Genomic DNA, 45532 nt, shown 5'->3' with positions numbered 1-45532 from the left:
CGGGCACCGCCGGGGCGGCGGCCAGCGCCAGCAGGGCCGCCGCGGGATCGGTCAGGGCCTCGGCATGTGGCGGCAGGTGCAGGCGCAGTTGCACATGGTGGGCCTGCGCCGCGGCGACGATGCCGGCGGCCAGGCGGATGGTCTGCTCACCATCGCTGTCCGGCTGGCCGCACGCCTGTGCATCGGGCACAGCCACCAGCACATGCAGGCGCAGGCTGCCGGTTTGCTGAAAGTGCTGGATCACCAGTTGCCCCGCACGCGCCGAAGCGCGCCAGCTCACGCGCCCCAGAGGCTCCCCATCCTGGTAGGCGCGCAGCAGGCCCAGCTCCATGGACGGCCCCAGGTGGCGTGTCGAGCGCTCGCCCTGCGGGTCGGCCGTCACGGTCCAGGGCAGGGGCCAGACAAACGGGCTGGGCTGCGGCAGCACCTGCACCGCCAGCTCGGGTGTGGGCATCTGCAGTTGCGCGCGCAGCAAGCCCAGCGGGAAACCGCTGGCCAGGCGCACCGACTGCAGCCGGTACACCCCCCGGCACGGAAAGGTGCACAGTTGCTCCAACGCCACCGACCGCCCCCTGCGCACCAGCGCCACGGTATGGCGCATGACCAGGCGTTGCGAGGCCCAGACCCACTCGGCCTCGATCTCGACCAGGAAGGCTGGCCAGCGCGCACGGCGCTCCAGCACCAGGTGCAGCGGATAGGCCTGGCCCTCGGTCACTTGTGGCGTCTCCTGCCCCAGCCAGCGCAGCTGCATGCCGCGCAGGGACAGCCAGGGCAGCAGATAGCCCAGCGTGCAGGTCACCGCCAGGAACAGGAACACGCCGTAGGCCATGGGGTCCCGGCGGTTAAAGGCCGCAATCAGCATCAGGGCGCACAGCCCCAGCAACACGCGCGACTTGGACAGCCAGCGTTCCATGGCGGCGTGCCGTCAGCGCGGTGTGCGTTGCAGGGCCAGGATCTCGCGCACCACGTTTTCCGTGGCCTGCACGGGGTGTGCCTGCACATGCGGCTGGGCCAGCACGATGCGGTGGGCCAGCACGGCCGGTGCCACCTCGCGCACCACCGCGGGCTCCACGTAGCGCTGTCCGCGCACATGGCTCAGGGCGCGGGCCATGCGTGCCAAGCCCAGCGTGCCGCGCGGGCTGGCGCCGAAACGCAGCATCGGGTGCGTGCGCGTGGCCGCCACGATCTGGGCCATGAACTGGGCCATCTCCGGCGTCACGATGACGGCGCGGGCGCCCTCGGCCAGGTCCGCAAACTGTGCCGGCGTGCACACCGGTTGCAGGCGCTGAATGGGGTGGGCGAACTGCTGGCTCTGGATCAGCCCGGCTTCGGTCGCAAAGTCCGGGTAGCCCAGCGACAGGCGGATCAGAAAGCGGTCCATCTGCGCCTCGGGCAAGGGGAAGGTGCCGGCCATGTCCATGGGGTTTTGCGTGGCCAGCACCACAAACGGCTGGGGCAGCGGCAGGCTGTGGCCATCGAGCGTCACCTGCCCCTCCTCCATGCATTCCAGCAGGGCCGACTGGGCGCGCGGGTTGGCGCGGTTCACCTCGTCGGCCAGCACGATGTGGGCAAACACGGGGCCGGGGCGCAGCGCAAAGCTGCCGTCCTTGGGGTTGTAGACCGGACCGCCCACGATGTCCGAGGGCATCAGGTCGGCCGTGAACTGGATGCGCTTGAACGACAGCCCCACCGAGGTGGCCAGGGCCCGTGCCAGCATGGTCTTGCCCAGACCCGGCACATCCTCCAACAGCACGTGGCCGCTGGCCACCATGGCCGCCAGCGCCCATTCCACCTGCTGGTGCTTGCCTTGCAGCACCTGCTCGACATTGCGCACGATGGCTTGCGCCAGTGGTGCCCCCGACTGTGCAGGGGCGGCCTCGGTCACCGCAGCGTCCATGTCATTCCCTCTCTGTGTCTGGTTCTGGAATGCCGCCATCTTCCAAAGAAGCCGCCGTGCCAGCAAGCCCCCGCACCCAAAATGCCACAGCCATGAAAAAGGCTGCCCCGGGGGCAGCCTCGGCCGCGTGCTTACGAACCAAAATGGCCTTCAGCGCTTATCCAGCAAGCGCCAACAGCTATGCTTTTAGGCATATTGCTGCAGACCGTGCTTGCTGTCCACCAGCTTGCCGGCCGACAGGGACATCATCAGCAGTGCAATCTGCTCGTGCATGATGACCGTGTGGGCATTGCGCGAATCCACCATGTACTGGCGCAGCTGCTCGCGCACCTTGGTGGCACCGGTCACGTCGATGATGATGTCCACCTGGGAGCCCAGGCTCACCAGTTCCATGAAGTTGTCGGTCACGGGCACCTGGTGCTGGCGGGCCAGCGTGATGCCGGGCAGCTCCAGGTTCAGATCGGCCACGCCCAGCACCTGCACGAACGGTGCATTGAACAATTGCTGCAGCAGCGGGGTGCCAGTGTCACCAGCGCCGATGACTACGATGCGAAAAGCTTGCATGAGATAACTACCTTCCATCAACCAGCCGTTCGCCCCAGAGGCGCGGACCTGGTCAGAACCCGCAAGTGTCCCCGCGCTGCCGGCTGCGTTTTCTGCGCCACGTCAAGGACTCGGCAGGCCGCCCCCATCACCCCGCTGTCGCGGCCGTGCACGGCTTTGCCCCGCGCCCCAGCGCAGGCACGCGACAATGCAGCGATGCGAACCGCAGTTTCGGAATCTCTCATGCAACGACGCGACTACCTGGCCGCACTGGGCCAACTGGGCCTGTGCGCCGCCCTGCCCGCCTGGGCCGCAACCCCGGCCGACACCCCCTGGTTCCCCCTGGACAGCCGCGTCCCGGGCGGCGTGGCCCGCCTGTCGCTGGGCCCTTCGTCCTTTCGACCGCAGGTCACCACGTCGGAAGGCATGCCGGTGCTGGTGGTGGGCGACATGATCGAGTGGACGGCCCTGGTCGGCATTCCGCTGTCGGCCAAGCTGGGCGTGCACACGGTCACCGTGCACAGCGACGACGGCACCCAGTCCGTGGACTATGCCGTGCGCGACAAGCGCTACACCGAGCAGCAGTTGAAGGTCTCGCCCAAGACCGTCGACCTCTCACCCCAGGACCTGGCACGCCACGAGCGCGAACGTGCGCACCAGCAGACCATCATGGCCCTGTTCAGCAGCCCGGCACCGCAGACGGGGGACCTGCAGATGCGTCAGCCCTGCCCCGGGCGCCGCTCCAGCAGCTTCGGCCTGCGCCGCGTCTTCAACGGCCAGCCGCGCAATCCGCACAGCGGCATGGACATTGCCGCCGCCACCGGCACGCCCATCGTGGCGCCGCTGCCGGGCAAGGTGGTGGATGTGGGGGACTACTTCTTCAACGGTGGCACCGTCTGGCTGGACCATGGCGGCGGGCTGCTGACCATGTACTGCCACCTGTCCAGGGTGCAGTGCCAGGTGGGCGATGCGCTGCGCACCGGCCAGGCGTTTTGCCAGGTGGGCGCCACCGGCCGCGTGACCGGCCCCCACCTGCACTGGGGGGTCATGCTCAACCGCAGCATGGTGGACCCCGCGTTGTTCCTGGCCGAATAGCCCATCAGCGCTTGCCTATCAAGCACTGACTGCTATCAATTGAAAAGCCCTGCCTACGACGCGGCTCAGCGCTTGCTATGGGCCACGGGCTCCGCTGGCACATCGACCAGCAGGTAGCGACGCATCAGGTCGAAGAAGCTGTCGTAGAACTGGTCGCTGGTCACGGTCTCGCTGCCGATCTTGATCATGGAGTCGTGTCCGGCTGCCACGGGCACCGACACCGAACCCAGCATGCTGACGCCCAAGCTGGCCGAGTTGCTGGCCATCTTCAGCGCAAAGCTGTCCTGCAGCGCACTCACAAAACCCATGCTGAGCTGGCCGTCGCTGCTCTCGGGCACGCAGGTGACACGGATGTTCATCTGCACATGGCGATCCGGCTGGGGCTGGAAGCTCTTTTGCCCCTCGACCTTTTCCTGGTCGGCCTTGTTCACGATGTAGCCCTGGCTGAGCAGGGCACGCCGCGCCGCCTCGCAGGTCTGCGCCGGCGTCGCATCAAACAGGCGCGAATAGGTCGCGGCCGAGCCGAACTTTTCCTGCACCTTGGGCATGGCCTCGGGCACGGGCGAGCGCCCCAAGCCACCACACGCTGTCACCAACAGGGCTACCGCCACTGCGGTGCCGCCACGCACGGCGGCCTTGGCCCAACGGTCTCGCAACAATCTGGACATGAACGTTTCCACAATACCCAAGATCCAACTTTCTGAACAATCGACGGGCGGGCACTGCAGCTCAGCCTCATCGCTCACTATTTTATAGCTCCTGCCATTCTCACGCCGGGCATGCACAGCTGTCATGAACGGCTTGATACACCGGCATACGATTTCAGAGCTTGTCTCACACAAGCGCCCCCACACCGCCAAGATACTTGGGGTTTGCATACGCCCCCAAAGGGGCGTTGTCCATTTTGATGCGAAGAACACCCATGCTGAACCGTACAAGCTTCACTGCCGCCAGCGTGCTGGCCGCCATGACCCTGGCCGCCTGCACCTCGGCCCCGCAGGCCACGACACCGGCCACCCCATCTTCGGTCAGTCTGCAATCCCATGAATGGCAACTGCATAAAGCCTTGAACGCGCAAGGGACGGTGGACCCGCAATGGCAAATGCCCGGCACGCCCCAGGGACCGGCCCCCACCGTCGGCCTGCGCTTTGTCGATGCGCAGACGGTCAGCGTGGAGAACCTGTGCAACCGCATGGATGGGCGCTATACCCTCAAAGGCACCAACATCCAGTTCGAGCGCCTGGCCAGCACCCTGATGGCCTGCCCCAACGCCAACCTGATGGCCCTGGAGCGCAAGGTGGGGCAATGGCTGCCCCAGGCCCGGACCTGGAAAATCGTCGGCAATGCCAACGCCCCGGTGCTGGAGCTGCAGTTTGACAATGGCGCGCGCTGGCAACTCACGGGCAGCCCCACCTACGAAAGGCTGTACGACGCCAGCGAGCGCATTTTCCTCGAGGTAGCCCCCCAGCAAATGGCCTGCAGCCACCCCCTGATGCCGAACGCCAAATGCCTGCAGGTGCGCGAAGTGACCTACGACGCCCAGGGCATCAAGCAAGGCCACGGCGCCTGGGAGGCGTTCTACGGCGCGATCGAAGGCTATACCCACCAGGACGGCGTGCGCAATGTGCTGCGCCTCAAGCGCTACACCCGCTCGCCAGTGCCTGCCGATGCCTCCAAGTACCTGTTCGTGCTGGACATGACGGTGGAAAGCGAACGCGTGCGCTGACACAGCCGCGCTCCGGCGCAGGCACCATGCAAAAAGCCCTTGGATCACCTCCAAGGGCTTTTTTGATGGCCTACCGGCCACCGCCATTTGTACCCAGCATCTGTGGGCCCAGCTGTGGACAACCCACGGGAAAAGCCGCCAAGCTTTTGAATCAAAACAGATTTTACAACCTGCTCAAAAATTAAGTAGATTCCACAAATCGGTCAACCGCCCCATCGTCCTCAGACGAAATGGAAGGTGCCATCCACAAACATGGAGGCACGGTGCCCACGTTCACTGAATTCGTCGGCGTACGACCAGAAGGCTTTCACGGTGCCGTTTTCGGTATCGATCACCTGGCTCACCGTGAAGCCCGTCTTTTCGATCCAGTTCAGGAAATGCAGCGTGTCTGACAGCTGGAGATAGCTCAGTCGCTCATTGCCCTGGGTCACATTGCCGTTCTTGTCCGTGACACACCAGTGCAAGTCTCCACGCACAGAATATCGAACCTGTGCCGTGCTTTCCGGGAATTGAATCACTGCCTCGCGTCCCAACAAGGCCCCGGTGTAGTGCATTGTCATACAAGCCCCCTTTGCAACCATGCTTTGGATATGGCGCTGGTCGCCATCGCCTGGAATTGATTGTTCTGCGGGCGTCACAGGGCATGCTGTGAGAATTTGGCGCATCCTCGAGCCATCACCTTGGCGGATGGCGACATAGGCGTTTGGCTGATATGGGACACCCTTATGTGACCTGCAGCGGCGCAGTGCCTTATTCGAGATTCCAGTTGTGGCGCACCCAGCTGAGCTTTTCCATGTGCACGCGCAAGCGTTTGGACTGCATTTGCAACAGCTCCCGGACCTCGACGGGCAGCGTTTTGCGCAGCGCCCGCTGGTAGCTGGACAGCAGGGTGCGTTCGCGCAGCTCACAGACCTCGAACACTTGCGCCGGCGCCCAGTCCGACAGGTCGTCGCGCCACGCCATCCAGCGCCGGCGCAACCTGCTGGGCCACGTGGTCAAGCCCATGTCCTCTTTGTGAAACGCACGCTTCACATGGCTGTGCAAAGTGTAGGCAAAGTCACGCAGCATCAGGATGTGCCGTTGAATGACCTGGTGGGCGAAGTCACTCATGGGGATGGTGCACATGCGTTGCAAATCCTCGGCCAGCAGGGCGCAGCCGCGCTGCAGCGGCAACAGGCTGGCCGCGGTCTCGCGGCTGCACTCCACGCGTGCTGCCGGCTGCTGCACCTTGCGCATTTGCTGGCTGGCATGCAGCCAGGCCGCATGCACGGCCTGGTGCACCTCGCGCCAGGGCAGCAGACTGGAGCCACTGCGCACGGCCCACTGCCGGTGCAGGCGATCGGCCAGGTCTTCAAACTCAGCATCCGGGTATTGCAGCGCCGTCTGCCAGCCCAGTTCATAGGCCGGGCGGTACTGGTCGTAGCTGCGACCGGCGACGTAATAAGGCGCCTGTGAGAAGTGCTCGCGCCAGTAGGTGTCCTCCTGCTCGGAAACCAGGCGCATGTGGATATCTAGGGTCAGCACGGCAATGTCGCTGTCAGGAGGGGGGTCATAGCGTGCCACGCCGGTCTGCACCGCGGACAGTGCCGTGCTACGTGCCGGATAGCGGGGAAAAGTAAGCAGCATGGGCTATGACAGATTTCAAAAGCAAGTGAACGCCAACTTGACGATGCTTTTGATTCTCAGAAACCATGCGCAATCCGACGGTCGGCTGATACGAACGGTCGATGTAGGACGGGCCCGTCTGCCCGGCCCGATCTCGCCACCACCATGAAAAAAGAGCATATCGCGGATATGCCCTTGTGCTGTGGTGCCCGTCAGCGGATGCGGCTAGACCTCGTCACCCGCTCCACGCTCGGGGCCGTCCAGCCCCAACTCCTGGATCTTGCGCGTGATGGTGTTGCGCCCGATCCCCAGGCGCTGCGCGGCTTCCATGCGCTTGCCGTGCGTCAGGCCCAAGGCGGTCGTGATCAGACTGGACTCGAAGCGCTTGCTCAGCACGTCCCAGACCTCCTTGCAGTCACCCTGCAACAGCTTGCGGGCATCGGCCTCCAGCAGGCTTTCCCAGCCAGGCCCGGCATACCCCGCGGCGGCAGTGGCCACCCCACTGGCCTGCGGCTGTGCGGCGCTGGCGACCGGAACCTCGGCCACCGCGCCGGTCTGCAAAGGCACCAGGCCCGTGGGCTCGACCGCTGCAGTGCTGGCAGGCGCACCCAGCACCTCCGGGGGCAGGTCCTGGACCGAAATTTGCTGGGCCGGGGCCATGACCGTCAGCCAGTGGCAGATGTTCTCCAGCTGGCGCACATTGCCGGGAAAACCGAACTGCGCCAGACGCTGCAAGGCGGCCTCCGAAATGCGCTTGGGCTCCACCCCCAGCTGCTTGGCGCTGCGCTGCAAAAAATGCTTGGCCAGCATGGGTACGTCCTCGGAACGCTCGCGCAGCGAGGGCAGACGCAGCCGGATCACATTCAGGCGGTGGAACAAGTCTTCACGGAACACCCCATCCTTGACCCGCTGCTCCAGGTTCTGGTGGGTGGCGGCAATCACGCGGACATTGCTTTTGACCGCCGTATGGCCACCAACCCGGTAGAACTGGCCGTCAGACAGCACGCGCAACAGCCGGGTCTGCAGATCGAAGGGCATGTCCCCGATTTCGTCCAGGAACAAAGTCCCGCCCTCCGCCTGCTCGAAACGCCCTCGGCGCTGCGTCTGCGCCCCGGTGAAGGCGCCACGCTCATGGCCGAACAGCTCCGACTCCAGCAAATCCTTGGGAATGGCGGCGGTGTTGATGGCCACGAAAGGGCCATTCGCCACGGGCGAATGCTTGTGCAAGGCACGCGCCACCAGTTCCTTGCCCGAACCGGATTCACCGGTGATCAGCACGGTGACGGCACTCTGGCTGAGGCGGCCGATCGCCCGGAATACATCCTGCATCGCCGGCGCCTGGCCCAGCATTTCGGGCATGGCCGTCTGGCGCTCCTCGGCGACCTGCTCGCGCTCGCTTTCTTCCACCGCGCGGCGGATCAACTCCACCGCCTTGGGCAGATCAAAAGGCTTGGGCAGGTACTCGAACGCGCCGCGCTGGAAGGCCGACACCGCACTGTCCAGGTCCGAGTAGGCGGTCATGATGATGACCGGCAGTTCCGGCTGCTGTGCATGCACCTGCTCCAGCAGCTGCAGGCCCGAGCCGCCAGGCATGCGGATATCGCTGACCAGGACCCGCGGGCCCTGGTGCGCGGGGTCGCCTTCCGGCAGATCGGCCAAGGCGGCCAGCACTTCGCGGGGGTTGCTGAAGCTGCGGGTGTCCAGGTTTTCGCGAGCCAACGCCTTTTCTAAGACGAAGCGGATCGAGGGGTCGTCATCTACTATCCAGATCGGCTTCATATGCTGTGTTTACCTTCCGTTGTTTGTTCTTGAAAGACCCGGTCTCACGGCAGCGGGATCAGGATCCGAAAATCCGTGCGCCCCTGCATGCTTTCGCACTCGATCAGGCCATGGTGGCGCTGCACGAATGTCTGCGCCAACGGCAGCCCCAAGCCCGAACCGCCATCCCGCCCCGTCACCAGCGGATAGAAAATCCGCTCCTTGATGTGGTCCGGTACGCCGGGTCCGTTGTCAATCACATGCAATTCCAGTGCCAACCTGTGGCGCTGGCGACCAATCGTCACCTGGCGGGCCACCCGGGTGCGCAACACGATTTCGGCCTCGCCACTGGCAATCTTGTCTGAGAGCACCTGTGCGGCGTTTTGCACGATGTTCAGCAGCGCCTGGATCAGCTGCGCACGATCCCCCTTGAACTCCGGGATGGAAATGTCGTAATCCCGGCGCACTTTCAGGCCCTGGGGGTACTCCAGCAGGACCAGGGAACGCACCCGCTCGCACACCTCATGGATGTTCAGGTCGGCCAGCTGGTGCGGGTGACGGTGCGGGGCCAGCAAACGATCGACCAGGCTTTGCAGGCGGTCGGCCTCATGGATGATGACCTGGGTGTATTCCTTGAGCTCACGGCTGTCCAGCTCCATCTCCAGCAACTGGGCCGCGCCGCGAATGCCGCCCAGCGGGTTCTTGATCTCGTGCGCCAGATTGCGCACCAGCTCCTTGTTCGCCTGGGCCTGCTCGACCAGGCGCTCCTCGCGGTCCTGGCGGGCCTGCTGCTCCAGCACCCACAGCTCCACCAGGCTCAAGTCCGTGTGCTCGATCGGTGTCAGCGTGACGTGCACGAACAGCGGCTCTTGCACCGTGCGCTGCAGGCCGGTGTCGAAGCTCATCGCCGCATAGCCGTGCCCATCCGAGGATTGCAGGCCCGTGCGCAGCAGCGAGGGCGAGGCCAGGTACTGGGCGAACTCCACCCCTTCAAGCATGCGCCGCGACATGCCCATCGCGCTTTCCAGGGCGGCGTTGGCAAACACCACGGCACCCTGCTGGTCGACCACCACCGCCAAGGTAGACAGCAAATCCAACGCAGCAAAACGCTGCACATCACGGGGAACTGCAAGCGACATGGACAGACCACTCAACTTTCAAAAACAATCAGCCACCAGAGTGGCGTGCCAGCTCTCGCTGGATGCCGGCAATGTCGCTCTCCTGGCGGGCAATGCTGGCCTTCAAGCTCTCCAGGCGCTCGTTGTAAACCTGCGCGTTGCGCAACTCCAGCGCCGACTTGGTCGGGTAGCCGTCGTTGTATTCGGCCTTGAGCGCCTTCAATTTTTCCTGGGCCTTGACCAGCTCGGCCTGCAGGATGGCCCGGGCATCGCTGTCACGGGCTTTCTGCTGGCTGGGATCGACCTGCACCGCACGGGCGCCCGCCGGCGCAGGCGTGGAGGCCTTGCCCTCACCAGTCCCGGCGGGGGTGGCAGGCGCGGGCCGGGTGTGCACCACGGTCACATGCCCACCTTCCACCACCTGGCAGTTGCGCTGCTTGGCAATGGCAGCGCTGTTGGTGTACTCATTGCCACAACGGTAAATGCGCTCCTGGGCCTGTGCCGCAGGCAGCACGGCGGCACAGGCCAGCCAGCAGGCGGTTGCTCCGATCAGTTGCTTCATAGTGTTCACACCTCCAACGTTCAAATCCAGGCGCCGTACCGCAGAACCAGCATGCATGGCGTGTCTGTATGGCATTGTGCAATGCCCGACCTGCACTGTCCCGGATTGTCCGACCTGGGCCACCCGCTGCCGCCGACAAAAAAGGCAGCCTCTCGGCTGCCTTGTTGTGTCGTTCCAGCACAGGGGCCACGCATGCATGCCCAGCCCCTGCCGCAGGAATTACAGCGAGTAGTACATGTCGTATTCGACAGGGTGCACGGCCTGGCGGAAGCGGGTCACTTCGCCCATCTTCAGTTCGATGTAGGCGTCGATCATGCTGTCGGAGAAGACACCGCCCTTGGTCAGGAAGGCGCGGTCCGCGTCCAGGGCTTCCAGCGCTTGGTCCAGGCTGTGGCACACGGTCGGCACCAGCTTGTCTTCCTCGGGCGGCAGGTGGTACAGGTCCTTGGTGGCGGCTTCGCCGGGGTGGATCTTGTTTTCCACGCCGTCCAGACCGGCCATCAGCAGCGCTGCGAAGCCCAGGTAGGGGTTCATCAGTGGATCGGGGAAGCGGGCTTCCACGCGACGGCCCTTGGGGTTGGCCACGTAAGGAATGCGGATCGAGGCCGAGCGGTTCTTGGCCGAGTAGGCCAGCTTCACAGGGGCTTCGAAGCCAGGCACCAGACGCTTGTACGAATTGGTACCGGGGTTGGTGATGGCGTTCAGGGCACGGGCGTGCTTGATGATGCCGCCGATGTAGTACAGCGCGAAGTCGGACAGACCGGCATAACCGTCGCCGGCGAACAGGTTCTTGCCGTCCTTCCACACGGACTGGTGCACGTGCATGCCAGAGCCGTTGTCACCGCTGTAGGGCTTGGGCATGAAGGTCGCGGTCTTGCCGTAGGTGTTGGCCACGTTCCAGATCACGTACTTCTGCAGCTGTGTCCAGTCGGCACGCTCCACCAGGGTGGAGAAGCGGGTGCCCAGTTCGTTCTGGCCAGCGCCGGCCACTTCGTGGTGGAACACTTCGACGGGGATGCCCAGGGATTCCAGGATCAGGGACATCTCGGCACGCATGTCCTGGGTGCTGTCGACAGGAGGCACGGGGAAGTAGCCGCCCTTAACGCGGGGACGGTGGCCACGGTTGCCGCCTTCAAACTTGGTACCGGTGTTCCAGGGGGCTTCGTACTCTTCGATTTCGAAGAAGGGGTTGTGGGGTTCGGTGCCCCAGCGCACGCCGTCGAAGATGAAGAATTCGGGTTCGGGACCGAAGTAGGCGGTGTCGCCCAGGCCGGAAGCCTTCAGGTAGGCTTCCGCGCGCTTGGCCACGGAGCGGGGATCGCGGTCGTAGGCCTTGCCGTCACCGGGTTCGATCACATCGCACTGCAGGATCAGCGTGGTTTCTTCGAAGAAGGATCGATGTTGGCGGTGTTGGGATCGGGCATGAGCAGCATGTCCGAAGCTTCAATACCCTTCCAACCAGCAACCGACGAACCGTCAAAGGCGTGGCCCGAAGTGAACTTGTCATCATCAAAGTGCGACACAGGCACGGTCACGTGCTGTTCTTTGCCACGGGTATCAGTGAAGCGCAGGTCAACAAACTTGACCTCGTTTTCCTTCACTAGGTTCATCACATCTGCAACGGTCTTAGCCATCAGGTTCTCCTGGAAAAGCGCTTCATAGAAAGTACGCAGCTAGCAAAGCAGTTTGTGTGCCAGCTCGCCCCACACCCATCCACAAGCGGAAAGGCTGTGAAGTCCATGTTTTCACAGCCTTTTGCAATTCACCACTTTGGTGCAAATTCAACAAGCCATTCCGGACTTGCTTTCCATGCACTATTTTAGTTCCTGGATGTGCGCCACATTGGTGCAATCACCAATATGCGGCACGCCCTGCACCAAGTGGCAAAAAACACACAACGGTTTTCACGGCCGCGTGCCTGCCGGTGGTGCCGCCTGCCCGGCATCCGGCGCGGCATGCTCCCGCAGACTGTCCAGGGCGGCCAGGCCATAGTGCGCAAACCAGAGCGAGGAAAACGCCAGCACCAGCGCATAAATCCACACGGCCACCGGAATCAGCACCCAGAACGCCGCGGCGAACACCACCCCCGACGCCCACACCAAGCTGGGCGCTGCGCCCAGGTAGCCACAGACCACACCCATCAACAGCAAGCGGTAGCGGTGGGTGGCCAGGAGGGTCTGGCGCTCGGCCGGGCTGGCGTGCTCGGCCAGGGCGTCAAAGGCCATGACACGGTAGGTCAGCCAGCCCCAGATCAGCGGCGGCAGCACCAGCACCAGCGGTGGCACCAGCCACAGCGGCATGGACAGCACCAGGACCAGCAAGGCCATGGCCGTCGATCCCAGGGCCCACAGTGCGCTGCCCACCCAGCCCGCACCCTGCTTGCGCTGCAGTTGCGGAAAGCGGCGCTCGGCCACCAGCGCCACCATCTGCGGGGTCATCACCACGGCCACGATGGCCAAGGCCACCATCACCATCACCGGGCTGATCACCAGCACCAGCAAGACCGCCGCCGCCACGGCGCTGGCCGATGCTGTGCCCTGCCCCATCCAGCCCCACAACCATTGCAGCCAGCTGGCAGCTTCCAGCCAGGCCTGCACGCTGGCCGCGGCAGCGTCCCACCAGAACACCCCGACCAGCGCCGCCATGCCGGCCACCAGTAGCAGAGGAAACAAAGACCAAGCAATCACCCGGCCCCGCAGGCAATCGGTCACCGCGCGCCACAGCGCATCCAAGATCATGTGCATGCTGCCAAGCATAGCGGCGCCGACCTGCCCGGCACAAGGCCAGTGGCACGCTGGCCCCTACACACCCCAAGCACATCAAAAAGCAGAGCTGCTGGCGCTCATCAACACTGGATTACAGATACTTTTTGAATTGAAAGCGTTGAATGACGCGCGTCGACTGCTCTTATTTATAGATTTTGGAAATAAAAAAGGAGCCCCAGGGGGCTCCTTGTGTCGACGTGCACGCTGTCTTACAGCTTCCACTTGTCCATCAGCTTCTCGGGCGACAGGTTGTCGTAACCTTCGAAGGGCTGGTGGATCCAGGGGTTGGTGGGCAGGTCTTCCACAGAGTAGTCAGCGCGGAAGGTCGACACACCCTTGGTCCAGATCACGGCGGTACGCAGCTCGGTGATGGGCTGGTAGTTGTCCTTGAGCATCTTCACCACGGCATTCAGCGTCACGCCCGAATCGGCCAGGTCGTCAACCAGCAGCACGCGGCCGGCAATCTCACCCTTGGGGGTGGCGATGAAGCGGCCGATGTCCAGATGGCCCTGCACAGTGCCGGCTTCGGCGCGGTACGAGCTGGTCGACATGATGGCCAGGGGCTTGTCGAAGATGCGGCTCAGGATGTCACCGGGGCGCAGGCCACCACGGGCCAGGCACAGGATGGTGTCGAATTCCCAGCCGGACTGGTGGATCTTGAGGGCCAGCTTTTCGATCAGGCCGTGGTATTCGTCGTAGCTGACGTACAGGTGCTTGCCGTCTTCAGTCAACATGGTCGTGTTCCTGTGTAATTTCGCGAGGAGCGTGTTTATAGAGGCAACGCCGCTTCAGCCCGCGCTGTAGGGGTTTTGCATCAGGATGGTGTGGTCGCGGTCGGGGCTGGTGGAGACCATGGCGATCGGCACACCGGTCACTTCGGCGATGCGGTCCAGGTAACGGCGTGCATTCACAGGCAGCTTGTCGTAGTCGGTCACACCCACGGTGGAATCGGTCCAGCCGGGAATGGACTCGTAGATGGGCTTGCAGCGCTCGATGTCGTCCGCGCCCATGGGCAGGATGTCGATCTTTTCGCCGTCCAGCTCATAGCCCACGCACAGTTGCAGCTCTTCGATGCCGTCCAGCACGTCCAGCTTGGTGATGCACAGACCGGACAGACCGTTGATCTGGGCCGAGCGCTTGAGCAGCGCGGCATCAAACCAACCACAGCGGCGCGAACGACCGGTGGTCACGCCCTTTTCGGCGCCCACGGTGGACATGATGTAGCCCGGAGTGCCTTCCTTTTCCCACTCCAGCTCGGTGGGGAAAGGACCGCCGCCCACGCGGGTGCAGTAGGCCTTGGTGATGCCCAGGATGTAGTGCAGCATGCCAGGGCCCACGCCCGCACCGGCGGCGGCATTGCCGGCCACACAGTTCGACGAGGTGACGTATGGGTAGGTGCCGTGGTCCACGTCCAGCAACGTGCCTTGCGCGCCTTCAAACAGCAGGTTGGCACCAGCGGCATGGGCGTCGTTCAGCTCGCGCGACACGTCGGCGATCATGGATTTGAGCAGCTCGGCATGGCGCATCGCTTCGGTGTACACCGCGTCGAACTGCACTTCGCCGTCCTTCATGTAGGGCGCCAGGTGGGGACCGAAGTCGAACTGCTTGGAGCCCAGAACGTTCACCAGAACGTGGTTGTGCAGGTTCAGCAGCTCGCGCAGCTTGGTGGCGAAGCGCTCGGGGTGCTTCAGGTCCTGCACGCGCAGGGCGCGGCGGGCGATCTTGTCTTCGTACGCAGGACCAATGCCTTTGCCGGTGGTACCGATCTTCTGCGTGCCGCCTTGCTCACGGGCGGCTTCACGCGCCACGTCCAGGGCCTGGTGGAAAGGCAGGATCAGGGGGCAGGCTTCGGACACGCGCAGACGGTCACGCACGGACACGCCGGCCTTTTCCAGGCCTTCGATTTCCTCGAACAGCTTGCCCACGGACAGCACCACGCCGTTGCCGATGTAGCACTTCACGCCAGGGCGCATGATGCCGCTGGGAATCAGGTGCAGTGCGGTCTTCACGCCATTGATCACCAGGGTGTGGCCGGCGTTGTGGCCGCCTTGGAAGCGCACCACGCCTTGGGCGCTTTCGGTCAGCCAGTCGACCAATTTACCCTTGCCTTCGTCGCCCCACTGGGTACCGACGACGACCACGTTGCGACCTTTGGTTGCTTTCATAATCTCAAATCCGATGAATTGAAAAATGCCTTAGATGGCTTGAACGACCCATTGCCCGGCGCTGGGCACCAGTGCGCGGTCGCAGTCGAATTCGTCCACTTCGCTCTCATGACCTGGCAACACGCACACCACGGTCTCGCCTTGGCTGCGCAACTGCGCAATGGCTTGACTGAGTTGTGCATCGTTGCCCCAGGGAGCGCGAATGGCCGCACGCAGCGGACGCGATGGCACCACCGACACCAGCTGCTTGATATCCAGGGAGAAGCCCGCCGCAGGGCGGTTGCGTCCAAACACAGCCCCCACTTCGTCGTAACGGCCGCCACGCACCAGCGCATCGCTGGCGCCCGGGGCGTAGACGGCAAAGCGTGTGCCGCTGTAGTAGGAGTAGCCACGCACGTCCGCCAGATCGAACGTCAGGTTCGCTTGCGGAAACTGTGTGGCAAACCACTTGAGGTGCTGCAGCACGTGCAGCGTTCCGGGTGTGCGGGCCAACGCCTTCTCTGCCTCGTCCAGCACGGAGACATCACCGTACAGCTGCAGCAAGGCCTGCAGGCCTTCGCGCGCGGTCTGGGGAAAACTTTTGGTGAGGGCCGCCAAGCCCGTGGCGTCCTTGGCGGCCAGCGCCGCGTGCACCTTCTGCAGCACGCTGGCATCCACCATGACCCCGGCCAGCAGGCTGCGCACGATGCGCACATCGCCCAGGTCCACGGTGAAGCCTGTCACGCCCGCACCCTGCACACAGGCCAGTGCCAGGCTCAGCGCCTCCACGTCGGCTTCGGGTCCGGCATGGCCATAGATTTCAGCGCCGAACTGCAGCGGCTCCCGTGAGGCACGGGGGCGATCCTGCGTGGCATGCAACACCGGACCACAGTAGCACAGGCGCGTCACGCCCTGGCGGTTCAGCAAATGCGCGTCGATGCGCGCCACCTGCTGCGTCATGTCCGCACGCAGCCCCAGGGAGCGTCCGGAAATCTGGTCGACCAACTTGAAGGTCTGCAGGTTCAATGCTTCACCGGTGCCGGTGAGCAAGGACTCCAGATACTCCAGGAGCGGAGGCATGACCAACTCATACCCATAGCTGCGCGCCGTATCGAGCAAACCTCGGCGCAACTCTTCGATGTGACGTGCCTCGGAGGGCAGCACATCGGCGATGTGATCCGGCAGGACCCAAGCGGACATGGAAAAAAGGGGGAGGCTGTTAAAAACGTGATTCTATCGGCTATCGCCGGCCGCCCCCAACAAAGCCTTAAGGCCTAGCCATGATCCACGTTATTCAAGCCACCACAGCAGGCTTAAACCGACTGCGATACAGAGCAGCCCCACAGCGCGTATCTGGCCATCGCGCAGGGCCAGCAGCTGGGTCAAGGTGGCACGCCAGCGGCGCGGTGATGCAAATGGCAGCAAGCCCTCGACCACCAACAACAATGCCAAGGCAGTCCACCAAGAAATTCCGGATTCCATGGGGTGGGCTGGCCTTGGCCTGAAGGACTACAGACGGTGCGCGCGCTTAGTTGCTGCTGGCTCCGCTGCTGCGGTAGGACTTGAAGAAGTCGGAACTGCTGGGGTCAACCAGCATCACGTCGCTCTTGTTCGCAAAGCTGGCCTTGTAGGCTTCCAGACTGCGGTAGAACTTCGCGAACTGGGGGTCTTGCCCAAAAGCCCCGGCATAGGTACGGGCTGCCTCGGCGTCGCCCTCGCCCTTGATCTTCTGCGCATCCCGGTAGGCATTCGCCACGGTGATTTCGCGCTGGCGATCGGCTTCCGCACGGATTTTTTCACCCTCGGCAGCGCCGGTCGACCGCAGCTCGTTGGCCACGCGCTTGCGCTCGGCTTCCATGCGGCGATAGACGGATTCGGTGATGGTCTCCGCGTAATCCACACGGGTGATGCGCACGTCCACCACATCCACGCCCCAGGTCTTGCCACCGGTCACGGCATTCAGGACTTCCTGCTTGACGTCGGCCATCAGGGTGTCGCGCTTGCTGGACAGCAGCTCGCGCACGGTTCGCTTGTTGACTTCCTCTTGGAAGGCATTGCGCACCACACGGTTCAGCTGCATGGCACCGGCACTTTCGTCCAGACCCACGTTGCGGATGTATTCCGACGGATCGGTGATGCGCCAGCGCACATACCAGTCGATCACCACGCGCTGCTTTTCGGCGGTCAGCATGGGTTCGGTATCGGTACTGTCCAGTGTCAGCAGACGCTTGTCGATGTAACGCACGTTCTGGAACGGTGGCGGCATCTTGAAGTTCAAGCCCGGCTCGGTAATGACTTCCTTGATCTGCCCCAGGGCGTAGACCACGCCGAATTGACGTTGGTCCACCACAAAAAGCATGGAGCTCAGCACGGCCAGCACCGCCAGCAGGCTAGAGGCAATAAATCCGACTCTGTTCACAACAGATCTCCTCAGCGGGACTCACGCTCGCGCGAGCGATTCACATCGCGCACACGGGCATCAATGGGGGTTGCGGGCACGACAGTGACACCGTTCTGCGCAGGCGTGCGAGCAGCATCCTGCGCGGCCTGCGGTGCAGCGCCAGAGCTGTGCAGGATCTTGTCCAGCGGCAGATACAGCAGGTTGGAACCTTGGCGCGAATCCACCAGCACCTTGGTCACATTGCTATACACCTCTTGCAGGGTTTCGGTGTACAGGCGGTCACGCGTCACCTGGGGCGCCTTCTTGTATTCGGCCAGCACCGAGCTGAAGCGCTGTGCATCACCCTCGGCCTGCGCCGCGATGCGCTCGCGGTAGGCTTCCGCTTCTTCCTTCAAACGCGCAGCCGTACCTGCGGCACGGGGGATCACGTCGTTGGCATAGGCCTGGGCTTCGTTCTTGGCGCGCTCGCGCTCCTGACCAGCCTTGAGCACATCGTCGAATGCGGCCTGCACCTGCTCGGGCGGACGCACACCGCCTTGCTGCATATTGATGCCGACCACCTCCACACCCACCTTGTAGCGGTCCAGGATGGTCTGCATCAAATCCCGCACACGCGGCGCGATCTGGTCGCGCTCTTCCGCCAGTGCGGTATCCATCTTCATCTTACCCACCACTTCACGCACCGCAGTCTCTGCAGCCTGCACCACCGCGACGTCGGGGCTCTTGCTCTCAAACAGCCAGGCCCGGGCATCGCTCAAGCGGTACTGCACCGCGAACTTGATCTCGACGATGTTCTCATCCTCGGTCAGCATCGCCGATTCGCGCAGACCGGTGCTCTTGATGATGGTGTCACGACCCACATCCACGGAGCGGATCTGCGACACGTAGACCAGCTCATGGTTTTGCACGGGATACGGCAGACGCCAATTGAAGCCAGCACCCACGGTCGAGTGGTACTTGCCGAACTGCGTGATCACCGCCTGCTGGCCTTCCTGCACGATGAAGAAACCCGTGCCCAGCCAGATCAGCACAGCGATACCAGCGATCACGCCGACGCCAATGCCGGCACCCTTCATTTCTGGCGGCTGGCTGCTGTTGCCCCCCTGGGGACCACGGGGAGGCTTGCCCCCGAACAGCCCCGAGAGCTTGCGATTCAGGTCACGCCACAGCTCATCCAGATCCGGTGGCTGACCCGCCTGCTGCTGGCCACGCGGCGGCGGCGGGGAGGAAGGGGGCTGTGCAGGACGGTCAGAATCCGGGCGCGGCGCACCCTCCCCGGCTTGGTTGTCCTCTCCACGCCCCCAGCGGGGATCATTCAGATTGAACATTCCCCGCAAGCGTTCTGGCAGCACTGCCCAACGAGGGGCGCGATTCAGGAAATTCATGCGAAAAGTCTCAATTGGTATTGCTATGAACCATGTGGCATTGTGCCGAAATGTGCAGATGCACTTTGCTCAATCGTCGTAGTCATCAAGGGACATTGGTTCAGACCTTAGGCCATCGCGACCATCTTGGACCTCCCCTTCGTCAGATGCATTCCGGGCTGCCAAAGCGGCCTCAGCCAGCATCTGGCGCAACTGCACCAAGCCTTCACCCGTGCGCGCACTCACAAACACACGCGGAACGGCCACCCCGTCTACCTCGTAGGTGTCCTGCGCGATGGCAGGCATGCGCTCCGGCGGCAAGGCATCCAGCTTGTTGAAGACCAGTACCTGGGGAATATCCAGGGCACCGATCTCGCCCAACACCCTGCGGACTTGATCCATCTGCTCCGGGAAAGTTTCATTCGACGCATCGACCACATGCAGAAGCAGATCGGCATCCACCGCTTCTTGCAGCGTCGCCTGGAAGGCCTCGACGAGACCGTGAGGCAAATCGCGAATGAAGCCCACGGTATCCGACAGGGACACAGACATGCCCGCTTCGCTCAGGTACAGCTGGCGCGTGGTCGTATCGAGCGTGGCAAAGAGCTGATCCGCTGCGTAGGCTCGCGCTTTCACCAAGGCGTTGAAGAGCGTGGATTTGCCAGCATTCGTGTAGCCGACCAGCGAGATGTTGAACACATCTCGGCGCTCGCGCTGCCGGCGCTGGGTGGCACGCTGCTTCTTGACCTTCTGCAGCTTGTCCTTGGTGCGCTTGATGGCATCGGCAATCATGCGGCGGTCCAGCTCGATCTGCTTTTCGCCCGGTCCACCACGCCCACCAATACCACCCATCTGGCGCTCCAGGTGGGTCCAGCGGCGCACCAGGCGCGTGGCCACGTACTGCAGGCGCGCCAGTTCCACTTGCAGCTTGCCTTCATGGCTGCGCGCGCGCTGGGCGAAGATCTCCAGGATCAACAACGTCCGGTCATTGACCGGCATTTCCAGGTGGCGTTCCAGGTTCCGCTGCTGCGCCGGGCTCAGGGCCTGGTCAAACAACACCTCTCGGGCGCCATGCATCTGGGCCAGCATGCGGATTTCGTCCGCCTTGCCACTGCCCACAAACAAGGCTGCGTCGGGTGCTTTGCGTTTACAGGTGATGCGTGCCACAGGGCGCAGGCCGGCGGTTTGTGCCAGCAGGCCCAGTTCTTCAAGCTCGGTGTCGAAGTGTGGAAGTCCGAAGTCAACGCCCACCAGCACAACGGGGGTGGCGTCTTCGGGGGAGGATGCGGCGTTCACGCTCATGCCATCACCTCCCCCACCCTGCACGGCTGTGCAGGGAAGGGATAAGTCAACAGTTTCAAGCGGCAGCGGCCTCGTTGTCGTTGTTGTCAGCCAGGCTGAAGTTCACAGGGCGACCTGGGACGATGGTCGAGATGGCGTGCTTGTAGACCATCTGGGTCACGGTATTGCGCAGCAACACCACGTACTGGTCGAACGATTCGATCTGGCCTTGCAGCTTGATGCCGTTCACCAAATAAATGGAAACCGGCACGTGCTCGCGGCGCAGAGCGTTCAAAAATGGATCTTGCAGGAGTTGGCCTTTATTGCTCACGATATTCTCCGTGTTCGGAAATGTTGTTGTAAACCGACACCTTACCACAGCGCCTTTTGTGCATTTCCCTTGCAGGGATTCGCCCTCTGGCGCTGCGGTGATGGCTTCCCAGCTTAGTCGGAATAGGGGTTGTGGGAAGTCTTGAACTCGATCCTCAGGGGGTACCCACCAAATCAAACTCCTTGCGGAAACGTCCTTCCAGGAAGCGGCGGTAGGCCTCGGTGATGTGCTCCAAAGAATTGCCGTGCACCACGATCACTGGCGGGTTCATGCCCCCCTGGTGCGCATAGCGCGGCTTGGGGCGATAGGCTCCCGCCTTCTTTGGCGTTTGATACTGCACGGCTTCCAGCAGGACGCGTGTGAGCACGGGCGTCGGCATCTTGCAGGTCGCCGCCTTGTGCGCCTGCACGATGGAAGCCCACAACGGGCCCAAACCCTGACGCTTGGTGGCAGAGATGAAGTGCAGTGCGGCAAATTTCAAGAAGCCTAAGCGGGTTTCAATCGCACGCTCAACCAACTGACGCTGGTAATCGTCCACGGCGTCCCACTTGTTCACCGCCACCACCACAGCACGGCCACTTTCCAGGACGTAGCCCGCAATGTGGGCGTCCTGGTCCGTCACCCCTTCAGTGGCATCGATCAGCAGCAAGACCACGTTCGCGGTTTCGATCGCCTGCAAGGTCTTGACCACCGAGAACTTCTCGATGGCCTCGAAGACGCGCCCCTTGCGGCGCAGACCGGCGGTATCGATCAGCTCGAAACGCTGGCCGTTGCGCTCGAACGGCACAGCAATCGCATCGCGCGTCGTGCCCGGCATGTCGAACGCCACCAGGCGCTCCTCACCCAGCCAGGTATTGATCAAGGTGGACTTGCCCGCGTTCGGGCGTCCGGCCAGGGCCAAGCGCACAGGGCGCGCTTCCACGTCCTCAATGCTTTCCTCTTCGGGCTCGGGCAGGTTCAAGGAACCCAGCGCCAGATCCACCAAACCGCGCACGCCCTGCCCGTGGGCAGCGGACACGGGGTAAACATCCCCCAGACCCAGCTCATAGAACTCCGCCAGTTGCGTGCCCGCCTTCATCCCTTCGGCCTTGTTGGCCACCAGCACGCACGGCTTGCCCAGACGACGCAGGTAGTTGCCGATGTCATGGTCCTGGGCCGACAGGCCGTCGCGCGCATCGACCACGAACAGCACCACGTCGGCTTCTGCCACGGCCTGGCGCGTCTGCTTGGCCATTTCGCGGAAGATGCCCTTGGAGGCATCGGGCTCAAAACCGCCCGTGTCGATCACGATGTACTCGTGCTTGCCCTGGCGACCCTGGCCGTAGTGGCGATCGCGTGTCAAACCGGCAAAGTCGGCGACGATGGCGTCACGCGACTTGGTCAGTCGATTGAACAAGGTTGATTTGCCCACATTGGGCCGCCCGACAAGGGCAATAACTGGCTTCATTCGAAAATTTTTGTCAATCCGGGCGGAAGCCGTAAATGCCGCCGCCTCGCGTCACAACCACCAAAGTATCGGCGGCCACCACCGGCGCTGCTGCCACGCCGGTTCCATCGGTATTCAATCGGTTCAGGTGCGAGCCGTCCTGCTTGGACACCAGGTGCACCAGACCCGTCTCATCGGCCATCACCACGGCACGCCCCAGCACCAGCGGTGCGGACAGCTTGCGGTGCTGGAAGCGATCGACCGACCAGCGCTTGGTGCCGTCGGCCAGATTCCAGGCCTGCAGGATGCCGTTGCTCTCCGTACCAAACACGTACTCTGCATCAGCTGCAATTCCCACTGCTCCCTTGGCAGTTTGTGACCATGCGGTGCGACCGACATTCGCATCCACGCAGCCCACAGCCGCCTGGAAGGCACGCGCGCACACGGCATTGCCGACGCGGCTGGCAGGACCGACCAGGTCCACCAGACGCTCCACATCGTTGGTGCCGCGCGGCGATGCCAGCGGAGCTTCCCACTCGACGCGGCCATCATCCGGATTCAGGGCCACCAGGCGGCCGGACAGGCCGGCCAGCAAGGTGTTGCCATAGGGCATCAGCACCCCCTGCTGGCGCAGCACCAGGGGCTCGCCCTCGCGGCGCTGGGTCCACAGGTGGGCACCATTTTGTGCATCGAAGGCCGACACCGAACGGTCGGCCGCCAGCACAAAGATGCGACCGCCCGCGACCAGCGGGGCGGTGAAAACCGAGGTGCTCAGCGGCTTGCTCCACAGCTTGTTGCCGCCCTCCAGCACCACCAGTTCGTTGCCGGTGGTCACCACAGCCGCATGGCGGCCATCGGCGCCGACGCCGGTTTGCAAGGCCTTACCGGCCTGGCCACGCCAGCTTTCACGCCCATTGCTGGCGTTGATGCTGACCACCGTACCGTCGGCCGCTGCCACGATCACGTCTTGCCCCTGGACCTGGGCCCGCACATTCGCGTCCTTGATCGCGGGAATGCGCACCGTCCAGGCCTGGCGCACCGGCAGATTGACCACGTTGGGCCCCAAGTCCATGGGCTTGGGCGCACTGCCGGAACCGAACCACGCGCAGCCACCCAGGGCTGTCACCATGGCCATGGCCACCACCGTGCGCTGCACGGTCACTCCCCAAACTCGTCCTTGATCGCGTTGCGCGTTGTGATTCACTTGTTGGTCTCCGTCAAAGTCGCCATTCCGGATTCAGAGGTTGCCACCCCCAATGCATTCAGCTTGAAGCCCACCAGCGCGCGGTAGTCCACCTGCGGGTCCAGCAGCTTCCAGGCTTCCTGGTAGGCCGTGATCGCTTCACTGGTCTTGCCCTGCTGCTGCAGCACATCCCCCAGGCGATCGGCCGCCAGGCCCTTGAATTCGGCAGGGAAGCTGCCACGCAGCACGGCTGCGGCAGCCTCCAGGTCCTTTTCTTCCATCAGCACCGCGGCCAGACGCAGCTTGGCCGTGGCTTGGTAGCCCTCGTCCTTGGTGTGGTCCACCACCCATTGCAGGGCCGACTTGGCTTCGGGCAGCTTGCCCGCCTTCACGGAGGACTGGGCCACCAGCAAGGCGGCGTGCCCGGCCTGCAGCGTGCCGGCGTAGTCGGCCTTCACGGCATCGAACGCCTGGGCAACACGGGCCTGGTCGCCGCTTTCCACGGCCACCGCCACCACATCGGCCAGGGCGGAGGCCTGCACCGCCTGGCGCTGCTGCCACATCTGCCAGCCATTCCAGGCGGCAAAGCCGCCCATCACGATCACGGCCACGCCGGTGATGGGGGTGCCCCACTTGTTCCAGAAGTGCTTGATCTGATCAAGTTGCTCTTGTTCTTCGAGGTCGAGATGCGTTGCCATACTGGGTGTTGTAAGAGATTCAAGCCTGAGATTGTAGGGTGGCGGCCCAATCGACCACCTGCGCCAGCGGCTGCTGCACCTGGGCGCCCTGTCCATCGCGCAGCGATTTGACGGTCACCAGGCCCTGCGCCAGCTCGTCGGCACCGAAGATCAGCGCAAAGCGCGCGCCCGATCCGTCGGCTTTCTTGAACTGCGACTTCATCGAGCCCATGCCCTCGGCGCCAGCCGTGTGCATCTGTGCGCGCACGCCCGCATCGCGCAGCTGGGTGAGGGTGCGCAGCACCACGGGCATGGCGGCGGCATCGGGCACGATGGCGTACACGTCCAGACCAGGCTCGGGGATGTCGGTGCCCAGTTCCTTGACGAGCTCCAGTACGCGCTCCACGCCCAGCGCCCAGCCCACGGCGGGGGCCGGCTTGCCGCCGACCTGCTCGATCAGGTAGTCGTAACGGCCGCCGGCACAGATGGTGCCTTGCGAACCCAGCAGGTCGGTCACGAACTCGAACACGCTGAGGTTGTAGTAGTCCAGGCCGCGCACCAAGCGGGGGTTGACCGTCCAGGGCACGCCGTTGGCGTCCAGGATGGCCTTCAGGCCGTCAAAGTGCGCCAGCGAGGCCTCGCCCAGGTAGTCCAGCAGCTTGGGCGCGGCGTTCACCATCTCCTGCATCGCTGGGTTCTTGGTGTCCAGCACGCGCAGCGGGTTGCTGTACATGCGGCGCTTGGCCTCTTCGTCCATGACCTCGGTGTGCTGCTCCAGGTAGGCGATCAGCGCCTCGCGGTGCGCCTTGCGCTCCTCGGGCTGGCCCAGGCTGTTGATTTCCAGGCGCCACTGGGTCAGACCCAGGCGCTTCCACAGGGCCACGGCCAGCAGGATCAGCTCGGCGTCCACGTCGGGGCCGGCAAAGCCCAGGGCCTCGGCACCGATCTGGTGGAACTGGCGGTAGCGGCCGCGCTGCGGACGTTCGTGGCGGAACATGGGGCCGATGTACCACATGCGCTTGCCGCCGTCGTACAGCAGGTTGTTCTCGATGGTGGCGCGCACCAGGCTGGCCGTGCCTTCGGGGCGCAGGGTCAGGCGCTCGCCATTCAGCTTGTCTTCAAAGGAGTACATCTCCTTCTCGACAATGTCCGTGACCTCACCGATGCCGCGCACAAACAGCTGCGTGTGCTCGACGATGGGTGTGCGCACGTTGCGGTAGGCAAAGCGCCCCATCAGATCGCGCACCTGCGCCTCCAGCCACTCCCAGCGGGCGGACTCGCCGGGAAGGATGTCGTTCATGCCTTTGACGGCGGAGAGTTTGTCGGTCTTTGCCACTTCAGAAATCTCACCAAAAATACAGCCCTTCAAAAAGAAGAGCTGTTTGCGCTGGTTCAGCGCGGTTTTCAAAAACTTTTATTGTTGAAAGTATTTAAACACGCGCGCTGAAAGCTATTGTTTTATTCAAGCACCCGCACCCCAGCGGCGCTGCACATAGGACTCGACGATGCCCTGGAACTCCTGCGCGATCCCCTCCCCGCGCAGCGTCATGGCTTTTTCGCCGTCGATGAACACCGGCGCTGCGGGCGCCTCGCCGTTGCCCGGCAGGCTGATGCCGATGTCGGCATGCTTGCTCTCACCCGGGCCGTTGACGATGCAGCCCATGACGGCCACCTTCATGGCCTCCACGCCCGGGTACTTCATGCGCCACACCGGCATCTGGCCTCGCAGGTAGTCGTCGATCTGCTTGGCCAGCTCCTGGAAGGTGGTGCTGGTGGTGCGGCCGCAACCGGGGCAGGCCGTCACGCTGGGCACGAACACGCGCAGGCCCAGGCTTTGCAGGATTTCCGAGGCCACCACCACCTCCTGCGTGCGCGCTTCGCCCGGCTGGGGCGTGAGCGAGACGCGGATGGTGTCGCCAATGCCTTCCTGCAGCAGCACGGCCAGCGCGGCGGTCGATGCCACCGTGCCCTTGGTACCCATGCCGGCTTCGGTCAGGCCCAGGTGCAGCGCGTAGTCGCAGCGGCGTGCCAGCTCGCGGTACACGGCAATCAGATCCTGCACCCCGCTCACCTTGCAGGACAGGATGATGTTGTCAGGGTTCAGCCCGATGCTCTGGGCCAGCTCGGCCGAGGTGATGGCCGAGGTGATCAGCGCCTCGTACATGACCTGGCGCGTTTCCCAGGGCTGGGCGCGCCGGCTGTTGGCATCCATCAGCTCGGCCATGATTTCCTGGTCCAGCGAACCCCAGTTCACGCCGATGCGCACCGCCTTGTCGTACTTGGCGGCGATCTCGATCATCTGGCCGAACTGCTTGTCCTTCTTCTCGCCCTTGCCCACGTTGCCGGGGTTGATGCGGTACTTGGACAGCGCCTCGGCACAGGCCGGGTAGTCGGTCAGCAGGCGGTGGCCGTTGTAGTGGAAGTCGCCCACCAGCGGCACGTACTCACCCATGCGGTCCAGCTGCTCACGGATGTAGGGCACGGCGGCGGCCGCCTCGGGCGTGTTCACCGTGATACGCACCATCTCCGAGCCCGCCTGCGCCAGCTGGCGCACCTGGATGGCGGTTTCCACCGCATCCACTGTGTCGGTGTTGGTCATGGACTGCACGCGCACGGGCGCATCGCCCCCGACAGTGACCACGTTGTTGCGCCACACCACGCGGGCCTGGCGGCTGCGACGGGGCAGCGGGGCAGCGAGCGCGATGGGCGACGCCTGGAATGTGTTGTCAGACACTTGTTACTTCACCTCGAACCGGGCCACATTGTTCTTGGCCGCAGCGACCAGATCGAATGCAGCGCCATCAATCTGCAAGGTGGTGGCGCCGGCATTGCCCACCACCACGTGCAGAGGCCGTCCGGCGGCCGTGTCCTCGAACACATCGCCAGACTTCAAAATCTTTTCCATCACCACGCGCTGCTGCGCATCGCGCACTTGTACCCAGCTCTCGGCATTCGCGGTGAAACGCAGTTGCGTGCCATTTGCCGCCGGAGCTGCGGCTGCGGCGGCAGCGGCTGTCGCAGCCGGCGTGGCAGGGTGGCACAGTGCCGCGGCAGGCTCGGCGGCGCTGCTGGGTGCAGGGGCGGCTGGCGCAGCAGCCGAAGGGGCCACGGCCTTTTCCGCCACGGCGGGGGCCGCCTCCGCAGCAGGTGCCGCCTCGGTGGCGGCAGGTGTTGCGGCTTCGGGGGCAGGCATGAACAGCGGCTCCGCGGGAGCGGCTTCGCTCAGAGGGGTCTCGCCGCCGGCCGCGTCCTGGGCTTCCTGCCACTGCGGCAGGAAATACAGGCCGGCGCCACCGATGGCGGCAATCAGCACGGCGATCCCCAGTTTCACCGCACTGCCGGAGCCACTGTCCTGCGTGGGCGACATCAGGGAGCGCAGCGTCTTTTCCTTGAACGGCGTGTTGATGCCCTCGGGGTTGGACGCCAGCTTGGCCGCCTCGTGCTTGGGCAGCCCGGCCATCACCGGCGCCGAAGGAATCTGCAGCACGCGGCACACGCTCAGCGCCAGCGAACGCGTGAACACCGAATCCGTGAGCAAGTCCCAGCGGTCTTCCTCCAGGGCCTGCAGCTTGTGTGCCGGCACCTTGAGTGCGCCCGCCAAGGATTGCAGCGACACCTGTCGCTGCTCACGCGCCTGGCGCAGCATCTGCCCCGCACTGCTGCTGGGCAGCGTGCCCGTGCCGCCACCAACTTGTTGCTCTGCGTTGCTCACATCCACCACCTCAGTCATCAAACGCTCCCCGCTCAAACCGTTGCCATTCCTTGGAGTCAGGGAATCGCTTATGTAATTGATCCGCCAATTGCCGCATCGCCACCCGGTCCCCCAGGCTGCGCTCCACCTTGATACCCAGCCACAGCGACTGCGCCGATGCCCATTGCCCATTGTTGATGCGGCGCACATAGAAGCGCGCACGCTCGGCCTCGCCCTGCGCCAGCAGGGCATCGGCAAAATTGTAGGCAACCGCAGGGCTGCCCGGCTCGATTTCGTTGGCTTTTTCCAGCGCCTGCAAGGCCTTGTCGATCTGACCAGCTTGGCGCAGGCACACCCCCTTGGCTAGCCAGATGCGTGCCACCGATTGGCCGCTGGCGCGCGGCGCAACCAAGGCCGCATCGAAATTGCCATCGGCCACCGTGAATTGCTTTTGCAGGCACTGCACCCAGCCCAGGTTGTACAGGCTGTCGGCATCGCCGGGACGCAGGGCCAGGGCCTGCACAAAGCTCTGGTGCGCGTTCTTGTAGTCCTGCAGGCTCAGGTAGATCCAGCCTTGCAGGTTGAAGGCATCGACGTAACGGGGGTAGGCCTGCAGCGCCTGGGCAATTTCGCCCAGCGCCACTTCGGCGCGGCCTTCCTCAAAGTGCAAGGCCGCCAGTTGCAAGCGCGTCTTGGCCAGGCGGTGCACCTCTGTTTCGGCGGCAGACCCGGGAATGGCCTCCGGCTTGACGGCCGCCGGCGTGGACACACACCCGGCCAAGATACATGCTGCCACCACCCCCACGCCCAGATGGGCCTTGCTGAATATCTGCTTCATGGGAATGAATGGGGCTGGCATGCACATCCTTGCGGTCAAGAAACGGTTACGAAATGGGTGTCAGCGGTATGGTACGTTGCTTTGCCATGCGTTCCGCAGCCCGGGTCCTGTCCTTGACATCGCCAGCCAGCTGCCCGCAGGCGGCATCGATGTCGTCCCCGCGGGTTTTGCGCACCGTCGTCACGATGCCCGCATCGCTGAGCGCCTTGGCAAAGGCCGCCACTGCCGCATTCGGGGACCGCAACAGCCCAGAGGCCGGGAAGGGGTTGAACGGGATCAGGTTCAGCTTGCACCAGGGCTTGCCCTGGTGGCTGTATTTGCGCACCAGATCGATCAATTGCTGGGCATGCGCCGGCTGGTCGTTGACGCCGTCCAGCATGCAGTACTCGAAGGTGATGAAATCGCGCGGCGCAAATTCCAGATAGCGCACGCAGGCCTGCATCAGCTCGTCCAGCGGGTACTTCTTGTTCAAGGGCACAAGGTTCTCGCGCAAGGGATCGTTGGGCGCATGCAGCGACACTGCGAGTGCCACGGCACAGTCCTGTGCCAGGCGGTCCATCATCGGCACCACGCCCGAAGTCGACACGGTCACGCGGCGGCGCGACAGGCCGTAGGCATGGTCGTCCAGCATGGTGCGCAGCGAGGGGCCCAGGGCCGTGTAGTTCTGCAGGGCTCGCCCATGCCCATCATCACCACATTGGTGATGACGCGTTCATCGGTCTTAAGGTGCTTGCGCAGGAAATGCTCGGCGAACCACAGCTGGGCGAGGATTTCGCCCGTGGTCAGGTTGCGGCTGAAGCCTTGGTGGCCAGTGGAGCAAAAACGGCAACCCACGGCGCAACCGGCCTGGGACGACACGCACAGCGTGCCGCGATCATCCTCGGGGATGAAGACCGATTCCACCGCGTTGCCATCCCCCACGTCGAACAGCCACTTGATGGTGCCATCCTGCGATTCGTGCTGGGTGATGACGGACAGGCCTTCGATGCAGGCGTTGCCCTTGAGCTTTTCGCGCAGGGACTTAGCCAGATCAGTCATCTGGTCGAAGTCGCTGGCACCGCGCTGGTGGATCCAGCGAAACAGCTGCGTGGCGCGAAAACGCTTTTCCCCCAGCGACTCGCAATATGCGGTCAGCCCCTGGAGGTCGAAATTCAAAAGATTCGTGGTCATATGCAGTACCTGGACCACTTACAGGGCGGCACTCCCATGCAGGGGTGCCGCCGTTACAGCAAGCACGGCCAGCATGGGAGACATGGTATTAACGTGCGTAGACGTTCATGCCAGGGAAGAAGAAAGCCACTTCGACAGCAGCAGTTTCAGCGGCGTCCGAACCGTGCACGGCGTTGGCGTCGATGCTGTCAGCGAAGTCAGCGCGGATGGTGCCGGCTTCAGCCTTCTTGGGGTCGGTAGCGCCCATCAGTTCGCGGTTCTTCAGGATGGCGTTTTCGCCTTCCAGCACTTGGATCATCACGGGGCCGGAGATCATGAAGTCCACCAGGTCCTTGAAGAAAGGGCGGGCAGCGTGCACAGCGTAGAACTGCTCAGCGTCCGCGCGCGACAGGTGCACCAGCTTGGCAGCAGCGATCTTCAGGCCAGCGCCTTCGAAGCGGCTGTAGATTTGGCCGATCACGTTCTTGGCAACGGCGTCAGGCTTGATGATGGAGAGGGTGCGTTCGATAGCCATTTGGTTTTCCTAGTGAAAATGGAATGATTTTTTGCCGTATCGGCAAAACCCTTGATTCTAACGGGCCAGTGGGCAACCCTAGAAAGCGCTGACCTAGCCCAGCCAATCAGCGCCCGCCGCGCCGCGCGCCAGGCTTGCGCTTCGCCTGTGCGCGAGCACGCGCCAGGCTGTCGTGACCGATGTAGCCGACCGAGGTCTTCAACGGATCCGGCTGAACGGACGGCAATTGGTAGTCGTTGTTGCTGGTCCGCTTGGGCGCGGACTTGGCCTTGCGCCGCGCACGCAGCTCGCGCGCCTCTGCAGCGGCTGTCACCCGGGCCTTGGCACGTGAACCGGCACGGTCCGACTCGCGGCGCGCATTGCCCTGCTGCACAGGCTTGCGCGGCTTGGCCATGGCGATGCCGGTGGCCTGGATCAAGGCCTGCACGTCCTGCTCGTCCAGCTCCATCCAGGCGCCACGGCGCAGGCCGCGGGGCAGCTGCATGGCGCCGTAGCGGATACGGATCAGGCGGCTGACAGCACGCCCCACCGCTTCGAACATGCGACGCACTTCACGGTTACGGCCTTCGGAGATGGTCACGCGGTACCAGACATTGGCACCCTCGCCCCCGCCATCCTCGATGGAACCGAAGGCGGCCTCACCGTCTTCCAGCTGCACACCACTGGTCAGCAGCTGCTTTTCTTCCTTGGTCAACGCACCCAGCACGCGCACGGCGTACTCGCGCTCCAGACCGAAGCGGGGGTGCATCAGGTTGTTGGCCAGGGTGCCGGAGCTGGTGAACAGCAACAGGCCTTCGGTGTTCAAGTCCAGGCGGCCGACCGACTGCCACTTGCCGTTGTGCAGCTTGGGCAGGCGACGAAACACGGTGGGGCGGTTTTGCGGATCATCCAGCGTCACCACTTCGCCAGCCGGCTTGTGGTAGGCCAGCACGCGCACAGCCGGTGGATCGATCCGCACCTTGATGGGCTTGCCGTCCACCTTGATGCTGTCACCCAGCTGGATGCGCTGCCCCACGTGGGCCGGCTCGCTGTTGACGGTGATGCGCCCCTCGACAATCATGCGCTCCATCTCCAGGCGCGAGCCCAGGCCGGCCTGCGCCAGCACCTTGTGCAGCTTCGGCGATTCCACCTCGGGCTTGAGCACGCGTTTGACCGTGCCGGACTCGGGCTGCGTCTCGGCTGCATCCAGCTCCCCGGCAATCACGGCTGCAAAATCGTAGCCAGACTCGGCATTCGAGACATCCGCCAACGCGGATTGAGGGGCGTTTGCCACTTCGGGCGTGGACGCGCGGTCCATCTGCGGCTTGCGCTCGGTGCTGCGTGGCGCACGGCGAGCGGGCTTGTGTTCTTTGGTCATGATTTCCATTTCTGCGCACGCCCATTCCTATCGGCACGACGCTTGCATTATTCAATACGAGGCAGCTTGCCCCAGGGTCAGACGGGATCGGCCTCGCCGGTGTCCACCGCATCCACGGCAGCCGGCGCTTCCACCGGAACAAACACCTGGTCCATGGGCAACACAGGTTCTGCAAACAGGTCGTCGGGCACGGTATCCACAGCTACAGCAGGATCTTGCGCCATCACGGCGTCGCCCGCCTCTGCATCCAGGGCCGAGAACAAGGTGGCCTGGGCCTCCGGCTCATCCAGCATGGGCAGCTCGTCGAGCGACTTCAGCCCCAGATCATCCAGAAACTGGCGCGTCGTAGCGAGCAAGGCGGGACGCCCCACCGTTTCCCGGTGACCGATCTCTTCCACCCACCCACGGTCTTCCAGCTGTTTGATGATCAGGCTGTTGACCGTCACGCCGCGAATGTCCTCGATATCGCCACGCGTCACGGGTTGACGGTAGGCGATGATGGCCAGGGTCTCCAGCACAGCACGGCTGTAGCGCGGTGGCTTCTCGGGGTGCAGCTTGTCGAGGAAGGCCCGCATTTCCGGGCGGCTTTGAAAGCGCCAGCCCGACGCCACCTGCACCAGTTCCACCCCACGACCCACCCACTCCTGCTGCAGGCCCAGCAGCAAGTCCTTGAGGGTGTCCGCCCCCAGGTTGCCATCGAACAGCGCGCGCAAATCCCGCAGCGGCAAAGGCTGCTGCGCACAGATCAAAGCGGTTTCCAGAACCCGTTTGGCGTCAACCGTATGCATGGTTCAAGCGCGGGATAGCCTCATCAAAAGAGGGGATGGCAGACAGATGGACCGGACCCTCACGGGCAAGTGCACCAACAATCGCAGGGGCACCCACCAGGCGCCCAGCTTCAGAATCAGGATGGATTGTAGCGCAGGCCCAATTCTTCGATGGCCCGCAGGAAATCCGCAGGCGGCTCGGCCGCCAGCTCCAGGCTCGCGCCCGTGACCGGATGGGCGAATGACAGGCGAAACGCATGCAGTGCCTGCCGCACCATGCCACCGGCCTGCGCGCCCCCGTACAAGGCATCGGCCACCAAGGGGTGCCCCAAGGAAAGCATGTGCACACGGATCTGGTGGGTGCGCCCGGTGTGCAGCTTGCAATGCACCAGGCAATGCGCCTGCGTCGTATCCCAGCAGGTGATATCGGTACGCGCTTCCTTGCCGGCATGCTGCGCCAGATCCACCACCGCCATGCGCAGGCGGTTGCGCGGATCGCGCCCGATCGCCGCATTCACCGCCTGCAGCTCCGGACCGCTCCAGCGCTTGTGCGCCAGGGCCAGATAGCGTCGGCTGACGTCGCGGCGCGCAATCAAGGCCACCAAAGCGTCCATGGTGGCACGCGTCTTGGCCACAACCATCAGGCCGCTGGTGTCTTTGTCCAGACGGTGCACGATGCCGGCGCGCGGCACAGCCGCCGCGCCGGCATGGTGGGCCAGCAAGCCGTTCAGCAAGGTGCCGCTCCAGTTGCCTGGCGCCGGGTGCACCACCAGGCCAGCCGGCTTGTTGACCACCAGCAGGTGCTCATCCTCGTAGACAACGTCCAGCGCCATGGCCTCCGCCCGGAAGGACTGGCTTTGCGCCGTAGGACGCATCTCCACCGCCAGCACATCGCCCAGCTTGACCTTGTGCGAGGCCTTGGTCACCCGGCGGTCATTGACCTGCACGGCCTCCTGCGCCAGCAACTGCTGCAGGTAGCTGCGCGAGAACTCCGGCACCAGATCCACCAGCGCCTTGTCCAGCCGGCTGCCGTGCTGCTCCAGGGTCACCTGCAGCACGCGCAGCTCCACCTCCGTCGTCGCGACCTCCACGTCGGCGGCATCGTCCTCAACGGACAGGTCATGATCGGGGGGCAAGGACGTTTCACTCACACCAGCTCCTGGGTCAAAAGATGTCAAAACAAAAATGCCCGGTGCGGGTTGCACCGGGCATTTGCACCAGAGATCCGACAGACCTCCGGCCACGCATCAACGTGCGGGCAGATAGCGCGAAGGGTCGACCGGCTTGCCTTGACGGCGTACCTCGAAGTGCAGCTTGACGCGGTCGGCATCGCTGTTGCCCATCTCCGCAATCTTCTGCCCCTTCTTCACATTCTGGTCTTCCTTGACCAGCAGCTTCTGGTTGTGGGCGTAGGCCGTCAGGTAGGTGTTGTTGTGCTTGAGGATGATCAGGTGCCCATAGCCGCGCAGGCCGGCCCCCGAATACACCACGCGGCCATCGGCGGCGGCCATCACGGGATCGCCAGCCTTGCCGGCAATATCCACCCCCTTGTTGGTCGACTCGTTGAAGCCGGCAATCACCGGACCCGCAGCGGGCCAGATGAAGCCCAAACCGCTGGCATCGCCACCCGCCGAACCATTCTTCGCCGCGTCGGACGGTGGGGTCGCCACGGGTGTGGGCGTTGGCGCAGGTGCGGGTGCTGCGCTGCCCGAGCTGCCGGCCGGCGGCAAGGGCGTGGCCTGCACCTTGGTGCTGGCCACGGGGCGGGCACCTTCGCCATCCGCGCCCCCTGGCGGCACCACGCGCACCACCTGCCCCACTTCGATCAGGTCGGGATTGGACAGATTGCTCCAGCGCGCAATGTCCTTCCAGCTTTGGCCGTGCTCCAGGCCGATCCGGATCAAGGTATCACCAGGCTGCACCGTGTAGTAACCCGGCTTGCCCGCATTCTCTGCACCAGGCAGCGTGGCAGGGTCAACGCGCGCAGCGGACCCACCGCCCCAGCCACCACGGTCTTCCACCGGAGCCTTGTTCACCTGAGCGCACCCCACCAGCAATCCGCCAACCACCAAGACCGCACCCCAAGAACCAAGACCTCGCGATAACAACATATTCATTTCCCTTTCAGGCAATCCCCGATTTTAGGGGGACAAAGTGCACTGCCTCGAGCACGGATTCCGTAAACCCGTGCAACGTTTTATCGATCACCAGCAGCACCTGCTGACCGGCATTTCTTACCATGGGCGCAACCAGACGCCCTCCCACAGCCAGCTGATCCAGCCATGCCTGGGGGACGGCATCGCCACCCGCGGCCGCAATGATGCCCGCGTAGGGCGCACCTTGCGCATACCCTTGCATTCCGTCACCAAACAAGAGGTGCACATTCCTGAGTCGCAGCGGCCGCAAATTGTTCCGCGCTTTTTCATGCAGGCCGCGTAGCCGCTCGATGGAATACACCTCGCGCGCCACGCGCCCCAACACTGCGGCTTGGTAGCCGCAGCCGGTGCCAATTTCCAGCACCCGGCCCAAGCCTCCGGGAGCACGCGCGCACTCGGCCCCCTCCAGCAACTCGATCATGCGGGCCACCACGCTGGGCTTGGAGATGGTCTGCTGCAAGCCGATTGGCAAGCTGGTGTCTTCGTAGGCCTGGTTCACGAGGGCACTGTCCACAAACAGGTGCCGCTCCACGCCGCCCATAGCAGACAGCACCGCCTGCGACTGAATGCCCGAGGCCGCCAACCGCTGCACCATGCGCATGCGCACGGCCACCGAATCCAGCCCCCACCCCACGGGCGCCATCGCCGGGCGCTGAGCGGTGCCGGCCGCCACGGGCGTGCGCGCACCTGCTGCAGGTTTGGGCGCCGCGGAGGACGCAATCCATGCCGGAAAACCGGGTCGCTTGGGTTGGTTCATGCCGCGGCCCTCGCACCTGCGCTGCCATCCAGGCGGGAAGCCGTCTGCGCCCAATAGACCAGATGCTCATGGTCCGTCAGGTCCACCTTCAGCGGCGTCATGGACACATGGCCCTGGGCGGTGGCGTGAAAATCCGTCCCCTCCGCATCGTCCTTGGCTGCGCCCGCACTGCCGATCCAGTACATGGTCTCTCCGCGCGGGCTGACCTGGGTGATCACGGGCTCGGCCGAATGGCGGCGCCCCAGGCGACACAGCTTGACGCCCCCCATCTGCTCCAGCGGCAGATTGGGAATATTCACGTTGAGCAGCCATGGCGCCTGGCCCACCAGTTGTTGCTGCAGCATCTGCTGCACGATCTGCTTGGCCTTCTGCGCGGCCGCCTGCAGCTCGACCCAGTCGCGTTGCACCTGGGAGAAGGCGATGGCGGGCACGCCAAACAGGTAACCCTCCATCGCGGCGCCCACGGTGCCGGAGTAGATGGTGTCGTCGCCCATGTTGGCGCCGTTGTTGATGCCGGAGACCACCAGGTCCGGGCGGTAGCCCAGCAAGCCGGTCATGGCGATGTGCACGCAATCCGCGGGGGTTCCGTTGACATAGCGAAAACCATTCGCGCCACGGTGCACGTACAGCGGAGAATGCAGTGTCAGCGCATTCGACTTGGCGCTGTTGTTGTGCTCGGGGGCGACGACCTCGGCTTCCACCCCCTCAATGGAAGTCAAGGCAGCGTGCAGCGCGACGATGCCGGGGGCCTGATAACCGTCGTCGTTGGAAATGAGAATCTTCATGGGCTCTAAACAGATTACACCGATTGTAGGTGGCATCCAGACAATATCCAGCGGAGTATGAGGGCACACTTACACACCCTCTGGGCCGCGAGACTGCCCCGAAATTCGGCACACTCCCGAAATCCACCCCATAACTAGAAGGCATTGCTGTGGCCGCCCTCTCACCCGCTGAAATTGCACGCGACACCTTGAAGCTGTTGGCTTCGCGCCGGCTGCCCCCACCCCGGAAAATTACCAGGCCATTTACGAAGAAGTCGCCGGCCTGCTGCCCAAGCTGCCCTTCCCCAAGCCACCGCTGCGCCGCATCGCCAGCATTTTGCCCACCCAGACCCCGGCGCAAAAACGCATCACCCACGAGTTTGCCGCAGCGGTGGAAGCCGAAGACTGGACCGGCCTGCAAAGCGCCATTGCCAGCTTCGCCAAGCTGGACCTGGGCAATTCCACCTTGCTACCCCCACCCGGCCCCGTGACCGAGACCGTGCACGTCCTGCCCCCGGCCCTGGCCGACCAGATGGCGCGCATGATGGAAAGCACCCTGGCCGTGCTGGGCGATGAAGACCAGCGCATGCACGAGCTGACCGACCAGCTGGCCACTTTTTTGCGCACCGCGCCGCCGCCGCTGCCCGCGCTGGAGCAGATGCTGCACAACTACAGCTACCGGCTGTCCTTCACCGCCGAGGACCAGGCGCAGCGCCGGCAGAGCATGCTGGCCATGCTGCGCATGGTGGCCGAGCACATTTCTGCCATCGCCGCGCAGGACCAGGCCCTGCAGCAACAGGCCCAGGCGCTGACAAGCGCCATGCAGCAACCCTGGTCCCTGGCACAGCTCGACACGATGCAGACGCACCTGAAGAACCTGCTGTTCCGCCACCTGCAGATCGAAGGTGCCCGTAACGACGCCTACCAGCAGCTCAAGCAGTTGCTGGGCGAGCACACCAGCCAGCTGGCCAGCCTGGGCAAGCTCAGCGCCACCCATGCCCAGGCCTTGCAGGACTGCGCCCAGCAGATCCAGCAGACCCAGGACCTGGGCAGCCTGGCGCAGGTGCTGGAATCCGTGGTCCAGTCCGGCCATGCCCTGGCCACCGAAAACCGCATGGCCCAGGCCCAGCTGGAAGATCTGCGCGCCCAGGCCCTGGCCCAGGAGCGCAAGATTGCCGAGCTGACCGACATCCTGACCCAGTTCGAGAGCAGCACCCGCCACGACCCGCTGACGGGTGCCCTGAACCTGCAGGGCCTGCAGGAAACCCTGCAGGCGGAAGTGGCCCGCACCCAGCGCCATGCGCAGCATGTCAGCCTGGCCACGCTGCAGCTGGACCCGCTGGCGGCCACGGACCTGCCCAGCCAGGACTTGCCACCGGCCGAGTTGGCTGCGCTGACCCATGTGGCACGGCTGGTGCGCAGCACCCTGCGCCCGCAGGATGCCCTGGGGCGGGTGAACGACCTGCAGTTCGCCATCGTCTTTCCGGCCACCGACCCTGGTGATGCCGCCCAGGCGCTGGCACGCCTGCAGACCGAGCTGGCGCAGCGCCCGCTGCTGCATGCCGAGCACAAGCTGGGGCTGAGTTTCAGCGCCGGGTTGATCGCCGTGCGCAGCTCCGAGACCCCGGCCGAAGCCCTGGCACGGGCCACCCAGACCTGCGAACAGGCCCAGCGCATGGGACGGGCCCGCGTGGCACTGTCCTAATCACCACTGGCGCAGGCGCGCCGCGTGCCGCCTTCAGCCCCAACCGCGGCATGGCATTGCACCACGCTGGTGCGCAGCGTGCGCCAGTACCCACTGCGGCGCACAGCCTGCACCTGCGCGATCCACAGCCCATGGGCCACGCAGCGCCGCGGCGCTTGGTACAAGACTGCTATCACATTTCGCAGATAGCTCCCATCGCATTCCCAGAACGCAACAGGGAAAACCCGCCATCAGCAAGCGCTAACGCACATCTTGGTGCATAGTCCGCGCGCAGGACGTCCCACCCCTTGCGGCGGGACAGTCACATCTAGAAAAGTCATAACTGGCTTTTCAAAATATTCAAAGACAATCGCCAGATAGCGCTTTATTCCTATGCGCTTCCAGCTATCCACTTGATAGCTGCAGATATATGCATTACGCATGACTGGCTCTCACACGTCTTTGACCGACCAACTTAAGCGCTTTTGGCCATGCCCCTGCTGCGGCCGGACATGGACCATCGCTTTGCCGCTTCTTGTGAAAGAGGACCCTTGATGCATGTGAATTTCAGTGCGTATTACACGCTCATCCTCGCCGTGCTGGTGCTGCTGCTGGGCAAGCTCCTGGTCTCGCGCATCCGCTTCCTGCGTGACTTCAACATTCCGGAACCCGTGGCCGGCGGCCTGGTGGTCGCCGCCGTGATCTATGTGCTGCACCTCACCCTGGGCTGGACTTTCGGCTTCGAAAGCAGCCTGCAGACCGCGTTCATGCTGGTGTTCTTCTCCTCGATTGGTCTGAGCGCCAATTTCGCCAAGCTGCGCGAGGGGGGCTCGGGCCTGGTGCTGTTTCTGGGCGTGATCGCCGCCTTCATCCTGGTGCAGAACGCCGTCGGCGTTGGCCTGGCCAGTGCACTGGGTCTGGACCCGCTGATTGGCCTGGTGGCCGGCTCCATCACCCTGATCGGCGGCCATGGCACGGCCGGCGCCTGGGGCTCGGTGCTGCAAAACCAGTACGGCCTGAACGGCGCCACCACCCTGGGCATGGCCTGTGCCACCTTCGGCCTGGTGATCGGCGGAATTTTGGGCGGCCCCTTGGCCAAGCGCCTGGTCACCCAGCACAAGCTGGCCAAGTCCCGCAGCGATGCCGAACAGCTGAGCGAAGAAACCCCGGCGGTGTCCGAGCACAGCCTGGTGGCCAACTTCGAGTCGCCCAACAAAACCCCACGCCTGATCACGGCCGACGCCGCCATCGAGACCCTGGCCCTGTTTGCCGGCTGCCTGGCGTTTGCCGAATTCATGACCGGCGTGACCAAAGGCACGGCCATCCAGCTGCCCACCTTCGTCTGGGCACTGGGCGGTGGCGTCATCATCCGCAACTCGCTGGACTACATCTTCGGCTTCAAGGTGTTTGACCGCGCCATCGACGTGTTCGGCAACGCCGCGCTGTCGATCTATCTGGCGATTGCCCTGCTGTCGCTGAAGCTGTGGGAGCTGACCGATCTGGCCGCCCCCCTGATGGTCATCCTGGCCGCGCAGACCGTGGTCATGGCGCTGTATGCCACCTTCGTCACCTTCCGCATCATGGGCAAGAACTACGATGCCGCCGTGCTGGCCGCCGGCCACTGCGGCTTCGGCATGGGGGCCACGCCCACGGCCGTGGCCAATATGCAGGCCATCACCAACCAGTACGGCCCTTCGCACAAGGCCTTCCTGATCGTGCCGCTGGTGGGGGCCTTCTTCATCGACATCATCAACGCCTTCCTGATCCAGGCCTTCATCAAGTTCATCCATTGAACTAGCTGAAACTGCCTACGCGGTGGCACGCGGGCTTGGGGCACACTGGGGTTTTTTCACGGACCCCAGGAGACCGCCCCATGCACGCACCTGCTCTCGCCCGCACCCCCAACACCCTGCGCCCAGCCCCTGTGCTGGGCGCTGTCGTTTTGACGGCCTTGCTGGCAGGCTGCGGCACCCCCACCCGCCCGACCGCAGGGCTGAACTACCAGATCCCCGCGCAGCCCGAAGGCAGCTCCGGCTACACCGAGAAACCCGGCTGGGCCACCGAGCAATTCGCCGTTGCCGCGGCCAACCCGCTGGCCACCGATGCCGGCTACCAGGTGCTCAAGGCCGGCGGCAGCGCCATCGATGCCGCGATAGCCGTGCAAATGGTGCTGGGCCTGGTCGAGCCGCAGTCCAGCGGCATCGGCGGCGGCGCCTTCCTGCTGCACGCCGCGGGCTCCCAGGTGCTGGCCTATGACGGGCGCGAGACCGCCCCGGCCGCCGCCACCGAAAACCTGTTCCTGAAGGCCGACGGCCAGCCCATGGCTTTCCACGATGCCGTCGTCGGCGGCCGCTCGGTGGGCACACCCGGCGCTGTGCGCATGCTGGAGCTGGCCCACCGGGAACACGGCAAGCTGCCCTGGGCCAGCCTGCTGCAGCCGGCCATCCAGCTGGCCGAGCAGGGCTTCAAGGTCAGCCCGCGCCTGCACACCCTGCTGCGCAGCGAGAAATTCCTGCACAGCGACCCCGTCGCGCGCGCCTACTTCTATGGCGCCGACGGCCAGCCCCTGCCCGTGGGCACGCTGCTGAAGAACCCCGCCTACGCCCAGGTGCTGCGCGCCATCGCCCAGCACGGCAGCCAGGCGCTGCACGAAGGGCCCGTGGCCCAGGCCATCGTCGACAAGGTGCGCAACCACCCCACCAACCCCGGCGTGCTGTCGCTGCAGGACCTGGCCGGCTACCAGCCCAAGAAGCGCCAGGCCCTGTGCCACGACTGGAACCTGCCCGCCAGCGCGCCCGGTGGCACCGCACGCAGCTACACTCTCTGCGGCTTTCCGCCACCCAGTTCGGGCGCCATCGCCGTGGGCCAGATCCTGGGCATCCTGGGCCACACGCCCGCCGCGCGCATGCCGCTGGGCAGTGACGGCCTGCCCAGCGCAGACTGGCTGCACTACTACACCGAGGCCGCACGCCTGGCCTTTGCCGACCGCGCCCTGTACGTGGCCGACCCCGACTTCGTCCAGCCCCCGGGCGGCAGCTGGCACACCCTGCTGGACCACCGCTACCTGCAGGAGCGCGCCCGCCTGATCGGTGCGCAGAGCATGAAGGTGGCCAAGCCCGGCAACCCGGCCCAGTTCAAGGTCGGCCATGCGCCCATGCACGAGCAGATCGAATACGGCACCAGCCACATCAGCATCGTCGACGCCTTTGGCAACGCCCTGGCCATGACCACCACCATCGAGGACCAGTTCGGCAGCCGCCAGATGGTCCAAGGCTTTCTGCTCAACAACGAGCTGACCGATTTCAGCATGGCCCCCCGGGCCGCCGACGGCCAGCCGATTGCCAACCGCGTGCAGTCCGGCAAGCGCCCGCGCTCGTCCATGGCCCCCACCCTGGTCTTCGACAAGGCCACGGGCCAGGTCATCATGAGCGCCGGCAGCCCCGGCGGGGCGCAGATCATCCACTACACGGCCAAGACGCTGCAGGGGGTGCTGGGCTGGGGGCTGACGCCGCAGCAGGCCATCAACCTGCCCAACTTCAGCAGCCTGAACGGCCCGACCTTGCTGGAGGCGAAGCGCTTCCCCGCCGCCACCGTGCAGGCCCTGCAGGCACGCGGTGCCGAAGTGAAGGAGCAGGACCTGACCAGCGGCCTGCAGGCCATCACGCGCGGCGAAGCCCACGGCAAGCGCTTCTGGTTTGGCGGCGCCGATCCGCGCCGCGAAGGTGTGGTGATGGGCGACTGATGCCGGTGCAGCCCACCGTTTCCCCCGCCGTTCTAGCCTGTAGCGCTTGTCCAGCAAGCGCTGAAAGCTATGCTTTTTAGCAAAACCACGCCCCAGCACCGGCACCGGCGCCTGCCGTGGCTCGGGGTTGCCGTGCTGGCGGGCGGGCTGGGTGCCTGCAGCCTGCCCGCCCCCGTCCAGCCGCCCCAGGCCACGCAGGCCATAGCCCCGGACGTGTCCGCGCAGACCGCCCTGGGCCAGGCCCATGCGGCCTTGCGGCAGCAGGCGCAGGCCCCGGCCACGCACTCGGGCTTCTACGCCCTGGGCGATCCACGCGAAGCCTTCGCCGCCCGCAGCCTGCTGGCGCGCGCGGCCCAGCGCACGCTGGATGTGCAGTACTACATCTGGCGCCACGACAAGACCGGCCTGTTGCTGCTGCACGAGCTGCTGCTGGCCGCCGACCGCGGCGTGCGCGTGCGCCTGCTGCTGGACGACGGCGGCACCACCGGGCTGGACGACGCCCTGCAGGCCCTGCACAGCCACCCGAACGCCGAAGTGCGGCTGATCAACCCCTTGCCGCTGCGGGGCTGGCTCAAGCCCCTGGGCTATGTCACGGACTTTCGCCGGGCCCAGCGGCGCATGCACAACAAGTCGTTCTCAGCGGACGGGCAGTCCAGCATCGTGGGCGGGCGCAATGTCGGCAACGAATACTTCGGCGCCACCGATGGCGTCGTGTTTGCCGACCTGGACGTGCTGGCCATCGGCCCGGCCGTGCTTGCCATCGAACAGGACTTCGACTGCTACTGGAACCATGTCGCCGCCTACCCTGTCGACCAGGTGGCGCGCCCGGTCGCCCCAGGGGCACTCGAGGGTTTGCGCCGCAGCGGCCAGGCACTGGTGCAGTCGCCCGCAGCCCGGGACTACCGCCAGGCGCTGGAAGCCACCCCCTTTGTGCAACACCTGCTGCAGGCGCAATTGCCCATGGACTGGGCCGTGGCACACCTGGTGAGCGACCCGCCCGAGAAGATCCAGGGCCTGGCCCCGAGCACCGCCCTCATCGGCGAGCAGTTGCGCCGTGCCATCGGCACGCCCACGCAGTCGCTGGATCTGGTGTCGCCCTACTTCGTGCCCGCGGCCGCCGGGGTGCAGGCCTTTGCCCAGCTGCGCGCCCAGGGCCTGCGTGTGCGCATCCTGACCAACGCCCTGGAGGCGACCGACGTGGCCATCGTGCACTCGGGCTACGCCAAGTACCGCAAGCCCTTGCTGCAAGACGGCGTCGAACTGTACGAGCTGCGCGGCACACCACCGGACTACGCCGAGGACGGCGACCGGCTGCGCCTACAGCTGACGGCCCTGGGCAGCTCCGGCAGCAGCCTGCACGCCAAAACCTTCGCGGTCGACGGGCAGCGGGCCTTTGTCGGCTCTTTCAACTTCGACCCGCGCTCGCTGCAGCTCAATACCGAGATGGGCCTGATGATCGAGAGCCCGCGCCTGGCGCAGCAGATCAGCCACAGCTTTGACCAGACCATCCCGGCCCTGGCCTACCGCATCAGCCTGAACGCGCAGGGACAGCTGCGCTGGCACAGCGGCGTCGGCGATCCCGCGCCGGTGTACGACACTGAGCCCCAGAGCCGCTGGCACCAGCGCCTGTCGCTCTGGTTCCTGGGCCTGCTGCCGATCGAGTGGTTGTTGTGAAATTATTCATAGAGTTGCCCCAACGCCCGACGAACGGTACTACCATCGGCCTCCATGCCCCGCCAGAACACCTGTCCCGCCGACTTTCCGCCGTTCATCCTGTCGCAGATCGAGCAAGTGGCCCAGCAGATCGTCGCCACCCGCAAGGCGCGCGGGGAAACCCAGGCACAGTGGGCACAGCGGCTGGGCATCTCCCAACCGACCATGGCCCGCCTGGAGCGCGGTGACCCGGCAATTGCCACGGCCACCTATGTGATGTGCCTGTGGCTGGTCAACCCGCAGTTGGACCTGCGGCAGCTGCTGCCCTCGGCGCTGCCCGCAACGCCACCGGCACAGGCGGCGACCGCCCCCGCGCCAGCACAGACCGCGCCCGTGGCGCCATCGCCGGCCGATGAATTTGCGGACTTGCTGGCCGCCTGGCCCACACCCGGCCGCTGAACGGCTAGTCGCCAAAGCGCTCGCGGTAGGCCACGGGTGTGATGCCCAGCCTTTTCTGGAACAGGTGGCGCAGCGCCTGTTCCGACCCCAGCCCCACCTTGGCCGCCACGGTCTTCAGGGGCAGATCGCCACGCGTCTCCAGCAACTGCTTGGCGCCCTCCAGGCGTGCGTTCTCGACAAAGGCGCTGGGCGTGACGCCGGTTTCCTGCTGGAACACGCGGCGGAAGTGCCGCTCGCTCATGGCAGCTTTGTCGGCCAACAGCGCCTGCGGCATGGGCTGGTCCAGGTGCGCCAGCACCCACTGCTGGACCAGGCGCACGCCACTGTGCTGCACGGCCTGGCTGGCCAGCTGCACGCTGAACTGCGACTGCCCGCCGGGGCGCTTGAGGTACATCACCAAATCGCGCGCCACCTCCAGCGCCAGCGCGTGGCCAAAGTCCTGCTCCACCACGGCCAGGGCCAGATCGATCCCGGCCGTGACCCCGGCCGAAGTCCAGTACGGCCCTTCGCGCACATAGATGGCATCGGCATCCACCCGCACCTGGGGGTGGCGGCGCTGCAGCTCCTGCGCCACGCTCCAGTGCGTGGCCGCGCGGCGGCCGTTGAGCAGCCCGGCTTCGGCCAGGAAGAAGCTGCCGCTGCACAACGCAATGGTGCGTGCCACCTGGGGCGCCACACGCCCCACCCAGTCCACCAGCGGCGCGCTGGCCTGCAGCACCGTGGCGATGTGGCGCGCGCCCACCAGCAGCACGGTGCAGCCCGAGTCCTGCTCCACATCGGCCAGGGTGTGCGTGGCCTCCAGCGCCATCAGCGTGTCCGAGCGCACCAGCCCGCGCTGCGCGGCCACCACGCGCAGGGCATAGCCATCGGCCAGCCCCTTGGCGCGCAGGTGCACGTTGGCGTACTCAAAGACCGACATCGGGCCGATGGCCTCCAGCGCCTTGAAGCCGGGGTAGACGACGATATCGACGCGGTGGGCGCCTGCGTGGCGGTGTTCCATATCAAAAAAAGTAGCTTAAAACACAGGTCAACAGAGGGTGACAGGCATTTTTGATTCAAAGCCGGCCACCGAGCTGCCGCCGACTATACGCAGGCCCATGCCTGCGCCCACGCGGCGTGCCTGGCAACCATCGCTACAGTTGGGGCATCGCCGCCTGCGCTGCCCACTCCCCGATCGATGATTCCCGGCCCTTTGTTTTCCTGGCCCCAACTGCTGCTCCTGCTGGCCCCGTGGCTGGCTGCGGCGCTGGGCGCCGGCTTGCTGCTGTACCGCCTGCGGTGGGAATGGCGCCACCGCCACCTGCCCGCTGCGCAGCGCCCCCGCTTCTGGCGGGCGGGGGTCGCGGCGCTGTCGGTGCTGGCAACGGTTGGCTGCCTCTGGGGGCTGGTGCTGGCGCAGCACATCTGGCAGATCCAGCAGACGCTGGAGCAGCAGCACCGCTACCGCCACAGCCGCCAGCACTTCGTGCTACCGCAGGACTTTCAGTATGGCGAGCTGCGGATCCCCCAGGGCAGCCTGATCGACCGCTATGACCCGTTTGACAACGGGGAACCCCAACGACCGCTGAGCCTGCGCGGCTTGCGGGCCGTGCGCTTTCCCCACCCGGTGCAGGTGGCCGGCGCCTGGGCCACTGCCATGGAGACCAACCCCACCCGGTTGGAGCTGGCGCACGACCAGCAAATTCGCCCCGTCGCCCACTTCGACCGCCAGGCTGGCGATGGGTATGGCGCCTGGGTCCCAGACCCCGCCCGTCCGCATCTGGACTGCAAACAGGGCGAATACGCCTGGTTCCACCGGCCGCTGATCGACTACGACATCGAGGCCGAATTCGGCCAACCCGAGCCCGACGGCCCCGCCGCGCGCTTCCGCCCCAGCCAGTGGGCGGTGACGCACTGCGAAAGCAGCTGGGGGCCCATCGAACTTCCGCCGGCCGACCCTGCCGATTCCACCCCAGTCTGGGGCGCGCTGCCACCGAACGCTACGCCCTAAGAACCTGTTCAGGATCTTTAATTGTTCCCTGACAATTGACGGGTGCGAACCAAGAAGTACCCCAGCGACACGAGCCGCGAGCAATTCGAGATCATCAAGCCCTTGCTGGAGGGG

Annotated in this window: 40 protein-coding genes and 3 pseudogenes; 8 read left to right on the top strand and 35 right to left on the bottom strand. The window is 64.7% G+C overall.

What is annotated here, in order from left to right:
- The 3 genes from SJH88_RS08470 to SJH88_RS08460 all read right to left on the bottom strand — a co-directional run.
- On the bottom strand, positions 1–913 hold a 913-nt coding region (locus SJH88_RS08470; RefSeq protein WP_274754185.1), incomplete at its 3' end, for a DUF58 domain-containing protein.
- Between the two features lie 12 nt (positions 914–925).
- Positions 926–1897, bottom strand: coding sequence for an AAA family ATPase (locus tag SJH88_RS08465; protein WP_042415628.1), 972 nt, complete (start codon positions 1895–1897; stop codon positions 926–928).
- Between the two features lie 186 nt (positions 1898–2083).
- Complete coding sequence (locus SJH88_RS08460; RefSeq protein WP_274754184.1) at positions 2084–2461, bottom strand: oxidoreductase; 378 nt, start codon at positions 2459–2461, stop codon at positions 2084–2086.
- Positions 2462–2683: 222 nt separating this feature from the next.
- Between SJH88_RS08460 and SJH88_RS08455 the strand changes: the two genes are divergently transcribed.
- Positions 2684–3535 carry a peptidoglycan DD-metalloendopeptidase family protein gene (locus SJH88_RS08455; RefSeq protein WP_274754183.1) on the top strand — a complete coding sequence of 284 codons (852 nt, stop codon included), beginning with the start codon at positions 2684–2686 and terminating at the stop codon, positions 3533–3535.
- Between the two features lie 65 nt (positions 3536–3600).
- Here the strand turns inward: SJH88_RS08455 and SJH88_RS08450 are convergent, their stop codons facing one another.
- Positions 3601–4203, bottom strand: a complete 603-nt coding sequence (locus SJH88_RS08450) for a DUF2242 domain-containing protein (RefSeq protein WP_274754182.1) — start codon at positions 4201–4203, stop codon at positions 3601–3603.
- Between the two features lie 254 nt (positions 4204–4457).
- Between SJH88_RS08450 and SJH88_RS08445 the strand changes: the two genes are divergently transcribed.
- Positions 4458–5261 (top strand): META and DUF4377 domain-containing protein, encoded by an 804-nt coding sequence (locus SJH88_RS08445; protein WP_274754181.1) that lies wholly within the window; start codon positions 4458–4460, stop codon positions 5259–5261.
- 221 nt (positions 5262–5482) lie between these two features.
- Here the strand turns inward: SJH88_RS08445 and SJH88_RS08440 are convergent, their stop codons facing one another.
- From SJH88_RS08440 to surE, 30 genes and pseudogenes are all read right to left on the bottom strand, one after another.
- Complete coding sequence (locus SJH88_RS08440) at positions 5483–5899, bottom strand: MoaF-related domain-containing protein (RefSeq protein WP_274754180.1); 417 nt, start codon at positions 5897–5899, stop codon at positions 5483–5485.
- A 112-nt stretch (positions 5900–6011) separates the two neighbouring features.
- Positions 6012–6887: a ferritin family protein gene (locus tag SJH88_RS08435; protein WP_274754179.1), complete on the bottom strand. Its 876-nt coding sequence runs from the start codon at positions 6885–6887 to the stop codon at positions 6012–6014.
- A 204-nt stretch (positions 6888–7091) separates the two neighbouring features.
- The gene (ntrC, locus tag SJH88_RS08430; RefSeq protein ID WP_274754178.1) at positions 7092–8645 is read right to left on the bottom strand and encodes a nitrogen regulation protein NR(I); all 1554 of its coding nucleotides are present in this window, start codon (positions 8643–8645) and stop codon (positions 7092–7094) included.
- Between the two features lie 44 nt (positions 8646–8689).
- A complete protein-coding gene (gene glnL / locus SJH88_RS08425) occupies positions 8690–9763 on the bottom strand; it encodes a nitrogen regulation protein NR(II) (RefSeq protein ID WP_260673836.1) in 1074 nt (357 codons plus the stop codon).
- A 28-nt stretch (positions 9764–9791) separates the two neighbouring features.
- Positions 9792–10304 (bottom strand): hypothetical protein, encoded by a 513-nt coding sequence (locus SJH88_RS08420; protein ID WP_210929141.1) that lies wholly within the window; start codon positions 10302–10304, stop codon positions 9792–9794.
- A 219-nt stretch (positions 10305–10523) separates the two neighbouring features.
- A pseudogene (gene glnA, locus SJH88_RS08415) lies at positions 10524–11938 on the bottom strand (type I glutamate--ammonia ligase).
- 270 nt (positions 11939–12208) lie between these two features.
- Positions 12209–13048: an EI24 domain-containing protein gene (locus SJH88_RS08410; protein ID WP_274754177.1), complete on the bottom strand. Its 840-nt coding sequence runs from the start codon at positions 13046–13048 to the stop codon at positions 12209–12211.
- 230 nt (positions 13049–13278) lie between these two features.
- Entirely contained in the window at positions 13279–13803 is a 525-nt protein-coding gene (locus SJH88_RS08405; RefSeq protein WP_183301850.1) for a phosphoribosyltransferase, read from the bottom strand.
- Between the two features lie 54 nt (positions 13804–13857).
- A complete protein-coding gene (locus SJH88_RS08400) occupies positions 13858–15234 on the bottom strand; it encodes an adenylosuccinate synthase (RefSeq protein WP_234686590.1) in 1377 nt (458 codons plus the stop codon).
- A gap of 30 nt (positions 15235–15264) precedes the next feature.
- Positions 15265–16413 (bottom strand): ATP phosphoribosyltransferase regulatory subunit, encoded by a 1149-nt coding sequence (locus SJH88_RS08395; RefSeq protein ID WP_042415656.1) that lies wholly within the window; start codon positions 16411–16413, stop codon positions 15265–15267.
- A 90-nt stretch (positions 16414–16503) separates the two neighbouring features.
- A complete protein-coding gene (locus SJH88_RS08390; protein WP_043386518.1) occupies positions 16504–16695 on the bottom strand; it encodes a DUF2065 domain-containing protein in 192 nt (63 codons plus the stop codon).
- Between the two features lie 46 nt (positions 16696–16741).
- The gene (gene hflC, locus SJH88_RS08385; protein WP_274754176.1) at positions 16742–17632 is read right to left on the bottom strand and encodes a protease modulator HflC; all 891 of its coding nucleotides are present in this window, start codon (positions 17630–17632) and stop codon (positions 16742–16744) included.
- Positions 17633–17643: 11 nt separating this feature from the next.
- Complete coding sequence (hflK, locus tag SJH88_RS08380) at positions 17644–18999, bottom strand: FtsH protease activity modulator HflK (protein WP_274754175.1); 1356 nt, start codon at positions 18997–18999, stop codon at positions 17644–17646.
- A 69-nt stretch (positions 19000–19068) separates the two neighbouring features.
- Positions 19069–20280, bottom strand: coding sequence for a GTPase HflX (hflX, locus tag SJH88_RS08375; protein ID WP_274754174.1), 1212 nt, complete (start codon positions 20278–20280; stop codon positions 19069–19071).
- Between the two features lie 55 nt (positions 20281–20335).
- A complete protein-coding gene (gene hfq, locus SJH88_RS08370) occupies positions 20336–20590 on the bottom strand; it encodes an RNA chaperone Hfq (protein ID WP_042415668.1) in 255 nt (84 codons plus the stop codon).
- Positions 20591–20703: 113 nt separating this feature from the next.
- Positions 20704–22037, bottom strand: a pseudogene (gene der / locus SJH88_RS08365) (ribosome biogenesis GTPase Der).
- Between the two features lie 13 nt (positions 22038–22050).
- The gene (gene bamB, locus SJH88_RS08360) at positions 22051–23151 is read right to left on the bottom strand and encodes an outer membrane protein assembly factor BamB (RefSeq protein WP_042415789.1); all 1101 of its coding nucleotides are present in this window, start codon (positions 23149–23151) and stop codon (positions 22051–22053) included.
- Between the two features lie 65 nt (positions 23152–23216).
- Positions 23217–23897, bottom strand: a complete 681-nt coding sequence (locus tag SJH88_RS08355) for a YfgM family protein (protein WP_042415674.1) — start codon at positions 23895–23897, stop codon at positions 23217–23219.
- 19 nt (positions 23898–23916) lie between these two features.
- Positions 23917–25212, bottom strand: a complete 1296-nt coding sequence (hisS, locus tag SJH88_RS08350) for a histidine--tRNA ligase (protein ID WP_274754172.1) — start codon at positions 25210–25212, stop codon at positions 23917–23919.
- Between the two features lie 126 nt (positions 25213–25338).
- Complete coding sequence (gene ispG / locus SJH88_RS08345) at positions 25339–26610, bottom strand: flavodoxin-dependent (E)-4-hydroxy-3-methylbut-2-enyl-diphosphate synthase (RefSeq protein ID WP_045267103.1); 1272 nt, start codon at positions 26608–26610, stop codon at positions 25339–25341.
- A 3-nt stretch (positions 26611–26613) separates the two neighbouring features.
- A complete protein-coding gene (locus tag SJH88_RS08340; RefSeq protein ID WP_274754171.1) occupies positions 26614–27606 on the bottom strand; it encodes a helix-turn-helix domain-containing protein in 993 nt (330 codons plus the stop codon).
- The gene (locus SJH88_RS08335; RefSeq protein ID WP_274754170.1) at positions 27599–28405 is read right to left on the bottom strand and encodes a tetratricopeptide repeat protein; all 807 of its coding nucleotides are present in this window, start codon (positions 28403–28405) and stop codon (positions 27599–27601) included. The genes SJH88_RS08340 and SJH88_RS08335 overlap by 8 nt, the downstream gene beginning before the upstream one ends.
- A gap of 46 nt (positions 28406–28451) precedes the next feature.
- Positions 28452–29575 (bottom strand): annotated as a pseudogene (gene rlmN / locus SJH88_RS08330) (dual-specificity RNA methyltransferase RlmN).
- Between the two features lie 88 nt (positions 29576–29663).
- Entirely contained in the window at positions 29664–30089 is a 426-nt protein-coding gene (ndk, locus tag SJH88_RS08325) for a nucleoside-diphosphate kinase (protein ID WP_042415683.1), read from the bottom strand.
- A gap of 106 nt (positions 30090–30195) precedes the next feature.
- Positions 30196–31446, bottom strand: coding sequence for a 23S rRNA pseudouridine(2605) synthase RluB (gene rluB, locus SJH88_RS08320; protein WP_274754169.1), 1251 nt, complete (start codon positions 31444–31446; stop codon positions 30196–30198).
- A gap of 77 nt (positions 31447–31523) precedes the next feature.
- Positions 31524–32234: an SMC-Scp complex subunit ScpB gene (gene scpB, locus SJH88_RS08315; RefSeq protein ID WP_274754168.1), complete on the bottom strand. Its 711-nt coding sequence runs from the start codon at positions 32232–32234 to the stop codon at positions 31524–31526.
- 116 nt (positions 32235–32350) lie between these two features.
- A complete protein-coding gene (locus tag SJH88_RS08310) occupies positions 32351–33364 on the bottom strand; it encodes an RluA family pseudouridine synthase (RefSeq protein ID WP_420921729.1) in 1014 nt (337 codons plus the stop codon).
- Positions 33365–33460: 96 nt separating this feature from the next.
- On the bottom strand, positions 33461–34324 hold the full coding sequence (locus tag SJH88_RS08305; RefSeq protein ID WP_043386556.1) for a peptidoglycan DD-metalloendopeptidase family protein: 864 nt from the start codon (positions 34322–34324) through the stop codon (positions 33461–33463).
- Positions 34325–34337: 13 nt separating this feature from the next.
- Positions 34338–35126 (bottom strand): protein-L-isoaspartate(D-aspartate) O-methyltransferase, encoded by a 789-nt coding sequence (locus tag SJH88_RS08300; RefSeq protein ID WP_043386559.1) that lies wholly within the window; start codon positions 35124–35126, stop codon positions 34338–34340.
- Entirely contained in the window at positions 35123–35911 is a 789-nt protein-coding gene (gene surE, locus SJH88_RS08295; protein ID WP_043386562.1) for a 5'/3'-nucleotidase SurE, read from the bottom strand. Before surE ends, SJH88_RS08300 begins: the two co-directional genes overlap by 4 nt.
- Before the next feature lie 316 nt (positions 35912–36227).
- Here surE and SJH88_RS08290 point away from each other — a divergent pair, with 316 nt between their 5' ends.
- The 5 genes from SJH88_RS08290 (at position 36228) to SJH88_RS08270 (ending at position 43428) form a co-directional block, all read left to right on the top strand.
- Positions 36228–37595 (top strand): GGDEF domain-containing protein, encoded by a 1368-nt coding sequence (locus tag SJH88_RS08290; protein WP_274754167.1) that lies wholly within the window; start codon positions 36228–36230, stop codon positions 37593–37595.
- A 533-nt stretch (positions 37596–38128) separates the two neighbouring features.
- Entirely contained in the window at positions 38129–39367 is a 1239-nt protein-coding gene (gene gltS / locus SJH88_RS08285) for a sodium/glutamate symporter (RefSeq protein ID WP_043386567.1), read from the top strand.
- An 80-nt stretch (positions 39368–39447) separates the two neighbouring features.
- On the top strand, positions 39448–41316 hold the full coding sequence (locus SJH88_RS08280) for a gamma-glutamyltransferase family protein (RefSeq protein WP_274754166.1): 1869 nt from the start codon (positions 39448–39450) through the stop codon (positions 41314–41316).
- A gap of 69 nt (positions 41317–41385) precedes the next feature.
- Complete coding sequence (locus tag SJH88_RS08275; RefSeq protein ID WP_274754165.1) at positions 41386–42990, top strand: phospholipase D family protein; 1605 nt, start codon at positions 41386–41388, stop codon at positions 42988–42990.
- A gap of 54 nt (positions 42991–43044) precedes the next feature.
- The gene (locus SJH88_RS08270; protein ID WP_231907160.1) at positions 43045–43428 is read left to right on the top strand and encodes a helix-turn-helix domain-containing protein; all 384 of its coding nucleotides are present in this window, start codon (positions 43045–43047) and stop codon (positions 43426–43428) included.
- Between the two features lie 4 nt (positions 43429–43432).
- Here SJH88_RS08270 and SJH88_RS08265 read toward each other — a convergent pair whose 3' ends face one another.
- Entirely contained in the window at positions 43433–44428 is a 996-nt protein-coding gene (locus SJH88_RS08265) for a GlxA family transcriptional regulator (RefSeq protein WP_274754164.1), read from the bottom strand.
- Between the two features lie 192 nt (positions 44429–44620).
- On the opposite strand from SJH88_RS08265, the gene SJH88_RS08260 reads away from it, so the two are divergent.
- Positions 44621–45418, top strand: a complete 798-nt coding sequence (locus SJH88_RS08260) for a hypothetical protein (protein ID WP_274754163.1) — start codon at positions 44621–44623, stop codon at positions 45416–45418.
- The last annotated feature ends 114 nt before the right edge of the window (positions 45419–45532 follow it).

It is taken from the genome of Comamonas sp. GCA5 (assembly GCF_036541385.1).
GTDB classification, from domain to species: domain Bacteria; phylum Pseudomonadota; class Gammaproteobacteria; order Burkholderiales; family Burkholderiaceae_C; genus Comamonas; species Comamonas aquatica.
The sequence above is the reverse complement of the archived record's forward strand: the minus strand, read 5'-3'. Positions and strand labels throughout refer to the sequence as shown.

Coding starts and splice junctions, on each gene's coding strand:
- ntrC (WP_274754178.1), bottom strand. CDS start 8,645: ATGAAGCCGATCTGGATAGTAGATGACGACCCCTCGATCCGCTTCGTC.
- SJH88_RS08400 (WP_234686590.1), bottom strand. CDS start 15,234: ATGAAAGCAACCAAAGGTCGCAACGTGGTCGTCGTCGGTACCCAGTGG.
- rluB (WP_274754169.1), bottom strand. CDS start 31,446: ATGACCAAAGAACACAAGCCCGCTCGCCGTGCGCCACGCAGCACCGAG.
- SJH88_RS08435 (WP_274754179.1), bottom strand. CDS start 6,887: ATGCTGCTTACTTTTCCCCGCTATCCGGCACGTAGCACGGCACTGTCC.
- SJH88_RS08395 (WP_042415656.1), bottom strand. CDS start 16,413: ATGTCCGCTTGGGTCCTGCCGGATCACATCGCCGATGTGCTGCCCTCC.
- SJH88_RS08465 (WP_042415628.1), bottom strand. CDS start 1,897: ATGGACGCTGCGGTGACCGAGGCCGCCCCTGCACAGTCGGGGGCACCA.
- SJH88_RS08450 (WP_274754182.1), bottom strand. CDS start 4,203: ATGTCCAGATTGTTGCGAGACCGTTGGGCCAAGGCCGCCGTGCGTGGC.
- SJH88_RS08340 (WP_274754171.1), bottom strand. CDS start 27,606: ATGACTGAGGTGGTGGATGTGAGCAACGCAGAGCAACAAGTTGGTGGC.
- ndk (WP_042415683.1), bottom strand. CDS start 30,089: ATGGCTATCGAACGCACCCTCTCCATCATCAAGCCTGACGCCGTTGCC.
- SJH88_RS08335 (WP_274754170.1), bottom strand. CDS start 28,405: ATGAAGCAGATATTCAGCAAGGCCCATCTGGGCGTGGGGGTGGTGGCA.
- glnL (WP_260673836.1), bottom strand. CDS start 9,763: ATGTCGCTTGCAGTTCCCCGTGATGTGCAGCGTTTTGCTGCGTTGGAT.
- bamB (WP_042415789.1), bottom strand. CDS start 23,151: ATGGCCATGGTGACAGCCCTGGGTGGCTGCGCGTGGTTCGGTTCCGGC.
- SJH88_RS08410 (WP_274754177.1), bottom strand. CDS start 13,048: ATGCACATGATCTTGGATGCGCTGTGGCGCGCGGTGACCGATTGCCTG.
- gltS (WP_043386567.1), top strand. CDS start 38,129: ATGCATGTGAATTTCAGTGCGTATTACACGCTCATCCTCGCCGTGCTG.
- SJH88_RS08455 (WP_274754183.1), top strand. CDS start 2,684: ATGCAACGACGCGACTACCTGGCCGCACTGGGCCAACTGGGCCTGTGC.
- hflX (WP_274754174.1), bottom strand. CDS start 20,280: ATGAGCGTGAACGCCGCATCCTCCCCCGAAGACGCCACCCCCGTTGTG.
- SJH88_RS08265 (WP_274754164.1), bottom strand. CDS start 44,428: ATGGAACACCGCCACGCAGGCGCCCACCGCGTCGATATCGTCGTCTAC.
- SJH88_RS08420 (WP_210929141.1), bottom strand. CDS start 10,304: ATGAAGCAACTGATCGGAGCAACCGCCTGCTGGCTGGCCTGTGCCGCC.
- hflK (WP_274754175.1), bottom strand. CDS start 18,999: ATGAATTTCCTGAATCGCGCCCCTCGTTGGGCAGTGCTGCCAGAACGC.
- SJH88_RS08300 (WP_043386559.1), bottom strand. CDS start 35,126: ATGAACCAACCCAAGCGACCCGGTTTTCCGGCATGGATTGCGTCCTCC.
- SJH88_RS08460 (WP_274754184.1), bottom strand. CDS start 2,461: ATGCAAGCTTTTCGCATCGTAGTCATCGGCGCTGGTGACACTGGCACC.
- SJH88_RS08445 (WP_274754181.1), top strand. CDS start 4,458: ATGCTGAACCGTACAAGCTTCACTGCCGCCAGCGTGCTGGCCGCCATG.
- SJH88_RS08305 (WP_043386556.1), bottom strand. CDS start 34,324: ATGTTGTTATCGCGAGGTCTTGGTTCTTGGGGTGCGGTCTTGGTGGTT.
- surE (WP_043386562.1), bottom strand. CDS start 35,911: ATGAAGATTCTCATTTCCAACGACGACGGTTATCAGGCCCCCGGCATC.
- scpB (WP_274754168.1), bottom strand. CDS start 32,234: ATGCATACGGTTGACGCCAAACGGGTTCTGGAAACCGCTTTGATCTGT.
- SJH88_RS08275 (WP_274754165.1), top strand. CDS start 41,386: ATGCTTTTTAGCAAAACCACGCCCCAGCACCGGCACCGGCGCCTGCCG.
- SJH88_RS08390 (WP_043386518.1), bottom strand. CDS start 16,695: ATGGAATCCGGAATTTCTTGGTGGACTGCCTTGGCATTGTTGTTGGTG.
- SJH88_RS08270 (WP_231907160.1), top strand. CDS start 43,045: ATGCCCCGCCAGAACACCTGTCCCGCCGACTTTCCGCCGTTCATCCTG.
- SJH88_RS08405 (WP_183301850.1), bottom strand. CDS start 13,803: ATGTTGACTGAAGACGGCAAGCACCTGTACGTCAGCTACGACGAATAC.
- SJH88_RS08355 (WP_042415674.1), bottom strand. CDS start 23,897: ATGGCAACGCATCTCGACCTCGAAGAACAAGAGCAACTTGATCAGATC.
- SJH88_RS08280 (WP_274754166.1), top strand. CDS start 39,448: ATGCACGCACCTGCTCTCGCCCGCACCCCCAACACCCTGCGCCCAGCC.